Origin of the sequence: Muricoccus harenae (assembly GCF_009848505.1) — a bacterium.
GTDB classification, from domain to species: Bacteria; Pseudomonadota; Alphaproteobacteria; order Acetobacterales; family Acetobacteraceae; genus Roseomonas; species Roseomonas harenae.
The window spans coordinates 1-56,858 of sequence record NZ_WWDL01000007.1; the positions used below are offsets into that span (position 1 = coordinate 1).

General features: G+C 69.2%; 51 protein-coding genes, 1 pseudogene and 1 riboswitch (1 of these 53 running past the window's edge). Of the genes and pseudogenes, 37 read left to right on the forward strand and 15 right to left on the reverse strand.

Annotated features, from left to right (window positions below):
• Positions 1-169, reverse strand: a pseudogene (locus tag GSE44_RS07120) (short-chain dehydrogenase); the annotation flags it as partial.
• 162 nt (positions 170-331) lie between these two features.
• Here GSE44_RS07120 and GSE44_RS07125 point away from each other — a divergent pair.
• The 18 genes from GSE44_RS07125 (at position 332) to GSE44_RS26385 (ending at position 20,171) form a co-directional block, all read left to right on the forward strand.
• A complete protein-coding gene (locus tag GSE44_RS07125) occupies positions 332-1,402 on the forward strand; it encodes an alpha/beta hydrolase family protein (RefSeq protein ID WP_235924606.1) in 1,071 nt (356 codons plus the stop codon).
• Positions 1,403-1,455: 53 nt separating this feature from the next.
• A complete protein-coding gene (locus tag GSE44_RS07130; RefSeq protein ID WP_235924607.1) occupies positions 1,456-1,635 on the forward strand; it encodes an SDR family oxidoreductase in 180 nt (59 codons plus the stop codon).
• A gap of 43 nt (positions 1,636-1,678) precedes the next feature.
• Positions 1,679-1,797, forward strand: a riboswitch (TPP riboswitch).
• A 96-nt stretch (positions 1,798-1,893) separates the two neighbouring features.
• The gene (thiC, locus tag GSE44_RS07135; protein ID WP_159348108.1) at positions 1,894-3,702 is read left to right on the forward strand and encodes a phosphomethylpyrimidine synthase ThiC; all 1,809 of its coding nucleotides are present in this window, start codon (positions 1,894-1,896) and stop codon (positions 3,700-3,702) included.
• Positions 3,703-3,796: 94 nt separating this feature from the next.
• The gene (locus tag GSE44_RS07140; protein ID WP_159348109.1) at positions 3,797-4,786 is read left to right on the forward strand and encodes a Bug family tripartite tricarboxylate transporter substrate binding protein; all 990 of its coding nucleotides are present in this window, start codon (positions 3,797-3,799) and stop codon (positions 4,784-4,786) included.
• A gap of 72 nt (positions 4,787-4,858) precedes the next feature.
• Positions 4,859-5,089, forward strand: a complete 231-nt coding sequence (locus tag GSE44_RS07145; RefSeq protein WP_159348110.1) for a DUF2171 domain-containing protein — start codon at positions 4,859-4,861, stop codon at positions 5,087-5,089.
• A gap of 236 nt (positions 5,090-5,325) precedes the next feature.
• On the forward strand, positions 5,326-6,519 hold the full coding sequence (gene zapE, locus GSE44_RS07150; protein WP_159348111.1) for a cell division protein ZapE: 1,194 nt from the start codon (positions 5,326-5,328) through the stop codon (positions 6,517-6,519).
• Between the two features lie 92 nt (positions 6,520-6,611).
• A complete protein-coding gene (locus tag GSE44_RS07155; protein WP_159348112.1) occupies positions 6,612-7,145 on the forward strand; it encodes a hypothetical protein in 534 nt (177 codons plus the stop codon).
• Positions 7,146-7,387: 242 nt separating this feature from the next.
• On the forward strand, positions 7,388-8,341 hold the full coding sequence (gene mdh, locus GSE44_RS07160) for a malate dehydrogenase (protein ID WP_159348113.1): 954 nt from the start codon (positions 7,388-7,390) through the stop codon (positions 8,339-8,341).
• 67 nt (positions 8,342-8,408) lie between these two features.
• A complete protein-coding gene (gene sucC, locus GSE44_RS07165; RefSeq protein WP_159348114.1) occupies positions 8,409-9,602 on the forward strand; it encodes an ADP-forming succinate--CoA ligase subunit beta in 1,194 nt (397 codons plus the stop codon).
• A 3-nt stretch (positions 9,603-9,605) separates the two neighbouring features.
• Positions 9,606-10,496, forward strand: coding sequence for a succinate--CoA ligase subunit alpha (gene sucD, locus GSE44_RS07170; protein WP_159348115.1), 891 nt, complete (start codon positions 9,606-9,608; stop codon positions 10,494-10,496).
• Positions 10,497-10,780: 284 nt separating this feature from the next.
• A complete protein-coding gene (locus GSE44_RS07175; protein WP_159348116.1) occupies positions 10,781-12,262 on the forward strand; it encodes a SulP family inorganic anion transporter in 1,482 nt (493 codons plus the stop codon).
• Positions 12,263-12,370: 108 nt separating this feature from the next.
• Complete coding sequence (locus GSE44_RS07180; RefSeq protein ID WP_159348117.1) at positions 12,371-13,456, forward strand: branched-chain amino acid aminotransferase; 1,086 nt, start codon at positions 12,371-12,373, stop codon at positions 13,454-13,456.
• 291 nt (positions 13,457-13,747) lie between these two features.
• Complete coding sequence (locus GSE44_RS07185; RefSeq protein ID WP_159348118.1) at positions 13,748-14,248, forward strand: PRC-barrel domain-containing protein; 501 nt, start codon at positions 13,748-13,750, stop codon at positions 14,246-14,248.
• A gap of 10 nt (positions 14,249-14,258) precedes the next feature.
• A complete protein-coding gene (locus GSE44_RS07190; protein WP_235924608.1) occupies positions 14,259-15,452 on the forward strand; it encodes an MFS transporter in 1,194 nt (397 codons plus the stop codon).
• A gap of 172 nt (positions 15,453-15,624) precedes the next feature.
• Entirely contained in the window at positions 15,625-16,281 is a 657-nt protein-coding gene (locus GSE44_RS07195; RefSeq protein ID WP_159348119.1) for a 50S ribosomal protein L25/general stress protein Ctc, read from the forward strand.
• 102 nt (positions 16,282-16,383) lie between these two features.
• Entirely contained in the window at positions 16,384-16,956 is a 573-nt protein-coding gene (gene pth, locus GSE44_RS07200) for an aminoacyl-tRNA hydrolase (protein ID WP_159348120.1), read from the forward strand.
• Between the two features lie 91 nt (positions 16,957-17,047).
• Entirely contained in the window at positions 17,048-18,142 is a 1,095-nt protein-coding gene (ychF, locus tag GSE44_RS07205) for a redox-regulated ATPase YchF (RefSeq protein ID WP_159348121.1), read from the forward strand.
• Positions 18,143-18,611: 469 nt separating this feature from the next.
• Positions 18,612-20,171, forward strand: coding sequence for a pectate lyase family protein (locus tag GSE44_RS26385; protein ID WP_328799057.1), 1,560 nt, complete (start codon positions 18,612-18,614; stop codon positions 20,169-20,171).
• A 401-nt stretch (positions 20,172-20,572) separates the two neighbouring features.
• Here GSE44_RS26385 and cysE read toward each other — a convergent pair whose 3' ends face one another.
• The 4 genes from cysE to GSE44_RS07230 form a co-directional block, all read right to left on the reverse strand.
• Positions 20,573-21,403, reverse strand: coding sequence for a serine O-acetyltransferase (gene cysE, locus GSE44_RS07215; RefSeq protein WP_457852161.1), 831 nt, complete (start codon positions 21,401-21,403; stop codon positions 20,573-20,575).
• A 213-nt stretch (positions 21,404-21,616) separates the two neighbouring features.
• The gene (locus GSE44_RS07220; RefSeq protein ID WP_328799058.1) at positions 21,617-23,050 is read right to left on the reverse strand and encodes an ATP-binding protein; all 1,434 of its coding nucleotides are present in this window, start codon (positions 23,048-23,050) and stop codon (positions 21,617-21,619) included.
• 59 nt (positions 23,051-23,109) lie between these two features.
• Positions 23,110-23,802, reverse strand: a complete 693-nt coding sequence (locus tag GSE44_RS07225; RefSeq protein WP_159348122.1) for a response regulator — start codon at positions 23,800-23,802, stop codon at positions 23,110-23,112.
• Complete coding sequence (locus GSE44_RS07230; protein WP_159348123.1) at positions 23,799-24,368, reverse strand: MarR family winged helix-turn-helix transcriptional regulator; 570 nt, start codon at positions 24,366-24,368, stop codon at positions 23,799-23,801. The genes GSE44_RS07225 and GSE44_RS07230 overlap by 4 nt, the downstream gene beginning before the upstream one ends.
• A 128-nt stretch (positions 24,369-24,496) precedes the next feature.
• Between GSE44_RS07230 and GSE44_RS07235 the strand changes: the two genes are divergently transcribed.
• The 9 genes from GSE44_RS07235 to GSE44_RS07275 all read left to right on the forward strand — a co-directional run bounded on the left by GSE44_RS07235 (position 24,497) and on the right by GSE44_RS07275 (position 35,103).
• Positions 24,497-25,396, forward strand: a complete 900-nt coding sequence (locus tag GSE44_RS07235) for a branched-chain amino acid aminotransferase (RefSeq protein ID WP_159348124.1) — start codon at positions 24,497-24,499, stop codon at positions 25,394-25,396.
• 405 nt (positions 25,397-25,801) lie between these two features.
• On the forward strand, positions 25,802-28,690 hold the full coding sequence (locus tag GSE44_RS07240) for a 2-oxoglutarate dehydrogenase E1 component (RefSeq protein WP_159348125.1): 2,889 nt from the start codon (positions 25,802-25,804) through the stop codon (positions 28,688-28,690).
• Between the two features lie 11 nt (positions 28,691-28,701).
• The gene (gene odhB / locus GSE44_RS07245) at positions 28,702-29,952 is read left to right on the forward strand and encodes a 2-oxoglutarate dehydrogenase complex dihydrolipoyllysine-residue succinyltransferase (RefSeq protein ID WP_159348126.1); all 1,251 of its coding nucleotides are present in this window, start codon (positions 28,702-28,704) and stop codon (positions 29,950-29,952) included.
• A 131-nt stretch (positions 29,953-30,083) separates the two neighbouring features.
• On the forward strand, positions 30,084-30,476 hold the full coding sequence (locus GSE44_RS07250) for a GFA family protein (protein WP_159348127.1): 393 nt from the start codon (positions 30,084-30,086) through the stop codon (positions 30,474-30,476).
• Between the two features lie 178 nt (positions 30,477-30,654).
• On the forward strand, positions 30,655-32,046 hold the full coding sequence (lpdA, locus tag GSE44_RS07255) for a dihydrolipoyl dehydrogenase (protein ID WP_159348128.1): 1,392 nt from the start codon (positions 30,655-30,657) through the stop codon (positions 32,044-32,046).
• 80 nt (positions 32,047-32,126) lie between these two features.
• Positions 32,127-32,429: a PGPGW domain-containing protein gene (locus tag GSE44_RS07260; RefSeq protein WP_159348129.1), complete on the forward strand. Its 303-nt coding sequence runs from the start codon at positions 32,127-32,129 to the stop codon at positions 32,427-32,429.
• A gap of 29 nt (positions 32,430-32,458) precedes the next feature.
• Positions 32,459-33,190: a 3-keto-5-aminohexanoate cleavage protein gene (locus tag GSE44_RS07265; RefSeq protein ID WP_159348214.1), complete on the forward strand. Its 732-nt coding sequence runs from the start codon at positions 32,459-32,461 to the stop codon at positions 33,188-33,190.
• A 91-nt stretch (positions 33,191-33,281) separates the two neighbouring features.
• Entirely contained in the window at positions 33,282-33,779 is a 498-nt protein-coding gene (locus tag GSE44_RS07270; RefSeq protein WP_159348130.1) for a winged helix-turn-helix transcriptional regulator, read from the forward strand.
• Positions 33,772-35,103 (forward strand): MATE family efflux transporter, encoded by a 1,332-nt coding sequence (locus tag GSE44_RS07275; protein WP_159348131.1) that lies wholly within the window; start codon positions 33,772-33,774, stop codon positions 35,101-35,103. The genes GSE44_RS07270 and GSE44_RS07275 overlap by 8 nt, the downstream gene beginning before the upstream one ends.
• Before the next feature lie 65 nt (positions 35,104-35,168).
• Here GSE44_RS07275 and GSE44_RS07280 read toward each other — a convergent pair whose 3' ends face one another.
• From GSE44_RS07280 to GSE44_RS07305, 6 genes are all read right to left on the reverse strand, one after another.
• Positions 35,169-35,804, reverse strand: coding sequence for a hypothetical protein (locus GSE44_RS07280; RefSeq protein WP_159348132.1), 636 nt, complete (start codon positions 35,802-35,804; stop codon positions 35,169-35,171).
• Positions 35,805-36,172: 368 nt separating this feature from the next.
• A complete protein-coding gene (locus tag GSE44_RS07285; protein ID WP_159348133.1) occupies positions 36,173-37,069 on the reverse strand; it encodes a tyrosine recombinase XerC in 897 nt (298 codons plus the stop codon).
• The gene (locus GSE44_RS07290; RefSeq protein ID WP_159348134.1) at positions 37,066-37,707 is read right to left on the reverse strand and encodes a hypothetical protein; all 642 of its coding nucleotides are present in this window, start codon (positions 37,705-37,707) and stop codon (positions 37,066-37,068) included. Before GSE44_RS07290 ends, GSE44_RS07285 begins: the two co-directional genes overlap by 4 nt.
• A gap of 61 nt (positions 37,708-37,768) precedes the next feature.
• The gene (cueR, locus tag GSE44_RS07295) at positions 37,769-38,194 is read right to left on the reverse strand and encodes a Cu(I)-responsive transcriptional regulator (protein WP_159348135.1); all 426 of its coding nucleotides are present in this window, start codon (positions 38,192-38,194) and stop codon (positions 37,769-37,771) included.
• Positions 38,191-40,653 carry a heavy metal translocating P-type ATPase gene (locus tag GSE44_RS07300; RefSeq protein WP_159348136.1) on the reverse strand — a complete coding sequence of 821 codons (2,463 nt, stop codon included), beginning with the start codon at positions 40,651-40,653 and terminating at the stop codon, positions 38,191-38,193. The genes cueR and GSE44_RS07300 overlap by 4 nt, the downstream gene beginning before the upstream one ends.
• A 62-nt stretch (positions 40,654-40,715) precedes the next feature.
• Positions 40,716-41,930, reverse strand: coding sequence for a GGDEF domain-containing protein (locus GSE44_RS07305; RefSeq protein ID WP_159348137.1), 1,215 nt, complete (start codon positions 41,928-41,930; stop codon positions 40,716-40,718).
• Positions 41,931-42,103: 173 nt separating this feature from the next.
• Here GSE44_RS07305 and GSE44_RS07310 point away from each other — a divergent pair, with 173 nt between their 5' ends.
• A complete protein-coding gene (locus GSE44_RS07310) occupies positions 42,104-43,195 on the forward strand; it encodes an alpha-hydroxy acid oxidase (RefSeq protein WP_159348138.1) in 1,092 nt (363 codons plus the stop codon).
• 3 nt (positions 43,196-43,198) lie between these two features.
• Here GSE44_RS07310 and GSE44_RS07315 read toward each other — a convergent pair whose 3' ends face one another.
• On the reverse strand, positions 43,199-43,903 hold the full coding sequence (locus GSE44_RS07315; RefSeq protein WP_159348139.1) for a winged helix-turn-helix transcriptional regulator: 705 nt from the start codon (positions 43,901-43,903) through the stop codon (positions 43,199-43,201).
• Between the two features lie 63 nt (positions 43,904-43,966).
• Here GSE44_RS07315 and GSE44_RS07320 point away from each other — a divergent pair, with 63 nt between their 5' ends.
• The 3 genes from GSE44_RS07320 to coaA all read left to right on the forward strand — a co-directional run bounded on the left by GSE44_RS07320 (position 43,967) and on the right by coaA (position 45,965).
• Positions 43,967-44,389, forward strand: a complete 423-nt coding sequence (locus GSE44_RS07320; RefSeq protein WP_159348140.1) for a VOC family protein — start codon at positions 43,967-43,969, stop codon at positions 44,387-44,389.
• Positions 44,390-44,399: 10 nt separating this feature from the next.
• A complete protein-coding gene (locus GSE44_RS07325; protein ID WP_159348141.1) occupies positions 44,400-44,879 on the forward strand; it encodes a VOC family protein in 480 nt (159 codons plus the stop codon).
• A 144-nt stretch (positions 44,880-45,023) separates the two neighbouring features.
• Positions 45,024-45,965: a type I pantothenate kinase gene (coaA, locus tag GSE44_RS07330; RefSeq protein ID WP_201305967.1), complete on the forward strand. Its 942-nt coding sequence runs from the start codon at positions 45,024-45,026 to the stop codon at positions 45,963-45,965.
• An 11-nt stretch (positions 45,966-45,976) separates the two neighbouring features.
• On the opposite strand, the gene GSE44_RS07335 is transcribed toward coaA, so the two are convergent.
• The 3 genes from GSE44_RS07335 to GSE44_RS07345 all read right to left on the reverse strand — a co-directional run bounded on the left by GSE44_RS07335 (position 45,977) and on the right by GSE44_RS07345 (position 49,465).
• Complete coding sequence (locus GSE44_RS07335) at positions 45,977-47,587, reverse strand: cisplatin damage response ATP-dependent DNA ligase (protein ID WP_159348142.1); 1,611 nt, start codon at positions 47,585-47,587, stop codon at positions 45,977-45,979.
• The gene (locus GSE44_RS07340; protein WP_159348143.1) at positions 47,584-48,642 is read right to left on the reverse strand and encodes a ligase-associated DNA damage response exonuclease; all 1,059 of its coding nucleotides are present in this window, start codon (positions 48,640-48,642) and stop codon (positions 47,584-47,586) included. Before GSE44_RS07340 ends, GSE44_RS07335 begins: the two co-directional genes overlap by 4 nt.
• A gap of 97 nt (positions 48,643-48,739) precedes the next feature.
• Entirely contained in the window at positions 48,740-49,465 is a 726-nt protein-coding gene (locus GSE44_RS07345; protein WP_235924609.1) for a transglycosylase SLT domain-containing protein, read from the reverse strand.
• An 859-nt stretch (positions 49,466-50,324) separates the two neighbouring features.
• Here GSE44_RS07345 and GSE44_RS07350 point away from each other — a divergent pair.
• From GSE44_RS07350 to GSE44_RS07375, 6 genes are all read left to right on the forward strand, one after another.
• Complete coding sequence (locus GSE44_RS07350) at positions 50,325-51,050, forward strand: GntR family transcriptional regulator (protein WP_159348217.1); 726 nt, start codon at positions 50,325-50,327, stop codon at positions 51,048-51,050.
• 380 nt (positions 51,051-51,430) lie between these two features.
• Positions 51,431-53,548 (forward strand): acetate--CoA ligase family protein, encoded by a 2,118-nt coding sequence (locus tag GSE44_RS07355; RefSeq protein WP_235924610.1) that lies wholly within the window; start codon positions 51,431-51,433, stop codon positions 53,546-53,548.
• Complete coding sequence (locus GSE44_RS07360) at positions 53,545-54,390, forward strand: MaoC/PaaZ C-terminal domain-containing protein (RefSeq protein ID WP_159348145.1); 846 nt, start codon at positions 53,545-53,547, stop codon at positions 54,388-54,390. The genes GSE44_RS07355 and GSE44_RS07360 overlap by 4 nt, the downstream gene beginning before the upstream one ends.
• The gene (locus GSE44_RS07365) at positions 54,387-55,466 is read left to right on the forward strand and encodes an acyl-CoA dehydrogenase family protein (protein WP_159348146.1); all 1,080 of its coding nucleotides are present in this window, start codon (positions 54,387-54,389) and stop codon (positions 55,464-55,466) included. Before GSE44_RS07360 ends, GSE44_RS07365 begins: the two co-directional genes overlap by 4 nt.
• The gene (locus GSE44_RS07370) at positions 55,463-56,608 is read left to right on the forward strand and encodes an acyl-CoA dehydrogenase family protein (RefSeq protein ID WP_159348147.1); all 1,146 of its coding nucleotides are present in this window, start codon (positions 55,463-55,465) and stop codon (positions 56,606-56,608) included. Before GSE44_RS07365 ends, GSE44_RS07370 begins: the two co-directional genes overlap by 4 nt.
• Positions 56,609-56,659: 51 nt before the next feature.
• Positions 56,660-56,858 carry the 5' end (the start) of a Bug family tripartite tricarboxylate transporter substrate binding protein gene (locus GSE44_RS07375; protein ID WP_159348148.1) on the forward strand. It continues 803 nt past the right edge of the window, so 199 of the gene's 1,002 nt are visible here — the first part of the coding sequence; the start codon lies at positions 56,660-56,662; its stop codon lies off the right edge, out of view.

Here is a 56,858-nt window from a genome sequence, read left to right on the forward strand (position 1 = left end):
CCACCTCCTCCGCCTCCGCCAGGCTGCTGCCGTAATGCACGGCCACGTCAAAGCCGGCCTCCGCCAGCCCGAGCGCGATGGCACGGCCAATGCGCTTCGCGGCGCCAGTCACGAGGGCTGCTCGGGGAATCCGGGGAGAGATGGTCATGGGCAGCCCTAGATGGGGCAGCGGAGGCCATTCGGCGAGGGTGCATCGCCCATCCGGGGCATCTTGCCCGCCGTGGCGCCGCGCCGCGCCATCCGGCATCCTCTCGCCAACGGGGCCGGCATGCCGGCCCGCGCAGTGGGAGGCGCGCCATCCAAGGCGGTCCCCGAACGGAAGGAAACCGCCATGAAACGCCGATCCCTGGGCGCCGCCGCCCTCACGGCCGCCGCCGCGACCATGCCCCAATCCGGCACGGCCCAGCCGGCCCCGGCAACCCCGCCCGGCTCAGGAGGAAAGCCCCCCGTCTCCCTGGCGAGCTGGGGCTCCTTCCATGTCGGCGGCAAGGAGCATGTCGTCACCGGCCAACCGGTGAAGGAGGTGCTCTTCTCCCCCGGCGGCGTCCCGGCGAAGGTCGATCCGAATGGCACCTACCTGATCGGCGGCATGTACGCGCAATACATGATCCCCGCCGATCCTCGCGGCCAAGTTCCGTTGCTGATGTGGCATGGCGGCGGCCTGACCGGCGTGACCTGGGAGACCACGCCGGACGGGCGCGAGGGCTGGCAGCACTTCTTCCTGCGCCGCGGCTGGCCCGTCTATGTCTCGGATGCCGTGGAACGCGGCCGCGCCGGTTGGACCATGATCCCCGAGGCGACCGGCGGCCAGCCTGTCTTCCTCACCCTCGACAACCCCTTCGAGCGCTTCCGCATCGGCGCCGGCCCTGGCTCCTTCGCGCGACAGGCCGTGCTGCCCGGCAACCAGTTCCCGGCGGATCCCGAGAGCTACCGCAACTTCGTCCGCCAATGCGTGCCGCGCTTCACCACCACCGATGCGCTGACGCTCGACGCCTATCTCGCCCTGCTCGACCGGGTGGGGCCAAGCGCCGTCATGGTGCACAGCCAGGCCGGCCTCTTCGGCTGGCGCGCGGCGCAGGAGCGGCCGGACAAGGTTCGCGCCCTGGTCCTGGTCGAGCCCGCCACGATCGGCGACCCCGCCAAGGTGGCGGCGCTCAAGGACATCCCGATCCTGATGGTCTATGGCGACTACATCGCCGAGGACGCCCGCTGGCCCACCATCCGCGCCAACGGCATCCGCTTCGCGGAGCAGGTGCGCGCGGCCGGCGGCACGGTGGATGTGGTGGACCTGCCGGAGCGGGGCATCAAGGGCAACAGCCACATGGTCATGATGGACCGCAACGGTGACCAGGTCGCCGCGCTGATCCAGGACTGGCTCGCCTCCAAGAACCTCTGGAGCTGACGCGACCCGCCCCGGGGCAATGGGGACAGGGCGACGGGCCGTTTGGTGAGCCCGTGGCCCTCACCCGCTGGACCGAACTCCGCATGACAACGGAGGAGGCCGCGGCCGGAACCCCCACCACCCGCATCGCCACCGCCGAGGAGGTGGCGGAGATGGCCGCCCTCCTTCTCTCCCCAGCCGGCGGGAACATCGCGGGGCAGGCCATCGCGCTGGATGGTGGGACGGGGCTGTGATCCCGTTCCGCTTGACACCCATCCCCAGGCAGGCCGAGGCTGGAGCCTTCACCAGGGGTGTCCCGACAAGGGGCTGAGATTCGGCTCGCCAACAGGCAGCGCCGTGACCCGATGAACCTGATCCAGCTCATACTGGCGTAGGGACGGTGCGGTTGCCTGCGGCCCTTTTCATGGGCCAAGCGTCACGATCTGGCGGCGGGCCTTCCATCATCTTTCCACGCCTGGGCTGGGTCTCCGTCGCGAAGGAGCTCCGGCCCAATGCCGCTCGATACCTTGCAGGTCACCACCCAGCCGCTGCCAGCCTCGAAGAAGGTCTTCCGGCCCGGGCACCTCCATCCCGGCATCCGCGTGCCCATGCGCGAGATCGCGCTGCACCCCAGCGCGGGCGAGCCGCCGGTCACGGTCTATGATTCCTCCGGCCCCTACACCGACCCCGACACCTCGATCACCATCGAGCGCGGCCTGCCGCGCCCCCGCGCCGAATGGATCGCCGCGCGCGGCGACACCGAGGCCCAGGAAGGCCGCGCCGTCCGCCCAGAGGACAACGGCTTCGTCTCCGGCGACCGCCTCACCCCCGCCTTCCCGATCCAGCACCGCCCGCTGAAGGCGAAGAACGGAAAGGCGGTCACCCAGCTCGCCTATGCCCGCGCCGGCATCATCACGCCCGAGATGGAATTCGTCGCCATCCGCGAGAATCTCGGCCGCGCCCAGGCGAAGGCCGCGATGGAGCGCGACGGCGAGGATTTCGGCGCCTCCATCCCTGATTTCGTCACCCCCGAATTCGTGCGGGACGAAGTGGCCCGCGGCCGCGCCATCATTCCCGCCAACATCAATCACCCCGAGCTCGAGCCGATGGCGATCGGCCGCAACTTCCTGGTGAAGATCAACGCGAATATCGGCAACTCCGCCGTCACCTCCTCCATGGCCGAGGAGGTGGAGAAGATGGTCTGGGCCATCCGCTGGGGCGCGGACACGGTGATGGACCTCTCCACCGGCCGCAACATCCACAACATCCGCGACTGGATCATCCGCAACGCACCCGTGCCCATCGGCACCGTGCCGCTCTACCAGGCGCTGGAGAAGGTGGGCGGCGTCGCCGAAAACCTCACCTGGGAGGTGTTCCGGGACACGCTGATCGAGCAGGCCGAGCAGGGCGTGGACTACTTCACCATCCATGCCGGCGTACGCCTCGCGCATGTGCCGCTCACCGCCAGCCGCGTCACCGGCATCGTCTCACGTGGCGGTTCCATCATGGCGAAGTGGTGCCTGCACCATCACCGCGAGAGCTTCCTCTACGAGCATTTCGAGGAGATCTGCGACATCTGCCGTGCCTATGATGTCTCCTTCTCGCTCGGCGACGGATTGCGCCCCGGCTCCATCGCGGATGCCAACGACGCCGCGCAATTCGCCGAGCTGGAAACGCTGGGCGAGCTGACGCAGATCGCCTGGGCGAAGGATTGCCAGGTGATGATCGAGGGCCCCGGCCATGTTCCGATGCACAAGATCAAGGCCAATATGGACAAGCAGTTGAAGGTCTGCGGCGAAGCGCCCTTCTACACCCTTGGCCCGCTGACGACCGACATCGCCCCCGGCTACGACCACATCACCTCCGGCATCGGCGCCGCGATGATCGGTTGGTTCGGCACCGCCATGCTCTGCTACGTCACGCCCAAGGAGCATCTCGGCCTGCCCGACCGGAACGACGTGAAGATCGGTGTCATCACCTACAAGATCGCCGCTCATGCTGCTGATCTGGCGAAGGGTCATCCCGCCGCGCAGCTGCGGGACGACGCCCTCTCCCGCGCCCGCTTCGAGTTCCGCTGGGAGGACCAGTTCAACCTTTCGCTGGACCCCGATACCGCACGCAGCTTCCATGACGAGACGCTGCCGAAGGAGGCGCACAAGGTCGCGCATTTCTGCTCCATGTGCGGCCCGAAGTTCTGCTCCATGCGCATTTCCCACGACATCCGCGCCGAGGCGCAGAAGGAGGGCATGGAAGCGATGGCAAAGAAGTACCGCGAGGGCGGCGGGCTCTACATGCCCATGCCTTCGCCCGCGGCCGAGTAGGGAAGGGGGGCGGCCACCCGGCCGCCCCTACCCTTGCAACCTGTGCGGCGCTCGGCTTCTTACCGCCCGAAGAAGCCCCGAGGTCACGTCTCCCATGCGCCTGAAACGCCGCTCGCTCCTCTCCGCCCTCGCGGCGCCCCTGGCCATGCCTGTCCTCGCGCAGGCCCAGGCGGGTCTTCCCGCCGGCTGGCCAGACCGCCCCCTCCGCCTGATCCTGCCCTACACGCCGGGCGGCGGCACCGACACGGTGGCCCGCGCCCTCGGTGCCCGGCTGAACACCGCCCTCGGACAGTCCGTGGTGGTGGAAAACCGTCCCGGCGCCGGCGGCAACCTCGCCACCGAATTGGTGGCGACCGCCCGGCCCGATGGCTACACGCTGCTGATGGGCAACCAGGGCCCTATCTCGGTGAACCCCACCCTTTTCGGCCGCAACCTGAAGGTGAACCCGCAGACGGCGCTCGATCCCGTCGCGATGGTCGCTGAAACTCCCCTTGTGCTGGTCGCCGGCCCCGCCACCGGAGCCACCACCCTCGCGGGGCTGATCGAGGAGGCCCGGGCGAAGAAGGGCCAGCTGAACTACGCCTCGCCCGGCAATGGGGCTGCGGGGCACCTCGCCATGGCCCTGCTGCTGCAGCAGGCCGGGGTGGAGGCCACCCATGTCCCCTTCCGCGGCGCCGCGCCGGGCCTGACGGACGTGGCGGCCGGCCATGTCGCCGCAATGATCAGCACGCTGCCCTCGGTGGCCGGCCTGGTGCAGGGCGGCGCCCTCCGCGCCCTGGCCGTGACCGGCGACAAGCGCGTCGAGACCATGCCCGATGTCCCGACCGTCGCCGAAACCCTGCCCGGCTACCGCGTCACCGCCTGGTACGGGATCCTGCTGCCCCATGGCACGCCCGAGCCGATCCGCGCCCGACTGGAATCCGCCATCCTCACCAGTCTGGAAACCCCGGACCTGATCAGGAGCCTCCAGACCGAAGGCGCGGTCCCCTATCCGATGAAGGGCGAGGAATTCGGCCGCTTCATCGCGGCCGAGCGGGCGCGCTGGGCCCCTGTAATCCGCGCGGCGGGGATCACGGCTGACTGAGGATCAACGAAGACCACGCAGCCTCCTTCATCCCAGGGCGTTCTACCCGGGCAACGGGAGAAGGAAGGCTGAATGGTAGATGCCTCGAAGATCCAGGAGCACATGGAAGTCGTCGGCTCCTGCGGAAACCATGTCGGCACGGTCGACCATGTCGAGGGCAGCCGCATAAAGCTGGCGAAGAATGACAGCAAGGACGGCAAGCATCACTACCTGCCGCTCTCGGCCATCGCTGCGGTCGAGGGGAACAAGGCTAAGACGTCCATGAATCACATGGACGCGATGCGACAGTTCGAGGACGCCTGAGGGCATCGCCCCGGCACGTCGTGACCCGCCCCGCCGGCCCCTGCCGGCGGGGCTTTTGCGTTTCCGGGCGGAACCCCTTTCCAGACAAGTTCCGCGCCGCACCCTGCCAATTGCGTCAAACCCTTAACGCCCGTTGGTGAAGTTGCACTTTCAGACCGGCTCCGGAACGGCGCCGCGGACGTGACTGGCTTCCCAAAGTTGCGAGCACCCTACAAACCGGGCTAGACCCGCCGGCGATGGACGGCACAACGACCGCACCAGCCCCCGTGACCGCCGTGCTGACGGCGGATGTGTCACAGGGGCCGCTCCCCCTCTACCGCGCCCGTGTGGCCGCGGGAGCCTTGCGCGCGGACCCGGCCCAGGCCCATGCCGCCGAAATCCTCCAGGACCTGTGGCGCCGCCTCCGCGGCTACGACCCACGCCCCGAGCCCACCAGGGAGGAGCCCGGCCTGCTGGCCCGCTTCTTCCGCCGCAAGCCGGTGGACGAGCAGCCGGATGGTCCGCCGCTCGGCCTCTACCTCGTCGGCGAAGTCGGGCGCGGCAAGTCCATGCTGATGGACCTCTTCTTCGAGACGGCGGACGTGCCGCGTAAGAAGCGCGAGCATTTCCACGCCTTCATGCAGAAGTCCCACCGGCGCATTCACGAATACCGCCGCGCCCATGGCGACGCCTCCGACCCCATCCCGCCGCTGGCCGACAGCATCGTGGCCGAGGCCGCGCTGCTCTGCTTCGACGAGTTCCAGGTCCACGACATCACCGACGCCATGATCCTGGGCCGCCTGTTCGAGGCGCTCTTCGCCCGGGGCGTGGTGGTGGTGGCCACTTCGAACACGGCTCCGGCCGATCTTTTCAAGGGCAAGCCGGGCCGCGACGCCTTTCTGCCCTTCATCGCCATGATCCAGAAGCGGCTGGAGGTGCTTCACCTCTCGGCGCTCCAGGATTACCGGCGCGACCGCATCCGGGGCTTGCCCACCTGGCACTCCCCGGTTGACGGCCGCGCCAACCGCGCGCTCGACGCGGCTTTTCTCGAGCTCTCGGGCGTCGCCCATGGCACGCCCTGCTCCCTGACGGTCCTCAGCCGCAAGGTCGAGGTGCCGCAGGCCCATCGCGGCGTTGCCCGCGCCGATTTCGAGGCGCTGTGCGGCGCCTTCCTCGGCGCGGCGGACTATCTCGCCATCGCCACCCATTTCCACACGCTCGTGCTGGACGGCGTGCCAAGGCTGGGGCCGGAGAACTACGACCGGGCCCGCCGCTTCGTGACACTCATCGACACGCTCTATGAGCACCGCTGCAAGCTGGTCGCCTCCGCCGAGGCCGAGCCCGACCAGCTCTATGAGAAGGGCGAGGGGGCGGCGATCTTCCAGCGCACTGCCTCCCGCCTCCTGGAAATGCAGAGCCAGGACTACCTGGCCTTGCCGCATCTGACATGAATTAGTTCCGGCACCGGATTTGCGTGGCGCAGGCCTGAGGGGGCAGGGCGCCAGGTGGGGATCCGGGATCCGGCCAGAGGGGGAGATTTATCATGCTGCGTAACTTTGCCATCGCGCTCGCCGCGATCATGGCGCTTGCCGCCGCCCATCCTGCGGAAGCGGCGGGCAGCCGACGCAACGAGGCGCGGTCGGCCGGCAAGGCCTCCCGCGCCACCGCCGCGCCGGTCGCCTCGCGCCAGGCGGCCTCCGCGCCGCGTCGCGCCGTCGCCACCACCCGTGGCCGCGCCATCGCCAGCACCGCCGCCCGCGGCAAAGCCCGGCAGGTGGTGGCGTCCCGCTCCACCCGGACGCAGGCCCGCGCCGCCGGCCGCCGCGAGGCGACCCGCACCGCCCGCCCCGGCGTCCGCTTCGTGAGCATGATCGCCAGCCCGGCCCATGCCGCGACCGTCTCCGGCCGCAGCGCCAAGGCTGGCAAGGCGAGCCGCGCCAGCGGCGGCACCGGCCGCATGGGCGTCTGGCACGCCGGCCTGCCCAGCCCGGACGGCGAGCAGATGGACTGCCCGGTCGGCACCATGGCCGTTCTGGCCCGCGGCCATTCCGACACCTTCCGTTGCATGCCGATGTGATCGGGGCGCCGGTTCGGCGAACCGGTGGACAAAGGATGGACCGAGAGGGGCGGGGTGCCAGGGGGCACTCCGCCCCTTTCCGTTTGCCCTTCCTGGAAGGGCAGCCCAGGCCCTGCCTTGCTCCCCCGCCTTGCCCCGCCTTGCCGGCCCCGCCATCCGGGGCTAATCCACCCGCGCCCTCTTCGCAGTTGCCCAACCGGGCAGCGCCCCTGTTTTTTCGCCCCCTGGCAAGGACTCCCCCCATGGCACGCAAGAAGATCGCGCTCATCGGCGCCGGCAACATCGGCGGCACGCTCGCCCACCTGATCGGCCTGAAGGAGCTTGGCGACGTTGTGCTGTTCGACGTCTTCGGCGGCGTCGCCGCCGGCAAGGCGCTGGACATCATGCAGTCCAGCCCGGTCGACGACTTCGACAGCCACATGACGGGCGGGTCCGACTACTCCGCCATTGCGGGCGCCGATGTCATCATCGTCACCGCCGGCTTCCCTCGCATGCCGGGCATGAGCCGCGACGACCTGCTGACCAAGAATGCTGGCGTGATGGGCCAGGTGGCCGAGGGCATCAAGCAGTACGCCCCCGACGCCTTCGTCATCTGCATCACCAACCCGCTCGACGTGATGGTCTGGGCGCTCCAGCAGAAGTCCGGCCTGCCCGCGCATAAGGTCGTCGGCATGGCCGGCGTGCTCGACAGCGCGCGCTTCCGCCTCTTCCTGGCCCAGGAGTTCAACGTCTCCGTCGAGGACGTGACCGCCTTCGTGCTCGGCGGCCATGGCGACACCATGGTGCCGCTGACCCGCTACTCCACCGTTGCCGGCATCCCGGTGCCGGACCTGATCAAGATGGGCTGGACCACGCAGGAGAAGATCGACGCGATCGTCGCCCGCACCGCCAATGGCGGCGGCGAGATCGTGAAGCTGCTGGAGAAGGGCTCTGCCTTCTACGCCCCGGCTGCCTCGGCCGTCGCAATGGCCGAGTCCTACCTGAAGGACAAGAAGCGCGTCCTGCCCTGCGCCGTCATGCTGAACGGCGAATACGGGCTGAACGACTTCTATGTCGGCGTCCCGGTGGTGATCGGCGCGGGCGGCGTCGAGCGCATCGTCGAGGTGCAGTTCTCGGCCGAGGAGAAGGCTGCCTTCGACAAGTCCTGCGATGCGGTGAAGAAGCTCGTCGAGGACTTCAAGAAGCTCGGCGTCTGAGACAAGTCTGAGACACACGGGGCCGGGGAAATCCCGGCCCTTTTCGGATCAGGGAAGCAGTACCTGCATGAATATCCACGAATACCAGGGCAAGGAGCTGCTGAAGCGCTACGGCGTTGCAGTGCTCGATGGCTATGTCGCCAAGACCCCCGAGGAAGCCGAGGCGGCGGCGAAGAAGCTGCCCGGCCCCGTGGTCGTGGTGAAGAGCCAGATTCACGCCGGCGGCCGCGGCGCCGGCCGCTTCACCGACGATCCCAACGGCAAGGGCGGCGTCCGCGTCGTTAAGCCGGAGGCCGCGAAGGAAGCCGCCGCCGCGATGATCGGCCACACGCTGGTCACCAAGCAGACCGGCCCCGAGGGCAAGGTCGTCAATCAGGTCTATGTGGAGGCCGGCTGCGACATCAAGCGCGAGCTGTATCTCTCACTCCTGGTGGACCGCGAGACCTCGCGCATCACCATCATGGCCTCCACCGAGGGCGGGATGGAGATCGAGGAGGTGGCCGAGAACCACCCCGAGAAGATCCTGAAGGTCGCGGTCGATCCGGCCGCCGGCTTCTCCGGCTGGCAGGCCCGCAAGCTCGCCTTCGGGCTGGGCCTGGAAGGCAAGCAGGTCGGCGTCTTCACCAAGTTCGTTTCCGCCATGTACGCGGCCTTCACCGACCTCGACATGGCGATCGTCGAGATCAACCCGCTGGTCATCACCGGCGCCGGTGACGTCGTCGCGCTCGACGCCAAGGTCTCCTTCGACGACAACGCGCTGTTCCGCCACAAGGACATCGAGACGCTGCGCGATGACAGCGAGATGGACCCGAAGGAGCTGGACGCGGTTAAGAACGACCTCAACTACGTCGCGCTCGACGGCGAGATCGGCTGCATGGTGAACGGCGCGGGTCTCGCGATGGCCACCATGGACATCATCAAGCTCTACGGCTCCTCGCCCGCGAACTTCCTCGATGTCGGCGGCACCGCCAACGCGGCGCGCGTGACCGAGGCATTCCGCATCATCACGTCGGACTCGAACGTGAAGGCGATCCTGGTCAACATCTTCGGTGGCATCGCCAAGTGCGACATGATCGCCGAAGGCATCGTGGTCGCGAGCAAGAACCTCTCCCTCTCGGTCCCGCTGGTGGTGCGGCTCGAGGGCACGAATGTCGAGCTCGGCAAGAAGATTCTCGCCGAGTCCGGCCTCGCCATCATCCCCGCGGACAACCTGGCCGACGCCGCCCAAAAGGTGGTCGACGCCGTGAAGAAGGCCGCCTGAACCATGGCGATCCTCGTCGACAAGCACACCAAGGTCATGACCCAGGGCTTCACCGGAGCCCAGGGCACCTTCCACGCCGAGCAGGGCATCGCCTATGGCACCAACTATGTCGGTGGCGTGACCCCGGGCAAGGGTGGCCAGACCCACCTGAACCTGCCGGTCTTCGACACGGTTGAGGAATGCGTCGAGAAGACGGGCGCCGACGCCTCCGTCATCTACGTGCCGCCGCCCTTCGCGGCCGACTCCATCCTGGAAGCGATCGCGGCCGAGGTCCCGCTCATCATCTGCATCACCGAAGGTATCCCGGTGCTGGACATGGTGAAGGTCAAGCGCGCCCTCTCCGGCAGCAAGTCCCGCCTGATCGGCCCGAACTGCCCGGGCGTGATCACGCCGGAAGCCTGCAAGATCGGCATCATGCCGGGCCACATTCACAAGCGCGGCTCGGTCGGCATCGTGTCCCGCTCGGGCACGCTGACCTATGAGGCGGTGGCGCAGACCACGGCGGCCGGCCTCGGCCAGACCACCTGCGTCGGCATCGGTGGCGACCCCGTGAAGGGCACGGACTTCCAGGAAGTGCTGGAGATGTTCCTCGCCGACCCCGAGACCAAGCAGATCGTCATGATCGGCGAGATCGGCGGCCAGTCCGAGATCATCGCGGCCGAGTTCCTGGGCCAGGCGAACAAGCCGGGCAGCAAGAACTACAAGCCCGTCGTCGGCTTCATCGCCGGGGCCACCGCCCCTCCGGGCCGCCGCATGGGCCATGCCGGCGCTGTCATCTCCGGCGGCAAGGACACGGCTGAAGCCAAGATGGACGCCATGCGCTCGGCGGGCATCTTCGTGGCCGACAGCCCGGCCGCGCTGGGCTCGACCATGGTGAAGGCCATCGCCGCCTGACCACCCGCCTTCGGGCCGGTTGAGAAGCATGACACGCCGCCGGGGCCTCCCCGGCGGCGTGCGTCGTTTTGTATTGCATTGCAGCATCAAATCTGCCAGGGGAGGGATTGATGAACGGCACCACCTCCTCGCGGATCGCTCCGCCCTGACGTTTGGCGCCGCGGCACGGCCGCGGCTTCGGCCCTATCCGGCCACCCATCGTCTTGCCTGTTCAATGCCCGGCGCCCCTTTGCGTCACCCGGCCTCTCGCCGGGCGTGGCACCCGCATCTGCTGAAAGCTCCCCATGACCGCTGCCCGACGCGCACTCTCAGAGTGGTCGCCCAACGTCACGCGTGACCTTCTGGCCGGCACCGTCGTCGCCCTGGCCTTGATCCCGGAAGCCATCGCCTTCTCGATCATCGCCGGCGTCGATCCCAAGGTCGGCCTCTACGCCTCCTTCTGTATCGCGGTGATCTCGGCCTTCGCCGGCGGCCGCCCCGCCATGATCTCGGCCGCCACTGGCGCCATGGCCCTGGTCATGGTCGATCTCGTGCGCCAGCACGGGCTGGACCACCTGCTCGCCGCCACCCTGTTGACGGGCGTGCTCCAGATCGCCGCCGGATACCTGCGGCTAGGCGACCTGATGCGTTTCGTCTCGGGCTCGGTCATAACCGGCTTCGTCAACGCGTTGGCCATCCTGATCTTCATGGCCCAGCTTCCCGAATTCGTGGGCGCCGGCCCCGTGTTCTACGCCATGGTCGCGGGCGGTCTCGCCATCATCTTCCTGCTGCCGCGCCTGACCAGCGTGATCCCATCCCCGCTGGTCACCATCGTGCTCGGCACCGTCCTGGCCATCTGGCTGGGCCTCGATCTCCGCACCGTCGGCGACATGGGCGCGCTGCCCACCGAACTGCCCAGCTTCCTCCTGCCCAACGTGCCGCTGACCTTCGACACGCTTTGGACGCTGCTTCCCTATTCCCTGACCCTCGCGATGGTCGGGTTGCTGGAATCCATGATGACTGCCTCCATCGTGGACGAGATGACCGACACCACCAGCGACAAGAACCGCGAATGCCGCGGCCAGGGCCTGGCCAATATTGTCTCCGGCCTGTTCGGCGGCATGGCGGGCTGCGCCATGATCGGCCAGTCGGTCATCAACGTGACCTCCGGTGGGCGCGGGCGTCTTTCCACCCTTTGGGCCGGCGCCTTCCTCCTCTTCCTTATCCTGGTGCTGGCGGATTGGGTGCGGCAGATCCCCATGGCTGCGCTGGTCGCGGTGATGGTCATGGTCTCCATCAAGACCTTCCGCTGGGGCTCGCTGCTGGCCCTGCGGACCAACCCGCGCCAGTCCAGCTTCGTGATGCTGGCCACGGTCGCCGTGGTGGTGCTCACCCACAATCTCGCCCAGGGCGTGCTGGTGGGCGTGCTGCTCAGCGGCCTCTTCTTCGCGCAGAAGGTGACCCGCGCCTTCTCCGTCACCAGCAGCCTCGACGAAGCCGGCACCAGCCGCACCTACAGCGTCACCGGCCAGATCTTCTTCGCCACCGCCGACGCCTTCCACGACGCTTTCGACTTCCGCGAGGGGGTGGACCGCGTCGTGATCGATGTCGGTAACGCCCATTTCTGGGATATCACCGCGATTGGCGCGTTGGATCGCGTGGTGCTGAAGTTGCGCCACCACGGGGTGGAAGTGGAGGTAACGGGTCTCAATGCCGCCTCCGCCACCATGATCGAGCGGCTGGGCACCCATAACCGCGAGGGCGCGGCCCTCGCTAGCGGCCACTGAAGGAGCATGGTGGCCGCACATGGGAGCAATGTGCGACCCCGGTTTCCGATCGAGGCGGCGTTGCGGTAGGATGGCCGCCTAAGCAACAATATTGCGGACTTCGGTGCCATGCCCTCCGACATCAGCCTGACCCGGACCCATTCGCCCAAGGCGCGGCCCGACGATTCCTCGCTCTCCTTTGGGAAGGTCTTCACCGACCATATGTTCCTAATGGATTACGAGGAGGGCCGCGGCTGGCACGACCCGCGCGTCGTGCCCTACGCCTCCCTCACCATGGATCCGGCCACCTCCGTCCTGCATTACGGTCAGGCGGTGTTCGATGGCCTCAAGGCCTTCCGCGGCCCGGACGGCACCATCCGCCTCTTCCGCGCCGAGCGTCACGCCAAGCGCCTCAACAAGTCCTGCGCCGCCCTCTGCATCCCCGAGATGGATGCCGATCTCGTCCGCCGCTCCTTCGAGGCGATCGTCGCGGCCGACCATGAATGGGTCCCCTCCGCCCCCGGCACCTCGCTCTACATCCGCCCGACGGTGATCGCGACCGAGGTGATGCTCGGCGTGCACCCGGCGCATCGCTACACCTATTTCGTCATCTGCTCGCCCGTCGGCTCCTACTACAAGGAGGGCGTGAAGCCGGTCCGCATCCTGGCGACCGACAAGTATGTTCGCGCCGTCGCGGGCGGCCTCGGCGAGGCCAAGACCGCCGCCAACTACGCCGCCTCCCTCGCGGCCCAGCGCGATGCCGAGAGCCAGGGCTATACCCAGGTGCTGTGGCTCGATGCCATCGAGCGCAAGGCAATCGACGAAGTCGGCACCATGAACATCATGATGCAGATCGGTGACGAGGTGATCACCCCGCCGCTCGCCGGCACCATCCTGGACGGCGTCACCCGCAACTCCATCCTCCAGCTCCTGCGCGACTGGGGCATGAAGGTCTCTGAGCGCCGCGTCACCATCGACGAGGTGATGGCCGCGGGCCGCAACGGTACGCTGAAGGAGATGTGGGGCACCGGCACCGCCGCCGTCGTCTCCCCGGTGGGCGAGCTCGGCTACAAGGGCGATAAGATCATCATCGGCAACGGCCAAACCGGCGCCCTGACCCAGAAGCTCTACGACGCCATCGTCTCCATCCAGTATGGCCGCGCCCCGGACCCGCATGGCTGGACGAGCGAGGTGAAGCTCCCCGTCGAGGCCTGAAGCCGGATGATCACGCGCTCGGCATCGCTCGCCGGGCCGTGATCCCTTCGGCCGGGCGTGATGCTGGTCTAGGCTCGCCTCATGCGCGCCCCGCCCCATCGCCTTGCTTGGCGCCTCGCCCTGATTCTTGGCGCGGCAGCGATCCTGCACGGGCCGCAGGCCCTGGCCCAGGATCCATCCACAGCCCAACCGCCTGCCGCATCGGCGCCGGCTCCATCTCCGCCCGCGGCGCCGCCATCCGCTGAGCCGTCCGCCGCACAGCCAGCCGCACAAGCCCCCACTGCCCCGGCAATGTCCGCCCCGACCCAGCCGCCCGTGGCTGCCGCCGAAGCGTCGCCCTCTGCAGCTCCAGCGGCGCCGCCCCAGCCGCCCGCACCTCAACCCCCTGCTGCGCAGGCGCCAGCAACACCAGCCCCAGCGGCCCAAGCCCCCGCCGCGCGCGAGGAACTCCCGCGTGAGGCTGCCCAGCGCGTCATCGGGCGCGAGGTCACCGGCCCCTCCGGCGATGTGGTCGGCCGCATCGTCAACGTGCTGATGGACGAGAACGCCCAGCCCCGCGCCGCCGTGCTCGACTATGGCGGCTTCCTCGGCGTCGGCCGCCGCCGCGTGGCGGTCGCCTGGCGCACCCTCCGCTTCTCCCCCGAAGGCGTGCGGCTGGAACTGACACGCGACCAGATCCGCGCCTTCCCCGACTACAAGGAGGGCGAGCCCGTGGTGGTCGCCGCTCCGCCTCCAGCCCCGGATTCCGCGCCGACCGCCTCGGCACCCGCAGAACCCGCCAGCAAGGACTGAGGCACCCCGCGTGGCAGGACGCAGCGGGCGTGGTCTGGATTGGCTCAACTTCTTCATGGCCAATGTCCAGACCGGCTTCGGTCCCTTCATCGCCGTCTATCTCACCGCTCATGCCTGGACCGAGCTCGAGATCGGCCTCGCCCTCAGCATCGGCACCTTCGTCACCATGGCCATGCAGGTCCCGGCCGGGGCGCTGGTGGATGCCACCCCCAACAAGCGCTTCGCCGCCGCGGCGGCCCTGATCGCCATCGCCATCTCGGCCCTGCTCCTGGCCGCCTGGCCCAGCCCGCTGCCCGTGCTGGTTTCCGAGGTGCTGCACGGCTTCGCCTCCTGCGTCCTCGGCCCCTCCATCGCGACGATTAGCCTCGCCCTGGTGGGCCGGCACGCCCTTGGCGAACGGCTGGGCCGGAATGCCCGCTATGCCGCGGTTGGCAGCGGCTTTGCGGCCGGGCTGCTTGGGGCGGCCGGCACCTGGCTCTCCGGCGCCTCCGTCTTCTGGCTCACCGCCGCCCTCTGCATCCCCAGCCTCATTGCCCTCGCCGCCATCCGCCCTGCGGACCTCCACCCGCCGGTCTGGCAGGCGCGGGAGGGCAACGCCCTGCACGGCCTAGGCGACCTGCTGCGCAACCGGGGCGTCCTCGTCTTCGCCCTCTGCTGCGGCCTCTTCACCCTATCCAACGCGGCCATGCTGCCGCTCGCCGGCACGCAGGTGACGCGCAATGCCGGCGACGAGGCCAATCTGATCATCGCCGCCTGCATCATCGCGCCGCAGCTCATCATGGCACTGATCGCCCCCTGGGTCGGCCGCTTGGCCGAGCGGCGCGGCCGCCGCATCGGCCTGCTGATCGGCTTCGCCGCCCTGCCGGTCCGGGGGCTGCTGCTAATGCTGGTGGAGGGCCCCGCCTGGCTCATCCTGGTGCAGGCGCTGGACGGCATCAGCGCCGCGGGCCTCGGCGTCATGCTGCCCCTGCTGGCCGCCGACCTGACGCGCGGCTCCAACCGCTTCAACCTCTGCCTCGGCCTGTTCGGCCTGGCCATCGGCATCGGCGGCACGCTCAGCACAACCCTCGCGGGCCTCGCCGCCGAATGGTTCGGCCCGGCCACGGCCTTCGCCATGCTCGCGGGGGTGGGGCTGCTCTCGGTGTCGGCCGTCTGGTTCGCCATGCCCGAAACCCGCCCTTCCGAGGACCAGGAAGGCGCCTGAGAACCACCAGCCGGGAGCCGGGCGGGGGAGGGCACAGGCCATAAGCCTTGCCCCCCGGCCCCACCCCCGCTAAACCCCCGCCCGCGCCGGCACCCCTGGAGGCCGGCGAGCTTTCGCGCGCCTGCACGGCAGCGCGAAGAGACATAACCCAACGTGCGAAGGAATAACGGCAATGGTCCAGACCATTCGGATCGAGGCCGCGGCGCGCGAGCGGGCCGGTAAGGGGGCGGCGCGCGCGACCCGGCGTGGGGGCATGGTCCCCGCAGTGATCTACGGTGCGAAGCAGGAGGCGACCCTCCTGTCCCTCGACCCGCGTGACGTGATGAAGGAGCTGCACAAGGGCGGCTGGCAGTCGCACCTCTATGAGGTTGCGGTCGCCGGTGGCGCCACCGAGCGCTGCCTGATGCGCGACGTGCAGTTCCACCCCGTCTCCGACCAGCCCATCCATGTGGACTTCCAGCGCCTTGCCGCTGGCCAGAAGATCCGCGTGAAGGTGCCCGTCGTGCTGCTCGGCGAAGACGTCTCCCCCGGCATCAAGGCCGGCGGCGTCGCCAACCTGGTCCGCCGTGACCTCGAGGTGCTGGCCGACCCCGACAGCGTGCCGGAGCGCTTCGAGATCGACGTCTCCGAGGCGAGCATCGGCGACACGCTTCGCTGGTCCGCCGTGAAGGGCACCGAGGGCACGACCGCGACCATCGCCCGCGACTTCGTGGTGCTGACCATCGCGCCGCCGGTGGTGGTGGAAGAGGTCCCCGTGGTCGCCGCGCCGGCTCCGGCCGACGCAAAGGGCGCCAAGGGCGGCAAGGCCGCGCCGGCGAAGAAGAAGTAAGGGCCGCCCGGGGGGGGAGCCTCCCCCGGACACCTTGCTGTTTTGTCTGGCTGGGGCGCGCCTGCGAAAGCGGCGCGCCCCAGTCATGAACGGGATCGAGCGATGCTTCTGTGGGTTGGACTCGGCAATCCGGGCGCGGAGCATGCAAAGCAGCGGCACAATATCGGCTTCATGGCGGTGGAGCGCATCGCCGCCCGCCACCGCTTCGCCCCCTGGCGCAGCCGCTTCAAGGGCGAGGTCTCCGAAGGCCAGATCGCCGGCCAGCGCATCATTCTGCTGAAGCCGCAGACCTATATGAACGACAGCGGCAACTCGGTTCAGCCTGCCAGCGCCTTCCACAAGATTCCCCTCGCCGACATCACCGCCTTCCATGACGAGCTGGACCTGGCCCCCGGCAAGGTCCGCGTGAAGAAGGGCGGCGGCGCCGCCGGCCATAACGGCCTCCGCGACATGCAACGCGCCTTCGGCAGCCCTGATTTCCAGCGCGTCCGGCTCGGTATCGGCCATCCCGGCCACAAGGACCGCGTCCATGGCCATGTCCTCGGCAATTTCGCGAAAGTGGACGCCGAATGGCTGGACCGGCTGCTGGACTCGGTCGCCGACGCCGCCCCGCTCCTGGCCGAGGGCAGGCCGGAGGACTTCATGACGAAGGTCGCCCTGCTCACCCAGGGCTAGCGCCACCTGCTACCCAGGGCTAGCGCCCAACCGCCACCCCGGCGTAAGCCACCCGCAACCTCTCCCCACACGCACGGAACACCCCGCCACCATGGGCTTCAACTGCGGCATCGTGGGCCTGCCCAACGTCGGCAAGTCCACCCTCTTCAACGCCCTCACCCAGACGGCCGCGGCCCAGGCCGCCAACTATCCCTTCTGCACGATCGAGCCGAATGTCGGCCGCGTCGCCGTGCCCGACCCGCGGCTGGACGAACTGGCGCGCATCGGCAAGTCCATCAAGAAGGTGCCGACCAGCCTCGAATTCGTGGACATCGCCGGCCTCGTCCGCGGCGCCTCCCGAGGCGAAGGCCTGGGCAACCAGTTCCTCGCGAACATCCGGGAGGTGGACGCCATCGTCCATGTTCTGCGCTGCTTCGAGGATGGCGACATCACCCATGTCGAAGGCAATGTGGACCCGGTGCGCGATGCCGAGACGGTCGAGACCGAGCTGATGCTCGCCGACCTCGACAGCCTCGAGAAGCGCCTGATCCCGGCCCAGAAGAAGGCCAAGAACGGCGACAAGGAAAGCGCCGCCTTCGTCGCCCTGGCCGAGCCCATCGTCGCCGCCCTGGCCGATGGCAAGCCCGCCCGCACCGCCGTGCCCAAGGGCGAGGAGGCCGCCGCCGCCCGCCTGCAGCTGATGACGACCAAGCCCGTTCTCTATGTCTGCAACGTGGAGGAAGCCTCGTCCGCCACCGGCAACGCCCATTCCGCCCGGGTGCAGGAGATGGCGAAGGCCCAGGGCGCCAAGGCCGTCATCGTCTCCGCCGCCATCGAGGCCGAGATCAGCCAGATGCCGGAAGAGGACCGCACCGAGTTCCTGGACAGCCTCGGCCTGAAGGATTCCGGCCTGGATCGCATCATCCGTGCCGGATACGAGCTGCTGGGCTTGGTCACCTACTTCACCGTGGGCCCTAAGGAATCCCGCGCCTGGACCATCATCCGGGGCACCAAGGCCCCCCAGGCTGCTGCCGTCATCCACAACGACTTCGAGCGCGGCTTCATCGCCTGCGAAACCATCGCCTTTGACGACTTTGTCGCGCTTGGCGGCGAGCAGGGCGCCAAGGAGGCCGGCAAGATGCGCGTGGAAGGCAAGGAATACGTAGTGAAGGACGGCGACATCCTGCTCTTCCGCTTCAACGTCTAGCCCGGCGCGGCGAAAGCCGCCGCCTGCCGCGCCGCTGCCTGTCCGGGCCGCCCCATACCAGGGCGGCCCGCTGCCTTTTGGTGCCGGGCCGCCATTCGGGCAGAGCCGTCTGACTGGCGGGTCGGCCCGCGGAATCAGTGCCTCCCTGCCGTCCTGCCCGACAGCGCCCAAGATCCAGCCTGAACCCCCGCGATGCTTCTCAGCAGCAGAAGCTGTTGCCGCAACGCGGCAACACCGTGTTCCAACAAAGAACAAAGCGATTCTCTGAGAATATATTCTGCGCAACGAAGTTGGTGGGTGAAAGGTTTCGGAAAAATTTACCGTCTGCGTCAGGAAGTCGATAGCCACTCTTGTGGTGGTTTCTCCCCGCCGGATAACAGTCCTGCAGCCGAAGCCCACCCGGATTATTTCAGGTGGCTAGGAGGGGGATTAAGTAATGGCTAACAATTCGGCTCACGGCTTTGCTTCAATGAACGGCGGAACAACCGGCGGCAGCGGCGGCACTACTGTAACCGTCTCGACCGGCAAGGAGTTGCTTGCCGCGATCGAGCAGGCAGGCTCCAAGCCGCTGACGATCCAGGTCGAAGGCACGATCACCACGGCCAACACGGGCGCCGAGGCGATCGACATCGACGGCGTCCACAACATCTCCATCATCGGCGCTGGCAACGGCGCAGAGTTCGACGGCATCGGCTTCCATGTGAAGGGTGGCTCGTCGAACCTGATTTTCCAGAACCTGAAAATCCACGATGTGGACAGTGGGCCCAAGGATGCCATCGGCATCGAGGGCGGATCCCATAATATCTGGATCGACCACAACGAGATGTACAGCAGCATGTCGGTCGGCAAGGACCATTACGACGGCCTCGTCGACATGAAGCGCGGCGTGGAATACGTCACCGTCTCGAACAACAACTTCCACGACCACCACAAGGTGTCGCTCAACGGCTTCTCCGACAGCGATGAGGGTGGCCGCTACGTCACCTACGACCACAACATCTTCGAGAACATCGGCTCCCGTGCGCCCAGCATTCGCGACGGCTTCGCCCATGTCTATGACAACTACTACAAGGATATCGAGACCTCCGCGATCAACATGCGCATGGGCGCGGAGGCGCTGATCGAGAACAATGTCTTCGAGAACGTCCGTGACCCGATCGTCAGCCTCGACAGCGACAAGATTGGCTTCTGGAATCTCGCCGGCAATGTGTTCGAGGGCGTCACCTGGGGTGATGTCAACGGCGGCGATGCCAGCGCGCAGGACGGCAAGTCGACCACCGACTATAAGGTGCCCTACGACTACAAGCTCGATGGCACGACATCGGTGAAGAGCTACGTCCTGAGCAGTGCCGGCGTCGGCAAGCTCGACGTCAAGGCCGGCACGGACACGGATGTCGGCACCGACACCACTGACGTCGGCGTCGACAGCGACACTGATACCGACACCGGTGCCACCCCGCCCCCGAAGGCCGGCGACTTGCTGACCCTGACGGGCCGGAGCGCCGCCGATGTCCTGAATGGCGGCGCGGAGGACGACGCGCTGAACGGGTTGGGTGGGCATGACACGCTGAACGGCGCTGCCGGCAACGACACCCTTCTCGGCGGCACGAACAACGACCTCCTCTCCGGCGGCGCCGGCAATGACCGGATGGAGGGCGGCACCGGAAACGACCAGCTGAACGGCGGCGAGGGCACCGACACCCTCACCGGCGGGACGGGCCGTGACCACTTCGTCTTCGCCAGCGTCGCGGACAGCACCGTCGGGTCCGGCCGGGACGTCATCACGGACTTCGCCGCCCGCGATCAGATCGACCTCAGCGGGATCGATGTCCAATCGGGCAAGGGCGACGACCAGGACTTCACCTTCCTGGGCTCCGAGGACTTCACCGGCGAGGCGGGCGAGTTGCATGTCATCGCCGATGGGGACTTCTCCGTCGTCGAGGGCGATGTGAACGGTGACGGCTCGGCGGACTTCCAGATCGCCCTGGCCGGCCATCCGAGCCTGTCCGCCAGCGACTTCATCCTCTGACGCGACCCGCAGGGGTGCGGGCGCATCCGCGCCCCTCCGGAGCCGCGCCTAACGGCACAAGCAGAAAGGGCCCGGCGGAAATCCGCCGGGCCCTTTCGATTCTCCCCCTTGAGAAAGTGAGGGCTTAGCGGGCGAAGACCCGGCGATGGCGAACCGCGCGGCGGTGATGCGGACGCCGGCGCGCCACCTCCTGCGTTACTGACGTCGCCTCACGGGCAGACTCGATCGAGCTGGTCACGGCGCCCGGGGCGACCGCATGGCTCGTATTCGCCAGGCCCGCGAAAGCGACGACGAAAAATGCACCAACAATCCAACGCATTGAAACCTCACATTCCCCTTGAACGGGAGAATTATGCTGTAACTTCAGGTCACGAGCATGTGAATTCGGCGCAACTCCGGCGTCACGCGCCGGAAGGAATGCTCTGGTCCATCGCCAGTGCCGGCACGGCATCCCGGCACCAGCCGACCACCCGCGCAGGCACCCCAGCCACCGTCGCGCAGGGCGGCACATCCGCCAGCACCACGCTGCCCGCGCCCACCTTGGCGCCGCGGCCGATCTCGATATTGCCCAACACCTTGGCGCCCGCGGAGAGCAGCACGCCATCCCGCACCTTCGGATGCCGGTCGCCCACCTCCTTGCCCGTGCCGCCCAGCGTCACGCCCTGGAGGATGGAGACATCGTTGCCGATCACCGCCGTCTCGCCGACCACCACGCCGGTCGCATGGTCGATGAACACGCCGCGCCCCACCGGCACCGCCGGATGGATGTCCACCCCGAAGACCATCGAGGCGCGGCTCTGAAGATAGAGCGCCAGGTCGTTCCGCCCATCGCGCCACAGCCTATGCGCCACCCGGTGCCAGGACAGGGCCTGGAAGCCCTTGTAGTGCAGGAAGGGCGAAAGCCAGCCGCGCGCCGCCGGATCGCGCCGCCGGATCGCGGCCAGATCGGCTACGGCGAGGGGCACCAGCTCAGCGCGGGTCTCGCGCACCAGGTCCTCCAGCCGCTCACCCGGCATCAGCGGCTCCGCCAGCTTACGAGCCAGCAGGGCGGCCAGGGCCGCTCCGAAGCAGTCATGCCGCAGCACCGCCAGCTCAAGCATCCCACGCAGCACTGGCTCCGCGGCTGCGGCGGTGACGGCCTCGGCGCGCATGGCGGCCCAGAGTTCCCCGGCGCTGGGCGTCGGGCCAATGCCGGCCTCGGCCGAACCCTGCTCCATGTTCATCCGATCCATGGTCTCGCTCCCGGAGCGGATCACGAAGGAGCGGGACCAGCCGTCCGCACCTCCGCTCTCCTGACGATACGCCAAGCACGCGCCGGCGGCATGGGCGACAGAAGCATGCCACCAGCAGCCCGGTCCATAGAACAGGAATCCCCCCGCCCGTCCCCGCGCCAGTTGCGTGGCGGCCCCGCGCCGCTGGCAGGGCGGGAGCTGCCGGGCAAGCCCTCACATGGGCAGCCGCACCACCGCGCGCAGCCCGCCCATCGGACTTTCCGCCAGCACGATCTCACCACCATGGGCGCGCGCGATATCCCGCGCGATCGCCAGGCCCAGCCCGGTCCCGCCGGTCGAGAAGCTGGCGAAGGGCTTGAACGCTCCCTCCCGCGCCGCCTCCGGGATTCCCGGTCCGTCATCATCCACCACCACCTCTGCCCAGCCTTGCGCGGCCCGCACCGTCACCGCCACCCTCGCCGCATGGCGCCGCGCATTGTCCAGCAGGTTGCCCAGGCAGCGCCGCAGCGCATCCGCGCGCAGCGGCAGGGTAAGGGAAAGGGGCGCCTCCAACGCCACCCCGGCACCATCGGCCGGAAAGCGCAAGATCATCTCCCGCACCAGGGTGACGAGATCGGTCGGCTGCGGTGCCTCCAGCACGTCGCCCCGGGCGAAGGCGAGATAGGAGGCGACCATCCGCTCCATCTCCTCCACATCCTGGGTCATGGCGGCCGCATCCTCCTGCGATCCCTCCGGCAGCATCGCCAGGCCAAGGCGCAGCCGGGTGAGGGGGGTGCGCAGGTCATGGCTGATGCCGGCCAGCAATTCGGTGCGCTGCGTCACGAAGCGCCGGATATTCGCCCGCATCCCGTTGAAGGCCGCCGCCGCCTGCCGCACCTCGGCGGCACCCTCAGGCTTGATCCCACCGCCGTCGCGTCCCTTGCCGAAATCCTCCGCCACCGCCGCCAGCCGCCGCAGCGCCCGCACTTGGTTCTTCATGAACAGCGCCGCCACGCAGAACAGCAGCAGCGACGCCCCCACCAGCCAGATGACGAAGAGATAGAGTGTTCCGGAGAACAGCCGCTTCCGCGGCGCCTCCACATGCAGCACGCCTGTCGGCAGGCCGACGCGGATGATCACGCTGCGTGGGTCGCTCTGCCAGTCCGTGTCGAAGCGCAGGCGCAGGCGCTCCCGCAGCGCATTATCCAGGTCTCCTTCGAGCGGCAGCAGCGGCAGGCTGGCAGGACGCATCGCGGGAGGGCCCAACTCCGCCCCGGGCTCGAAGGCCAGGGATAGGTCCAGCCGCCAGGCCGCCTCGCGGAAGATCCAGGACTGCTCCTCCTGCTCCGGATGGCGCGACAGCACCTCCACCAGAATGCCGATATCTCCGGCCAGCCCAGCCGAGAGCCGGCGCGAGATAACGTCCAGATGCGTGCCGTAGAAGATTTGCAGCGCGATGCCCTGCGTCACCACCAGCGGCACGAGCACGATCAGCAGCGCGCGCGCCAATAGGCCGCGCGGCATGAAGGGCCGCAGCGCGGCGGTGACCAGGCTGCGCCAGCGCCGGCGGCGCCGTGCCCAGGCCGGCAGAGATGGGCGCTCCTCTGGCAGGTCGCCCCAGCCGGGCTCGCCCGCATTCACGCCGGATGGGCCGATATCGGGTGCCATGTCGCCCCTCCAGATCGTGGTGGCACAGGGTTCCGGCCGCGAGCGGGCGGCCGGGGAACCTAGGCTCCCGGCCGCAAGACATAACCCTTGTGCCGCACCGTGTGCAGGAAACGCGGCTCGCGCGGATCGGGCTCGATCTTCCGGCGCAGGCGGGTCACGGTCACGTCCACCGCGCGCTCCCCGGCCTCGGGTGAGCCCATGGCGGCAGCGATCTCCTCGCGGGACAGCACCTCGCCGCCGCGTCGGGCCAGCGCCACCAGCAGCGCGGCCTCGCCGCCCGTCAGCCGCGTCACCCCTTCCGGCCCGCGCAGCTCGCCTCGCTCGGCATCGAACCAGCGCAGCCCCAGCTGCACCGGGGGCAGGGGAGCCGAGCCCGGCGGCGCCGCGCGGCGCAGGATGGTGCGAATGCGCAGCGCCAGCTCCCGCGGGTCGAAGGGCTTCGCCAGGTAGTCGTCCGCCCCATGCTCGAAGCCCGCGATCCGGTCATCCGGCGCCCCGGCGGCGGTCAGCATCAGGATCGGCACGTCCTGACCGGTGCGGCGCAGGCTTTCAGTCAGGGCCAGCCCCGTCTCGCCGGGCATCATCACGTCCAGCACCATCAGGTCGAACTCCATCGCCGCCAGGGCCTGCCGCGCCGCCACCGCGTCGGCGGCGACCGAGACGCGGAAGCCCTGCTCCGCCAGGAAGCGCTGCAGCAGGGCCCGCAGGCGGGCATCGTCATCCACCACCAGCAGGTGGGCCGCATCGCTCATGGCGCCTTCCCCCGCGCCGGCCCGGGCGGCACGGCGCGCACCGAGGGCCGGTCCGCCGCGCCCAGCCGTTCCAGCGCGCGCCGCGCCTCGGGCCCCATCAGCCCGCGCATGACATGGCGGAAGCCCTCCACCGCCACCGGGCCAGCCTCCCGATAGGCGCGCGTCACCGTCTCGCGCTGCCGCTCGAAGAGCCGCCGCTCCAGCGCCTCGCCCTCCGGCGTCAGCGAAAGATGCCGCTGGCGCCGGTCCGCCCGCCCCGCATTCTGGGCGACATAGCCCTGGGCCACCAACGGCGTCAGTACGCGGGAGAGCGACTGTTTGGTGATCCCCAGGATCCCGAGCAGCTCCCCCACCGTCAGCCCAGGCCGACGGCCGAGGAAATGCAGCACCCGGTGATGCGCCCGCCCCATGCCCATCTCGGCCAGGATGGCATCCGGCCCGGCCGTGAAGTCGCGGTAGCCGAAGAAGAGAAGATCCTGCGCCAGCCGCAGCTCCTCCTCCCGCAGGAAGAGCAGGTTGCGCCCCGCAGCCCCTACGCCACCACGCGAGTCCGTCCCGTCCGGCATGGCTGCCCTGCTCCCTGTTTGGGTCAGCTTTGTTGACGCAATCATGCTGACCATTTTAACGTTCTGCTCGTTGACGTAATATTATTACGCACAACCCCGGCGAAGCATACCAAGAGAGGAAAGCACCCATGACGCTCGTCCCCTTCGACGACCGTGACGGCTGGATCTGGTTCGACGGGCAATTCGTTCCCTGGCGCGACGCGAAGCTGCATGTGCTGACCCATGGGCTGCATTATGCCAGCGGCGTGTTCGAGGGCGAACGGGCCTATTCGGGCCATGTCTTCAAGTTGCGCGAGCACACGGAACGTCTGTTCGGCTCCGCCCGAATCCTCGGCTTCGAAATCCCCTACAGCATGGAGGAGATCGACGCCGCCTGCATCGAGACGATGCGGCGCAACAATCTCACCGAAGCCTATCTTCGCCCCATCGCCTATCGCGGCAGCGAGATGCTGGCCGTGGCCGCGCAACAGACCACCGTGCATGTCGCCATCGCCGCCTGGGCCTGGCCCAACCTCTTCGGCGCGGACCGGATGAAGGGCATCACCCTTGGCATGGCGAAATGGCGCCGCCCCTCGCCCGAGACCGCCCCCGCCGCTTCCAAGGCCACCGGCCTCTACATGATCGGCACCCTGTCCAAGCATGCCGCCGAGGCGGAGGGCTTCAACGACGCGCTGATGCTCGACTGGAAAGGGGATGTGGCCGAGGCCACCGGCGCAAATGCCTTCTTCGTCTTCGACGGCGAGCTGCACACTCCGGAGCCCATCGGCTTCCTGGACGGCATCACCCGCCGCACGGTGATGAACCTGGCCCGCCAGAACCAGATCAAGGTGGTGGAGCGCCGCATCGGAGCGGAGGAGATCAGCCGCGCCAGCGAGGTCTTCCTGGCCGGAACCGCCGCCGAGGTGACGCCGGTGCGCCGGATCGCCGACCAGCATTACACTCCCGGCCGCATCACCGGCACGCTGGTGGACGAATACGCCAGCCTCGTCCGGATGACACCGGAGGAGGTGCTGCGCCGCGCGGCCTGACCGCCGCGCTCCGTTGCGGGGCATGTCCCCGCCCAGCCGGCCGCGTTCCAGCATGGGGCGCGGCCGTTCCGCATGGCCACGCTGCCAGCGAATCGGTTCACTCTGTAGGACTCGTGTACACATCTTGCGCCAACCCGCCTTGCGCCGACCTGTTATGCCGGTAAGACGGGTGACAAGCGGCGCCCGAGACGCCAATTGGGACGCGAGACCCCTGGGAAATCCAGAAGGGCGCAAACGGAACGGCAACGGAAGCAGGTCCAGAAATTGCGTAACCGCGATACCGTGACCCCCTCCTGCTGCCGCGGCCCTCGTCCGGGCCATGGCAGCGGGTGATGGCACCCTGCCACAGCCCTGCCCCGATCCCTCTGTAACCCCCCAGCCCGACAAGCCGAGAAGCGGAACACCATGCCCGGAGTGGACATCCTAGCCAGCGCGATGACGGGGGCGAATGCCACCTTCCTCGCCGATCTCTATGCCCGCTGGGTGCAGGCCCCGGACAGCGTTGACCCTTCCTTCCAGGAGCTTTTCGCGGCGCTGAACGACGATGCGCGCGCGGTGCTCGGCGATGCCGTCGGCGCCTCCTGGGCCCCGCGCCCCCGCGGCGGCTTCGCGCCGGAGCCCGAGGCCCCCGCGCCGGCCAAGGGTGGCAAGGGAGCAGCGGCCCCGGCCGCCTCGAAGCCCGCCGATCCGGGCGTGAGCAAGCAGCAGGTGCTGGATTCCATCCGCGCCCTGATGCTCATCCGCGCCTATCGCGTGCGCGGCCATCTCGAGGCCGATCTCGATCCACTGGGCCTGCAGAAGAAGAAGCCGCATCCGGAGCTGGACCCGAAGACCTACGGCTTCTCCGATGCCGATCTCGACCGCCCGATCTTCATCGACAACGTCCTCGGCCGCGAGACCGCGACGCTGCGCGATATCCTCTCGATCCTGAAGGCCAGCTATTGCGGCCCGATCGGCGTCGAGTTCATGCATATCCAGGACCCGGAGCAGAAGTCCTTCATCCAGCAGCGGATCGAGGGCGCCCCCTGGACCCGCGCCTTCGACAAGGACGCCAAGCGCACCATCCTCCAGCAGCTCACCGAGGCCGAGGGCTTCGAATCCTACTGCGCCCGCAAGTTCGTCGGCACCAAGCGCTTCGGCCTTGAGGGCGGCGAATCCACCATCCCTGCGCTGCAGGCCGTGATCTCCGAGGCTGCCAAGGGCGGCGTGAACGAGATCGCCATCGGCATGGCCCATCGCGGCCGCCTGTCCACGCTGGTGAACGTGGTGAAGAAGTCCTTCACCCAGGTCTTCGCCGAGTTCAAGGGCGCGGGGCACCCCGAGGACGTCCAGGGCTCGGGCGACGTGAAGTACCATCTTGGCACCTCCACCGACGTGGAGATCGAGGGGCGCCAGGTTCATCTCTCGCTGCAGCCCAATCCCTCCCACCTGGAAGCGGTGGACCCGGTGGTCGCCGGCAAGGTGCGCGCCCGCCAGGACATGGCCGGGGACACCAAGGCCCGCCAGTCCGTCATGAGCATCCTGCTGCATGGCGACGCCGCCTTCGCCGGCCAGGGCGTGGTCTATGAGACTCTGGCGATGAGCCAGCTCATCGGCTACCGCATCGGTGGCACGGTGCATGTGGTGACCAACAACCAGATCGGCTTCACCACCACCCCGGCCCATGCCTATTCTGGCCTCTACTGCACGGATGTCGCCAAGTCGGTGCAGGCGCCGATCCTGCACGTGAACGGCGATGACCCGGAGGCGGTGGTGTTCTGCGCCCGCCTCTGCGCCGAGTTCCGCCTGAAGTTCGCGACCGACGTCGTGCTCGACATCGTATGCTACCGCCGACACGGCCATAACGAGAGCGACGAGCCGGCCTTCACCCAGCCCTTGATGTATGCCCGAATCAAGGAGACGCCGACGACGCGCACCAAATACGCGCAGAAGCTGGCTGCCTCCGGCGACCTGCCCGAGGCCGAGTCGAAGGCCATGCAGGACGCGTTCTTCGCGAAGATGGACGAGGCCTTCCAGGCCAGCCAGACCTTCAAGCCGAACAAGGCCGATTGGCTGGAAGGCCATTGGGCCGGTCTCAAGGCCCCCGGCAACGATGAGCCCGAGGCCGAGACCGAGACCGCGGCGGCCCCCGACACGCTGCGCGAGGTGGGCGCCGCCCTCTCCCGCGTGCCGGAGGGCTTCGGCGCCAACCCGAAGATTCTGCGCCAGCTCGAGGCCAAGAAGCAGGCCATCGAGACTGGCGAGGGCATCGACTGGGCGACCGGCGAGGCCCTGGCCTTCGGCACCCTGCTGCTGGACGGCCACCGCGTCCGCCTCTCCGGCGAGGACGTGCAGCGCGGCACCTTCTCCCAGCGCCACGCCTATCTGATCGACCAGGCGACCCAGGCCGAATACGTGCCGCTGAACAACATCCGCGAGGGGCAGAAGCGCCTGGAGGCCTTCAACTCCCTCCTCTCGGAATTCGGCGTCCTCGGCTTCGACTACGGCTACTCCCTGGCCGATCCGAACACGCTGGTGCTCTGGGAAGGCCAGTTCGGCGACTTCGCCAACGGTGCTCAGGTCATCATCGACCAGTTCATCGCCTCGGCCGAGACGAAGTGGTTGCGCATGTCGGGCCTCGTGATGCTGCTGCCCCATGGCTATGAGGGTCAGGGGCCGGAGCACTCCTCCGCGCGACTCGAGCGCTACCTGCAGCTTTGCGCAGAGCGCAACATGCGGGTGGGCAACATCACCACCCCGGCTAACTACTTCCATGTGCTGCGCCGCCAGATGAAGGCGAACTACCGCAAGCCGCTGGTGCTGATGACGCCGAAGTCGCTGCTGCGCCACAAGCTGGCGGTGTCGCCGCTGGCCGATTTCGGCCCCGGCAGCCACTTCCAGACGGTGATCCCCGAGACCGACCAACTGGTCGAGCCCGCGAAGGTGAAGCGCGTCGTCCTCTGCACCGGCAAGGTCTATTACGACCTTCTCCAGGAGCGCCGGGACAAAGGCATCAAGGACGTGGCGATCATCCGCGTCGAGCAGCTCTATCCCTTCCCGCGCATCACCCTGCCCAAGGTCCTGGCCCCTTATTCCAAGGCCGAGGTCGTGTGGTGCCAGGAGGAGCCGGAGAACATGGGCGCCTGGCACTTCCTCGACCGGAAGATTGAGGAAGTGCTCACCGGGATCGGCGGAAAGGCCCGCCGCCCGAGCTATGTGGGCCGCCCGCCGGCCGCGAGCCCCGCGACGGGGCTTGCCAAGGTGCACGCGCAGCAGCAGGAAGCTCTGGTTCGCCAGGCGCTCGGCCTGGGTTGAGGAAAGATTAAATGACCGAGATCCTGGTGCCCACTCTGGGCGAAAGCGTCACCACCGCCACTGTCGCGCGCTGGATGAAGAAGGTGGGCGAGACCGTTGCGGCCGATGAGCCGCTGGTCGAGCTGGAGACCGACAAGGTCACGGTGGAGGTGAACGCCCCCGCCGCCGGCACCATCGAGAGCATCGCGGCCGATGAGGGCGCTGAGGTGGAGGTCGGCGGCCTGCTCGGCATGCTCGGCGCCGGCGCCGGTGCCCCGGCTGCCAAGCCCGCAGCGGCCCCGGCTGCCGCGCCCGCCCCTGCGGCGGCGGCCGCGCCGAAGGTCGAGGCGCCGCGCCCGGCCCCGGGTCCGGTCTCCCGCCCCGGAGGCGAGTCCGGTGGTGGCGCCCATGCCCCGCTTCCAGCCGCGGCCAAGATGATGTCCGAGAAGGGCGTCTCCGCCGAGCAGATTGGCCAGGGCAGCGCCAAGGATGGCCGCATCGCAAAGGGCGACGTGCTGGACTTCCTCTCCCGCCCGGCCCCCGCCACGCCCGCCCCGGCCGCCAGGGCGCCGCGCGCGCCCGGCGAGGGCGAGGAGCGGGTGAAGATGACCCGCCTGCGCATCACCATCGCGCGCCGCCTGAAGGAGGCGCAGAACACCGCCGCCATGCTCACCACCTTCAACGAGGTGGACATGACGAACGCGATGGCGCTGCGCTCCGAATACAAGGACGCCTTCGAGAAGAAGCACGGCGTGAAGCTCGGCTTCATGTCCTTCTTCGTGAAGGCCTGCGTGGCGGCGCTGCAGGAGTTCCCGGCGGTGAACGCCGAAATCGACGGCGACGAGGTCGTCTACAAGAACTTCGTGAACATGGGCATCGCGGTCGGCGGCCCCTCGGGCCTCGTCGTGCCGGTGCTGCGCAACGCGCAGGACCTGTCCTTCGCTGGTATCGAGAAGGCCATCGGCGATTTCGGCCGCCGCGTGCGTGACGGCCAGCTGAAGCTGGAGGAGATGGCGGGCGGCAGCTTCACCATCACCAATGGCGGCATCTACGGCTCGCTGATGTCCACCCCGATCCTGAACCCGCCCCAGTCCGGCATCCTCGGGATGCACGCGATCAAGGAGCGGCCGATGGTGGTGGGCGGCAAGATCGAGATCCGCCCGATGATGTACCTGGCCCTCTCCTACGACCACCGGATCGTGGACGGGAAGGAGGCCGTGTCCTTCCTCGTGCGTGTGAAGGAAGGCGTGGAGGACGCGCGGCGCCTGCTGCTCGGCCTCTGATCCAACCGGGCTGAACCGATGCGGCGCGCCGGAGGGGAGACCCTCCGGCGCGCTTTCGTTCTGGCCGGGGCTGGCTGTCGCCGCGCTGCCCTGTGCTAGACCCGGTGAGCGGTTTTCTGTGGAGGACGCCGATGCTGAAGGGTCGATGCCATTGCGGGGCCATCCATTACGAGATGCCCGCCGAGGTGCTGCATCACGCGCTGTGCCATTGCTCGGACTGCCGACGCCATGCGGGTGCGCCGATGGTCGGCTGGGCGATGGTGCCGGCCCTCGAGCTGAAGGTGTTCGGAGAGCCCGTCGTCTATCATTCCTCCGAGCATGGCCGCCGCCACTTCTGCGGCCGCTGCGGCACGGGGCTCTTCTACTTCAATGAAGCGATGCTGCCCGGCATGGCCGACATCCAGACTGGCACCCTGGACAATCCCGATGCGCTCCCTGCCACGGCGCAGATCCAGGTGGCGGAGAGAATCGGCTGGATGGCGGCGGCGCATGAGCTGCCGGAATTCGAACGCTATCCAAGCTGAAGGGCCCCGATAGGGACGGCGCGCCGGCTCCCCGGCCAGCATGGCCGTCGCGCGGCGGCTCTCTCCATATTGAGTCGCGGCAATCGGCTCCGGACCCGGTTTGACCGCCCTTGTGTACTTCAAGCCGGGCGCCGACCCTGCTAACCCGCGCGCAAGATCATTGCAGGACCTGCCCCTCATGTCCGACTCTTTCGACCTCATCGTCATCGGCTCCGGCCCCGGCGGCTATGTCTGTGCCGTCCGTGCCGCCCAGCTCGGCATGAAGGTGGCCTGCGTGGAGAAGCGGGAGACGCTCGGCGGCACCTGCCTCAACATCGGCTGCATCCCCTCCAAGGCGCTGCTCCACTCCAGCGAGAATTTCGACGAGATCGCCCATAAGTTCGCCGATCACGGCATCCAGGTGGAAGGCGTGAAGCTGGACCTGGCCCGGATGCAGGCACGCAAGGGCGAGGTGGTCTCGGCCAATGTGAAGGGCGTCGAGTTCCTCTTCCGCAAGAACAAGATCACTTGGCTGAAGGGCGCGGGGAAGATTACCGCCCCCGGCAAGGTCGAGGTGGCCGGCACCACCTATGAGACGAAGAACATTGTCATCGCGACCGGCAGCGACAGCATTCCGTTGCGCGGCGTCGAGGTGGACGAGAAGCGCATCGTCACCTCCACCGGCGCGCTGGAGCTGGAGAGCGTGCCGAAGCACCTCGTGGTGATCGGCGGCGGCGTGATCGGCCTGGAGCTGGGCAGCGTCTGGCGCCGCCTGGGTGCCGAGGTGACGGTGATCGAGTTCCTCGACCGCATCCTGCCCGGCATGGACAATGAGGTCGCCAAGCAGTTCGAGCGCGTGCTCACCAAGCAGGGTTTCAAGTTCAAGCTCGGCCACAAGGTCACGGGCGCGACGAAGACCGATAACGGCGTTTCCCTCTCCGTAGAGCCCGCCAAGGGCGGCGAGGCGCAGGCGATCGAGGCCGATGTGGTGCTCGTGGCCATCGGCCGCCGCCCCTACACGGACGGGCTGGGCCTGGACACCGTCGGCGTGGCGCTGGACGAGCGCGGCCGGGTGAAGACCGACCAGCACTTCGCCACTAATGTCCCCGGCATCTATGCCATCGGCGACGTGATCGCCGGCCCCATGCTCGCCCATAAGGCCGAGGACGAGGGTGTCGCCGTGGCCGAGATCCTGGCCGGCCAGCATGGCCATGTGAACTACGGCGCCATCCCCGGCATCGTCTACACCTGGCCCGAAGTGGCCGCGGTGGGCGAGACCGAGGAGGAGCTGAAGGCACGCGGCCAAGCCTACCGCGTCGGCAAGTTCCCCTTCACCGCCAATGGCCGCGCCCGCGCCATGGGCGATGTGGACGGCTTCGTGAAGATCCTGGCGGACAAGGCGACGGATCGCGTGCTGGGCGCGCATATCCTGGGCCCGGATGCCGGCCACCTGATCGCCGAGATGGTCACCGCCATCGAGTTCGGCGCCAGCGCCGAGGATGTGGGCCGCATCTGCCACGCCCACCCGACCCTCAGCGAGGCGGTGAAGGAAGCCGCCCTCGCCGTGGATGGCCGCCCCATCCACATGTGAGCCGGCCGCCGGCCTTGCCGGCGATCACGCGATCGGGGCCGCGCTTGATCGGCGCACCCCACGCGGCCATCTCGCGGGCGATGAGTGACACCCGCGCCGCCTTCGTCTCCCTGAACCCCCGGCCGTGGCGCAAGGCGCTTGGCTGGGGGTTCATCGTTCTCGGCATCATCGGCTGCGTCCTGCCCTTCCTGCAGGGCTTCCTCTTCCTCGCCCTCGGCCTCTTCGTGCTGCGCGACCAGTATATCTGGGCCGCCAACCGCTGGGCCTGGGTGGCTGGGCGCTGGCCTAAGGCGGTCACCCGCATTGAGGCGATGGAACGCTCCACCGATGCGCGCGTGGCGCGCTGGGGCGCAGCGGTCCGGCGCACCCTGAAGCGCCGGTAGCGCAGGGTTCCCTATCCAGGGCGGGCATGATGCAGATCCAGGCCTGCCTGAACGGCGCCCGCCCAGCGGATTCCCACCCGGCCCTGCCGCTCACGCCCGAGGCTGTGGCGCGGGACGCCGCCGCTTGCGTCGCGGCCGGGGCGGTCGCGCTGCATCTCCATCCGTGCGACCCGGAACGGCGAGAATCCCTGGAACCCGCAGTCGTGGCCGCCACCATGCGCGCTGTCCGCGCCGCCGTGCCGGGCATTCCCGTCAGCCTGTCCACCGGCGCCTGGATCATGGCCGATGACGCTGCCCGCCGGCGCTGCCTCGCCGGCTGGGCTGCGCTGGGCGAGGCCCGGCCGGAGGAAGCCTCCGTGAACCTGTCCGAGGCCGACGCGCCGGCCGTGATCGAGGCACTCCTCGCCGCCGGGATCGGCGTGGAGGCTGGGCTGGCTTCGATGGAGGATGCCGGGCGCCTGATCTTGCTCGGCATCGCCCCGCGCTGCCGCCGGATCTTGCTGGAAATCCCCGCCAGCGAAGGCCCCGCCCTGGCCGAGACCATGCTGGCTTGGTTAAACGGCACCGCGCCAGAGGTCGAGCGCCAGATCCATGGCGAGGACGCCAATGCCTGGCCGCTCTTCGCTCTGGCCGTCGCCCGCGGCGCCACGGCGCGGCTCGGACTGGAGGATCTCCGCCATCTGCCCGATGGCAGCCCGGCCCCCGGCAATGCCGCCCTCGTCGCGGCGGGACTCGCCCTCGCAGGCGGGGCGCCGGGCTGAAACCGGCCACGTCCGCGCGAGCCACAGGCGTTGGACTTGCATCATGCAATCAAAACGGCTTGCATAATGAAAGCAAGCCGGAAGCCCACCCATGCCTCGCACCGATTTTTCCCGAATGTCCTGCCCCGTGGCCCGCGCCATGGAGGTGCTCGGGGAACGCTGGGCCATCCTGGTCATGCGCGAAGCCTTTTACGGCACCACCCGCTTCGACGATTTCGAGCGCCACCTGGGCATCGCCTCCAACATCCTCAGCGCCCGCCTGACAAAGCTGGTGGAGCACGGCCTGCTTGAGCGCGTGCCGGAGGGCGCCCGCCATGCCTACCGGCTGACGGAGATGGGCCGCGACTTCTTCCCCGCCTTCCTCGCCCTCAAAGGCTGGAGCGACCGCTGGATGGCCGGGCCGGAGGGACCGGTGGTACGGATCGTCGATCCCGCTACGGGGGCAGAAGTGACCACGCCGTCGCCAATGGGCGCGGATGGCCGGCCGCTCGGCCCCGAATCGATCCGGCTCATGCCCGGCCCCGGTGCCGGCGCCGCCATGCGCCGCCGGCTGGCCCTGCGGGAGCTGGAGGAGGCGCATCATGGCTGACACCCTCGCCATTGCGCCGCCCCGCCCGGCGGTCCTGCCGCAGATCCTGGCGCTGGCTGCGCCCACCGCCCTCAGCTCCGTGCTCCAGGTGGTCGCGCAGATCGCCGAGACCTGGCTCGCCGCCCGCCAGGGCACGGCAGCCCTGGCCGGCTGGTCCGTGGTGCTGCCCTTCAGCCTGCTGATGCAGCAGATGTCGGCGGGCGCCATGGGCGGCGGCGTCGCCTCGGCCATCGCCCGCGCCCTGGGCGGTGGGCGGCGGGAAGAAGCCTCGGCCCTCGTGCTCCATGCCGTGCTGATCGCCGTGGTCGGCGGCGGGATCTTCGCCATCGCCCTGGCCGGCTTCCCGCGCGCCATCCTCGGCCTGATCGGCGGCGCGACCGCCGCCGAAGCAGCGGCTCCGTATGCGATCTGGGTCTTCGGGCTTGGCGCCGTGCCGGTCTGGTTGGCGAACACCCTCGCCTCCGTACTGCGCGGTGGCGGTCGGCACGCGCTGGCGGCGCGGGTCTTGCTGCTGACCTGGGCGGTCTACCCGCCGCTGGCCTGGGTGCTGGCGGAACCAGTGGGCATGGGCCTTCCCGGGATCGGCGCGGCGCTGGGCTTCACCTTTCTCGGCTCGACCCTGGTGATGGGCTGGGTGGTGATGCGCGGTGGGGCAGGCTTCGCGCCCACGCTGCGGCTGCGCCCCTCCCGCGCGATGTTCTGGCGCATCCTCTCGGTGGGGCTGGCGGCCAGCATCCTCGCGGGGGTGGCCAACCTCACCACCATCCTCGTCACCGCGCGCATCGCCTCGCATGGAGCGGTGGCGGTGGCGGCCTATGGCATCTCGGCGCGGCTGGAATTCCTGATGATCCCGATCGCCTTCGGCGTGGGATCGGCCCTCACAGCCTTGGTCGGCCGCGCGGTCGGGGCGGGGGATTGGGCCCATGCCCGACGCACCGCCTGGACCGGCGGGCTGATGGCGCTGGTGGTGACGGGATGCATCGGCCTGGTGGTCGCGACCGCGCCGCGCGCCTTCGCCGGCTTCTTCACCGCCGACCCGGCGGTCATTGCCGTCGCCACCCAGGCCCTGTCCTGGACCGGCCTGGCCTTCGGCGGCTTCGGCCTGGGCATGGCGCTGTATTTCGCATCACAGGGCGCCGGGCGGATGGGCTGGCCGGTGGCGGCGGGGGTGTCGCGCATCACCATCGCCGTCGGTGGCGGCTGGCTGCTCGGGGATGTCTTCGGCATGGGGCTGGACGGCCAGTTCATCGCGGTGGCGCTTGGCATCACCGCCTATGGCGTCTTCACCGCGGCGGGCGTGCGGCGCGCAGTGTGGTCGGCCTAGCCGCCCTCACGGAAAGGCGGCCCTGCGCGGCCAGGGCATTTTCCGCTCACATGCAGCGGTCTGCTCTAATCGAGGATGCACTCCCACTCGCCCCGATTCGCGTCGAAGTAGCGGCGCAGCACCTCGGGCGTGGCATGCTTCGCGTCCAGCCGGATGAAGGAGGGAGCGTTCTCGGCGGACACGAGCTGGTAGACAAGAATGCAGAGTTCCGAGCAGATGGCGTTCTTCGGCCGCGCGTGCTCCATGACGACGCCCATGCTGGTCGCCTCCTCCCGCCCCCGGTACTTGAGCAGGCGCGCATGCGCCCCACGGCCGAAGTTGGACGAACCGAAGGCCGCGCCGAAGGCGCGCCAGGGCGAGCCGTCGCCGTATTTCACCTTGCCGATCCAACCCTGGGCGAGAAAGGCGGCGCGCTGCGCGATCGGGTCGTTCGCGTCGTCGGGCCCTCTGTAGCGGTAGAGGCGCAGGCTGAACGGGAGGCTCGGGGCGTAGCTCACACCATCCTTATAGACGGAGTGGATGCAGCGCGTCGGATCGGGGGCCACCATCAGGGCGTGACCCGCCGTGTCGTCCACCATCTGCAGCGCGATGTCGCCGGGCTGGAGAAAGCCTGGGGTGTAGAGGCGTTGCAGCAGCGGCGTGCCGCCCCTCCCTCCCTTCAGCTGGGCCCGGGCATTGGCGAGCAGGAGGGAGAGGGGCATCCAGGGTCCTTCAGGCAGGAGTCGTGACGATCGAAGTCTCCCCGGAACGATTGGGCGTGACCAGGGGGGCGTGAAATTCCCAGGGCCGGAACTCTTCCCACCGGACCTTCAGATAGCCGTCCCGCTCAAGGCACGGGAACGGTGTCGCCCGCCTTCACCTGGACTTCCCGGTCCGCCAGCCAGAAGGAGCCGGCACCATCGCGGATCAGCTGAATCTCATCCGCATCCGCCTGGTAGTGGCGAAAAGGCCAGCCATGAAGGCGGCGGCAAGGCCGCCGCAGAGGACGGGTGCGCGCATGGAGGTTTTCCCCTGATTCATTGTGGGGGCAGATCATCAAGCCGGCGGGGCTCCGGCCGCGATGCTCGGATCAATCCGCCCGCGGATGCGCCCGCCGCCAGGTCTCCAGCAGCCCCGCTTGGTCCACGCTGGCGTAGCGCTGCGTCGTGGACAGGCTGGCATGGCCCAGCAGTTCCTGGATCGCGCGCAGATCCGCCCCACCGCCGAGCAGATGGGTGGCGAAGGAATGGCGCAGCGCATGGGGCGTCGCGTGCTCCGGCAGCCCTGTCGCGCGGCGCAGGTCACGCAGCGCGCGCTGGGCGACGCCCGGATCAAGCCGCCCCCCCTTCGCCCCGGTGAAGAGCGGCGCGTCCGGCCCGGCCGGGCCGCGATGCCGCAGCCATTCGGCCATGGCCGCCTCCACCGCCGGCAGCACGGGCACCACCCGTTCCTTCTGCCCCTTGCCCATCACCCGAAGCCCGGTCCCGGCGCGGGGCGCGTCCCGCATGTCGAGCGAAAGCGCCTCCGAGATGCGCAGCCCGCAGCCATAGAGAAGGGTGAAGAGCGCCTGGTTCCGCGCCGCGAGGGCCGGGCTATCCTCGGCGCTGTCCGTCATGGCGGTGCGGGCCTGGGACTCGGTGAGGGCGCGAGGCACCGGCGGCTTGCGGCGCGGCCCGGTCAGCCCACCGAGCGGCAGGGGCTCCAGCCCGTGTCGCCGCACCAGGAAGCGCAGGAAGGTCTTGAGCGCCGAAAGCTGCCGCGCCCGGGATGCGGCGCCGATTCCCTGCGCCGCGCGATGCGCCAGGAAGGCCCGCAGGTCGGCGAGGCGCAGCGCCGCGAGGTCCGGTTCACCGCCCTGATGCGCGGAGAGGAAGCCCAGCAGGTCCGCCACGTCCCGCCCATAGGCCTCGACGGTTTCGGGGCTGGCCCGGCGCTCCCGCACCAGCCATTCCAGGAAGGCTTCGCGGGCCGCCAGCGGGGCGATCATGCCGCGCCGTCAAGCGCCCGGGACAGCGCATGGGCCAGCAGGCGCAGCGGCGCGCTGGCGCCGCGCAACGGGATGCGCCCGGCCTCGCGCGCGCCCAGCACCAGCAGCCGCGGCGTGGCGCCGGGCAGGCGAACCAGCGCATCCCGGGCGATCAGCGGATGCGCCTCGCCATGCAGCAGGGCCGCGTCGGCGGGTGCATCCCGCAGCACCAGTTCCCGCCCTGCCAGCAGCCGCTCGATGCTGCCCTGCGGCAGGTCGCGCAGGGCCGGGGAGGGGGCGCCCTCGATTGCCAGGACGGCGCTTTCCAGCCCCAGAAGCTCCGGCCATTCGATCTGCACCACCGCCAACGGGTCCGGCGCGCCGATCAGGGTGATCAGGGCGGTCGCCGCGCGGATGGTCAGGTCCTGCCCGGCGCGGGCCGCCTCGGCCACGGCGTCGGTCTCGGCGCGGGCGGCGCTCAGCAGCGCGGCCATGTGGTCCGCCAGGGTTTCGCCATGCACCCGGTGGGGCGGGTGTAGCGCCCTGTAGAGTCCCGGCCGCTCCGCCAGGAAGCCCGGATGGGCGGCGAGATAGGCGGCGACCTTGGCGGCTTCGGCGGCGCGGGCCGCATCGTCCGGCGGAACTGCGGGCGGGTTCATCCAGGGCAGTTTGCCAGGGGCGGGGGCAGCACGCGAATCAGGGGGGGATGGCCGGTCCAGGTCATCCACGCCGGGATGGGGCCGCGCCATGGGCCGGAGCTTCGCCCGCGAGCTCCTCCAGAATCGGGCATTCGGGGCGCTCGTCACCATGGCAATGCGCCGCCAGGTGCCGCAGCGTCGCGGCCATGGCCGAAAGGTCCCGCGCCTTCGTCTCCAGCGCCTCCACATGGGCCAGGGCCAGCCGCTTCACCTCCGCGCTGGCCCGCCCCCGGTCACCCCAGAGGGCGAGGAGACCGGCGATCTCGGTCAGGGAGAAGCCAAGGTCCCGGGCGCGGCGGATGAAGCGCAGCCGATGCACGTCCCCATCCTCATAGGCGCGGTAGCCGGAATCCCGCCGCGCGGCGGCTGGCAGCAGCCCGACCGCCTCGTAATGCCGGATCATCTTGGCGGAGACGCCAGAGGCCTCCGCCGCTTCCCCGATCCTCATGGCGCATCGAACCCCCGCAGCCGCAGCGCATTGCCGACGACGAAGACGCTGGACAGCCCCATCGCCGCCGCCGCCAGCACCGGCGAGAGCAGCCCCACCACCGCCACCGGGATCAGCACAACATTATAGGCGAAGGCCCAGAACAGGTTCTGGCGGATATTCGCCATCGTCGCCCGGCTGAGGGCGATGGCGGTGGGAATGCCGCGCGGGTCGCCGGACATCAGCACCACATCAGCGCTTTCGATCGCCACATCCGTGCCCGTGCCGATGGCGATGCCCACATCGGCGGCGGCCAGGGCCGGGGCGTCGTTGATGCCGTCGCCAACGAAGGCGAGGGCGCCTTCGCCGCGCAGGCGGCGCACCGCATCCACCTTGCCCTCCGGCAGCACCTCCGCCTCCACGGCCTCGATGCCGAGCGGGCGGGCGATGGCCTCGGCGGTGCGGCGGTTGTCGCCGCTCACCATGGCCAGGTGCAGCCCCATGCCGCGCAGCGCCTGCAGCGCCAGGGCGCTGGTCGGGCGCACCGGGTCGGCCACGGCGAGGATGGCGGCGAGCCGCCCGTCGATCGCGGCATATATCGGCGTGCGGCCCTGGTCCCCCAGCCGCGCTGCGGCCTCGGCGAAGGGCGCCACCTCCAGGCCGAGCGAGGCCATGAAGCGATCGGCGCCCACTTCCACGCGCCGTCCCTCCACCATGGCCCGCAACCCCATGCCCGGGATGGCCTGAAACCCTGAGGCCGCCGGCACGGACAGGCCGCGTTCGGTGGCGGCCGAGCGGATGGCCTCAGCCAGCGGATGCTCGCTGCCGGACTCGGCGGCGGCGATCAGGGGCAAGACGGTCGCTTCGTCGAAGCCGGGGGCGGGGATCAGGTCGGTCAGGGCGGGGCGGCCTTCGGTCAGCGTGCCGGTCTTGTCCATGACGACCGTCGTCACGTCCCGCAGCGCCTGCAGCGCGGCGCCGCGCCGGAACAGCACGCCCAACTCCGCGCCGCGCCCGGTGCCGACCATCACGGCGACTGGCGTGGCCAGCCCCATGGCGCATGGGCAGGCAATGATGAGCACCGCCACCGTCGCCACCAGCGCATGGGGAAGATCGGGGCCGAAAGCCAGCCAGCCAAGGAAGGTAAGGGCGGCCACCCCGATCACCGCCGGCACGAACCAGCGCGTCACCCGATCCGCCAGCGCCTGGATCGGCAGCTTGCCGCCCTGCGCCTCCTCCACCAGCCGGGTGATGCGCGCGAGCACCGTGGCCGAGCCGACCGCGGTGGCGCGCAGGCGCAACGCGCCCTGGCCGTTCACCGTGCCGCCCACCACCGCATCGCCCGGCCCGCGTCGCATGGGGAGGGATTCGCCTGTGACCATGGATTCGTCGAGATGGCTCTCGCCTTCCAGCACCACGGCATCGGTGGGCACCCGCTCGCCGGGGCGGATGGTCATCACATCGCCGACGCGCAGCGCGGCGGCGGGAATTTCCACCTCGCGCCCGTCGCGCTCGACGCGGGCGGTAGGCGGCTGCAGGTCGAGCAGGCGGCGGATGGCCACCGAGGCCCGGCCACGCGAGCGTGCCTCCAGCCAGCGGCCGAGCAGCACCAGCGCCACGATCACCGCCGCGGCCTCGAAATACACATGCCGCTGCCCCTCCGGCACCAGCGCCGGGAAGAGCGTGACCACGGCCGAATAGACCCAGGCTGCCAGCGTCCCGAGGGCAACGAGGCTGTTCATCTCCGGCCCGCCGCGCAGCAGGGCCGGCCACCCGATGCGGTGAAAACGCCAGCCGGGGCCGAACAGTACGAGGGTGGCCAGGGCGAGTTGCGCCCAGCGCCAGACCGGCCCGTCCACGGCGTGATGCAGGGCGGGAAACAGGTGACCGCCCATCTCGATGAGGAAGAGCGGCGCCGCGAGGGCAAGGGCGACCAGCGTCTCGCGCCGCAGCCCCGCCTCCTCCCGGGCCTCTGGCGGACCGGCGTGATGGGCATGGGGATCGGCGGCATCGGCGCCGTGATGATGTTGGTGATGGGCATGCGGCTCCGGGGCGGGCTGGTAGCCGGCCTTGCGGATCGCGGATTCCAGGGCGGAGCGGTCCACCGCATCCGGGGCGTGGCGGATGGTGGCGCGATGCGTGGCCAGGTTCACCGAGGCGCCCGTCACCCCCGGCAGGGCGGTGAGGGCCCGCTCCACCCGCCCGGCGCAGGAGGCGCAACTCATTCCCTCCACACCAATTTCCGTTCTGGCCTCGGGCGAGGAATAGCCAGCCTTCGCCACGGCCTCGCGCAGAGCGGTGGGGTCGAGCGCTTCGCCCTCCACCGTCGCGCGGCGTGTCGCCAAATTCACGGCGGCATTCGTGACGCCCGGCACGGCGGCCAGGGCGCGCTCGACGCGGCCCGCGCAGCCGGCGCAGGTCATGCCTTCGACAGGCAGGGTGAGGCGGGTGGCTTCGGCAACGGTCCTGGGCAAGGTCATGGTCGTCATCCTTCCGTCGCCGGGACAGATGGGGCTTCCCATCATGGGAAGGTCAAGACCCGCTAGGCGGCCTCCCGCAGGGAGGGTGCAAGGACGCTGCGATTCCGCCCCGCATGCTTGGCCGCGTAGAGGGCCTTGTCCGCCTCGGTGAAGAGAGCCCGGATATCCGGCCAGGTGTCATCGCTCGAGGCGACGCCGAGGCTGAGCGTGGCACCGATCCTCAACCCGTCCACTGTGCTCGCGGCGAACTCAAAGGCGCCGCGCAGGCGCTCCGCCACCTCCATGCCGCGCTCGGCGGAGGCGTTTCGCAGCAGGCAGACGAATTCCTCGCCGCCCACGCGATAGACGCTGTCGGACTCGGACCGGACCGATTCGGCGAGCTTGGCGGCCAGGCGGATCACCTGATCGCCGACATCATGGCCGAAGCGGTCATTCACCGACTTGAAGCGGTCGATGTCAAAGACGAGCAGGGTCAGCGGTCCTCCGCTGGTCTGGTCCCGGCTGCGCCGGCCATAGATCGGGCGGCTGACGCGGCCCATGGCCCGGGTAGCGGCCAGGCCAGCCTCCTGGTCATAGGCGCGGCGGTTGAGCAGGCCGGTGAGCGGGTCGCGGAGCGTGAGGCGTTCGCTTTCCAGCGTCTCACGCTCCCGCACGAGGATGATCAGCAGGGCCGCCGTCAGCAGCAACTGCGCGATCGCGAGAACATTGAAGGCTACCACGGCCCAGGCGGTGCTGGGCAGGCCACCCAGCGGCGTCGGGAGCAAGGCCGAAAGCGCGATCCGCAGCGCCGCCACCACCAGGAAGAACAGGAAGCTGGCGCGTAGCAAGGCGCGGGAGGGCAGGGCATCCGAGCGCTCGCGCACCAGTTCCCGGGCGGATAGGCCGTTGAAGATCGCTGTCACCAGGGCGCGGCCCGCGGCGCTCGCTTCAGGCAGTTTCCAGGTTTCGCAGATAAAGACCGAGAACAGGAGCCAGGCAACCGGAAGGCCGATAGCCCATCCCACAACCGAGGACCGGCCCTGGAACCGCCGCACGACCTGCCAGCCGAAGCCATGGACGGCGAGGAGGAATGCACCGGCAAGCTGCAGCGCCCAGAGGCCGGGCAGCAGGCTGGGATCGGTCATCAGGGCCGCGGCGCAGGCGCCCGCGCCGAGGGGTAGGCTGCAGGTGAGAAGCCAGCGCCTCCGCCGGTCCGTGGCACCGACAATGACGAAGATCATGCCGACCAGCACGAGCAGCACGGCCGTATAGGCCTGCAAGGGAACGTTTACTGGCACGGCGCCGCTCCCCTTTCTGGCAAGGCGCCGGACCAGCTTCGGGCGAAGGGGCGGGGCGGTCGGCGGATTCGCTGCCGATGGTTCTAACCCCTGGCCGATCTCACGCAAACGAGAGGTTTCGGATCCTGGCACCGGCGGTTCCGCCATGCGGCGATCCGCTCTAAGCCTGCCGCATGTCCGCCCCCCTGGCCTTCACCCCGATTCCGGACGGCATCGTCTGCGTGCCGGATTACGAGCAGGCGGCGCGCGAGCGGATGGGCGAGAATGCCTGGGCCTATGTCGGCGGCGGGGCGGGGGACGAGCTGACGCTCCGGGAGAACCGGGCGGGGTTCGACCGGCTGCGGCTGAACGCGCGCGTGCTGGTGCCGATGGGGGCGGCGCATACGCGGCTGCGGCTCCTCGGGCAGGATCTCGAACATCCCATCCTCGTGGCGCCCAGCGCCTTCCACCGGCTGGTCCATCCCGATGGGGAGGCGGCGACCATGCTCGGGGCTTCCGCCACGCGCTCCTGCATGGTGGTCAGTGCTCAGGCGAGCCTGCCGATCGAAGCCATCGCGGCCCAGGCGAGCGTGCGGCCCTGGTTCCAGCTCTATATCCAGCCGGATCGCGGCTTCACCCTTGCCCTGGTGCGCCGTGCCGAGGCGGCGGGTTATGTGGCGCTCGTGGTGACGGTGGATGCGCCGATCAGCCTACGCAACCGCGAGCAGCGCGTCGGCTTCCGCCTGCCGCCCGGAGTCGAAGCCGTAAATCTGCGCGGCGCCGCGCAGCCCACGGTGCCGGAGGGAGCGAGCGAAATTTTCGGCGCCGTCCAGGCCACCGCCGGATGGGAGGACATCGCCGCCCTTCGCGCCGCGACGCGCCTGCCGCTGCTGCTGAAGGGCATCATGGTGCCCGAGGATGCCGAGCGGGCCATCGCGGAGGGTGCCGACGGGATCATCGTCTCCAACCATGGCGGCCGCGTGCTGGACACCCAGCCTGCCGCCATCGACGCGCTGCCCGCCATTGCGCGCCAGGTGGCGGGGCGCGTCCCGGTCCTGCTGGATGGCGGCATCCGGCGTGGCACCGATGTGCTGAAGGCGCGGGCGCTCGGCGCCCAGGCGGTGCTGGTCGGGCGACCTGTGCTGCATGGGCTGGCGGTGGCCGGCGCCATGGGTGTCGCCCATGTACTGAAGCTGCTGCGGACGGAGCTGGAGGCGGCCATGGTGCAGACCGGCTGTCCGACGCTGGATGCCATCGGGCCGCAGGTGATCTGGCGCGGGCCCTGACCGTCAGCGCTTGGGCATCTCAGCCTTGGGCGGCAGGGGAAAGAGGCTTGTGAACCAGCGCGCCAGCACGCGGTCCCCTTCGACCGTCAGGGCGCCGGCCGCTTCGAGCGACTCCAGCGCCTGGCCGCCATAGATGGCGGCGGCGATCACCCGCGGCTCACCGGAGAAGATGGCATCCGTCCCCTCGGGCGTGCCGGCGGCGATCTCGATACGCCCTTCCGCCAGCTGCGCCACGAAAAACTCCGCCCCGAGGCGGAAGCCGATCCGCGCCTCGATCCCCACGGCGCGCGACGGATCGAGCATGGTGCGGAGAGAGAGCAGGAGCGAGGCGGCGCTGAAGGGCAGGCTGGGATCGTGATGAGGGGAGCGCACCGCCCAGCGGCCCAGCGCCTGGAAGATCGGCTCGCTCTCCAGCCCCCATTCGGTCAGCTCATAGACCTGGGTCGAGGCGGGTGGCGGGAGCTTCCGCCGCACCAGCACGCCCGCGGCTTCCAGCCCCTCCAGCCGCTGCGTCAGGATATTCGCGCTGATGCCGGGCAGGCTGGCGCGCAGATCGCCGAAGCGTTTCGGGCCGAACATCAGTTCGCGCATCACCAGAAGCGACCAGCGCTCGCCCAGCAGGTCGAGGGCATGGGCGGCGCCGCAGGCATCCTCGTACCAGCGGCGGCGCTGGGCAGCAGATCCTTCAGTAATTTTTTCTAACCTCATCGTTGCATTTTATAACTACGTGAGGCATCCAGATCAAGCAGCCGCCAAGAAAGGGATGTCCCCATGAGTCGCATGATCTTCGTGAACCTGCCTGTGGCCGACCTGCCAAAGGCCGTGGCCTTCTATGAGGCCATCGGTGCGCAGAAGAACCCGCAATTCTCCGACGACACCGCCGCCTGCATGGTCTTCTCCGAGACGATCCATGTGATGCTGCTGACGCACGACAAGTTCCGGCAGTTCACCCCGCGCCCGATCGCCGAAGCGCGCGCGGCGAGCGAGGTGCTGCTCTGTCTGTCTTCCGAAAGCCGCGAGGCGGTGGACGAGATGGTGGGGGCTGCGGCCGCTTCGGGCGGCATGGCCGATCCGGGCTTCAAGCAGGACCACGGCTTCATGTACGGCCGCAGCTTTGAGGACCCGGATGGCCATATCTGGGAGGTGATGTGGATGGACGTGCAGGCCATGCAGTCCTGCCCAGCCGCGGCCTGAGGCGGCGGGCGTGTCGGGGATCGCCACCTGCCTCTGGATGGATGGGCGCGCGGAGGAGGCGGTGGCCTTCTATGTCGGCGCCTTCCGCCAAGCGGGCCGTGAGGCGGCGCCCGGTCCTGTCCTGCACCAGGGCGAGGTCGGGCCCGGAGCGCCGGGCAGCGTGCTGACGGCGACGGCCACGCTCGATGGCCATGTCGTGATCGCGCTGAATGGCGGACCTCTCTTCCAGTTCACCCCGGCTATCTCGCTGACCATCACCTGCGAGACGCAGGCGGAGGTCGATCGCTTCTGGGATGCGCTTTCGGATGGTGGGCAGACCGGGCAATGCGGCTGGCTGACCGACCGCTTCGGCGTCTCCTGGCAGGTGGTGCCGAGGCGGCTGCCGGAGATGCTGATGGATGCCGATCCGGCCCGCGCCGGGCGCGTCATGCAGACAATGTTGGGCATGACGAAGCTGGAGATCGCGGAGCTGGAAGCGGCCTATGGTTGAGCCACTGGCTGAGCCTGGGGCGGATGGACGGAAACGCCCCTCCGCCCCCCGGCTGCGGCCCGCCGCATTGACGTGCCCGCGCGGCCATTGCTGACTGCCGGCCGGCGGCCGCCCATCGGCCGGCCTGACGACCTGGGGCGTTCCGTGCGATCAGACAAAATCCGGCATGCGGCGCCGTATCTCAGCTTCAGCCGTTCCGAATGGGCCGCGCTGCGCGCCGCCACGCCGCTTACCCTCTCGGATGCCGAGCTGAACGAGCTGCGCGGGCTGAACGACCCGGTTTCGATCGCCGATGTGGCCGATATCTACCTGCCGCTGTCGCGGCTTCTGAACCTGCACGTCACGGCGGCGCGCCAGGTGGAGGCGGTGGTGGAGAGCGCTTTCCTCGGGCGGCCGCGTGCGCCGGCACCTTATATTATAGCGGTCGCCGGCAGCGTGGCGGTGGGCAAGAGCACCTTCGCGCGGCTGCTGCGCACCGTGCTCTCCCGCTGGCCGGACCATCCGCGGGTGGACCTCGTCACCACCGACGGCTTCCTGCTTCCAACGAAGGTGCTGACCGAGCGTGGGCTGATGCAGCGCAAGGGCTATCCGGAGAGCTACGACCTCAAGCGGATGCTGGCCTTCCTGAACGGGATCAAGGCCGGGGAGCCGCAGCTGCGGCTGCCGGTCTATTCGCATGAGGCCTATGACATCCTGCCCGACAAGTTCCAGGTGGTCGAAAGCCCGGACATCCTGATCTTCGAGGGGCTGAACGTGCTGCAGACGGTGTCTCAGGCCGCCGTCGTCGCCTCGGACTTCTTCGATTTCTCGATCTATATCGATGCCGAGCAGTCGGCGATCGAGTCCTGGTACACGGAGCGGTTCCTCCTGCTCCAGCGCACCGCCTTCCAACGGCCGACCTCCTATTTCCACCACCTGCGCGGGCTGAACCCGGAGCAGGCGGCGGATATGGCGCGGCAGATCTGGCAGCAGACCAACCTGCCGAACCTGGTCGAGAACATCCAGCCGACGCGCGAGCGGGCGCGGCTGATCGTACGCAAGGGGCGGAGCCATGCGGTTGAGGAGTTGTGGCTTCGCCGCCGGTGACGCGCTGATCCTTACTCCGTCCGGTTCTCGACCATGGCCATCAACGTCTCCAGCACATCCGCTTCCTCGGCCGGCTTGTCGGGGCGGAGGCGGGCGATGCGGGGGAAGCGCATGGCGACGCCGGAGCGGTGGCGGGTGGAGAGCTGGGCGGCGTCGAAGATCACTTCCAGCACGAAGGTTTTTTCCACTTCCCGCACCGGACCGAAACGGCCGGTGGTGTGGTTGCGGACCCAGCGGTCGAGGAAGATCAGCTCCTGGTCGGTGAAGCCGGAATAGGCCTTGCCGACCGGGACCAGCTCGCGCGTGCCGTCCTCGTTCGTTCGCCAGAGGCCGAATGTGTAGTCACTATAATAGCTGCTGCGCTTGCCATGGCCGCGCTGGGCATACATCAGCACGGCATCGACGCCGAGCGGCGCACGCTTCCATTTCCACCACAGCCCCTTCACCCGGCCGGGGATATAGGCGCTGTCCGCGCGCTTGAGCATCAGCCCCTCGATCGAGGCGGCGCGGGCCGTGTCGCGCAGCGCCGAGAGGTCATCGAGGCTGGCGAAGCGGATGAGCTCGGACACGTCCATGCGGGAGGGCGCGTGTCGGGCGGCCCAGGCTTCGAGCCGTGCGCGGCGCGTGTCGAAGGGGAGGGCGCGCAGGTCCTCCTCGCCATCCAGGAGGAGGTCGTAAAGGCGGACGGCGACGGGATAGTCGCGCATCAGCTTCGGGCCGATCACCTTGCGGTTCAGCCGTTGCTGCAGGTCGGAAAAGGGGGCGACGGTGCCGTCCCGCACGACCAGCAGCTCGCCGTCGAGCACGGCGTGGAAATCCATGGCTTCCGCGATCTCGGGAAAGGCGCCGGAGATGTCCTCGCCGGTGCGGGACCAGAGCCGGCGGCCGCCGGGGCCGGCGGTGAGCTGGACGCGGATGCCGTCCCATTTCCATTCGGCGCGCCAGTCGTTCGGATTCGCCTCGATGGCGGCGATGTCGGCGGGGGCTTCCAGCGGATGCGCGAGCATCAGCGGGCGGAAGACCGGGGCGTCCTTCGGATCGGGGCGCGGTCCCTTGCCCTCGAGCCAGTGGAAGAGGGGAAGGTAGGGCGGGGCGACGCCATGCCAGACCTCCTCGATTTCGCCGATATCCTGGCCGGCCCATTCGGCCAGCGCCGTTTTCGCAATGCGCGCGGAGGCGCCCACCCGGAGCCCGCCGGTGACAAGCTTGATGAGGGCGAGGCGGCCGCCGGCATCCAGCGTGTCCAGCCAGCCTTCCAGCAGGGCCGGGATCTCGGCGCGGGAGGCAAGTTCCAGGCTTTCCACCACCTCGGAGAGGTCCGGGGGCGGGGCGTTTACCCCTTCCCGCTCCGGCCAGATCAGGGCGACGGTTTCGGCGAAATCGCCCACATAGTCATGGGAGAGGGCGAGGAGGACGGGATCGACCCGGCGTTCCACCAGCTCCCGGACCAGGCTGGGCTTGGCGGCGGAGAAGGAGAGCTCGCCGGTCAGGGCGGCGAGACCGACTCCGCGCTCGGGGTCCGGCTGTTCGGCGAACCAGCGGCGGATCAGGGCGATCTTGGCGTTGCGTCCGGGGGTGAAGACCAGCCGTTCCAGCAGGTCGGCGAAGGCCTGGACGCTCAATGCGGCGCCCCGCCGGCATCCGAATCCGCCGCGGGTGCCGGTTCCTCGGGGGCGCCCTCGTCCTCCTCGTCGCGGCCGACAAGATGAAGCGCGCGGCCGCGGATGCCGCGCAAGGACAGCGCATGGACGAGGGCATCGTCACGGCCATGGGTGACCCAGATCTCGGGGGCGCGGACCTCCTCGATCGTCTCCAGCAACTCGTCCCAATCGGCGTGGTCGGAAATAATCAGGGGCAACTCTACTCCGCGTAGCTTGGCGCGCTGACGCACGGTCATCCAGCCGGAGGCGGCGCAGGTGACCGGATCGGCCAGGCGGCGGGCCCAGGGGGTGGCTTCGGCGGAGGGTGGGGCGATCACGATTTCGCCGGCGAGGATCGGCGGATGGCCGCGCTTCAGGCCTTTCGGCACCGGCAGGAGTTCGCCAAGGCGGATGCCGAGCGATTCGTAGAGGGTGCAGAGCTTCTCCACGGCGCCGTGGAGATAGACGGGGCGGTCCCAGCCCGCCTCCCGCAGCAGGGCGATGATCCGTTGGGTTTTGCCGAGCGCATAGGCGCCGACGACATGGGCGCGCTCGGGGAAGAGGGCGACGCTGTCCAGCAGGCGGCGGATCTCATGGGTATCGGGCGGGTGGCGGAAGACCGGGAGGGCGAAGGTCGCCTCGGTGACAAAGACGTCGCATTCCACCGGCTCGAAGCCCGCGCAGGTCGGGTCGCGCCGGCGCTTGTAGTCGCCGGAGACCACGATGCGGCTGCCCTGCCATTCCAGGGCGACCTGCGCCGAGCCGAGGACATGCCCGGCCGGGATGAGGGTGATGCGGACGCCATTGCGGGTGACGCTCTGGCCGTAAGGGAGGGGCTGCTGCTGGTCCCCGGCGCGGTCCTCGCCGAAGCGGGCGCGCATGATGGCCAGTGTGTCGGGGGTGGCGAGCACGGCGCCATGGCCGGGGCGCGCGTGGTCCGCATGGCCGTGGCTGACAACGGCGCGGTCCACGGCCCGGGAGGGGTCGATGTAGAAACCCCCCGGCTCGCAGAAGAGACCGAGGGGGGTGACCTTCATCCAGGTTTCAGGATGGGGAGCCGGCATGGGAGGGGGTAGATTGGGCCTCCCGGCGCGGCTTCAAGGATCCTGGTCCGGGCAGGGATGATACGGCGGATCACTCCGCCGCTTCGGCGATCTCCAGCAGGGCGGCGCCGTTGCGGCGTTCCCGTGCGATCGCGGTGTTCCCGCAGGGCACGTTGTCCAGCACCTTGCTGTCCGGATTGGTCACCTGCAGCTTCGCCTGGACGCGGCAGGCGAGGGCGTTGCCGGAGGGCAGGGCGCCGTTCCAGCGCCGGATGGCATCGGCCCAGTTGCCATAGGTGTCGTAGTGCTGGCGGAGGTAGCTGGCACCCCAATCGGCGGCTCGCCAGGGATCCAGCGGCCAGTCGGAGTTGCGGGCATGGACGCGGGCATTCACCTGCACGCAGCCGGCCATGACGAACTGGCCGGGGCGGGCGCTGTGATAGACGCGGCGGGCCTCGTCCCTGTTCTCCGGATAGTAGGGGCGGCCGCCGATGTTCATGGCGTAGCCATGCAGGCCGGACTCGGCCAAGGCGATGGCCACCATCAGGCCTTCGGGGATGCCGTGGGCCTGCTCGGCCTGGCGCGTGGCGTCGAGGCAGGCGGCGCGGGGATTGTCTATATCCTCCCGCCGTAGCACCGCGGGGCGGGCGCGCATCGTGGTGCCTGGGCCGACGAGCGCGACGGTGCGGACGCCTGCGGGAACATCGGCAGGGCGGACACCGTCGGGCACATCGGCCGGGGGCGGGGCGGGTTGCGCGGCGAGCTGAGGCTCGTCGGCGGTGGCGCAACCGGCGGCGAGGGAGCCGAGGCCGATCACGAGGGTTGAGGCGAGCGCGACCCGTGCGGCGCCGGATCGGCGTCGTCTTGGGGTCGGGCTCCCGGCTTGAGTCGGAGGGGCGCTCCGCGGCATCGCGCACGGGAACGCCGCGTTTGGCTGTCGGCCGGGGGAGGCCGACGGTCGGGGCGCGGACGTCATGGCCAAACCGCTACCAGCAAGGTGCAGTCCAGCGCAACCCAAAATGCCGCGGGGTCGCTCGCGGTGTGTATAACGTGAGGACGAAATGAAGGTTTCGCCCTGCTGCAGCCACAATCCGCGAGGGATGTTTCGGCGGATGCCTAACGTGAAGTATTCGACGGGCCAGTTTTTCTTGATCACGGCCCTGAGGTGCCAACGTAATATTTGTGAATTCAGTAAAGCGAAGTTCTGACGCCCTGCGGGCGGTCGAGTGGGTGGCGGTGGCGGGGGGATGGGCCGAGCTGGCGGCCTGGGCAAGCGGAGGCACCCGCTAGGCATCGGCGGCGCCCATGAAGAAAGGGCGCAGCAAAGCGTTGGTGATGATTTGTAGAGGAAAATTGGTGGAGGAGGGGGAGGTGGGGTGACGACGCTGCCCGCCCGGCCCGGGATGCCAGTGCATCCCGCGGCCCTACGCGGCGAGGCTAGCGTCGTCCCCTCGTTTCCTTCCCCAAACCCGGCCCGTCTTTGACGGCGGCAATTCCGACTTCGCATGGTCTTGTATAAGACACAAGACGGTTTACATCCGGACTGGGATGCTCACGAAAAGTTTTCCTGGGCATCTTGGCGCGAATGAGAGGCGCCTTTCATGCCCTCGCGTTGTTGCGGCGCGGGATGGTAGAACAGGCTCCCATTCAGACATTCGGAACGTCCCTTGAACGAGATGCGTCGCCCTGACGCCCGCCCACTTTATGTCCAGGTCGAAGCGATCCTGAACGAGCGGATCGTCTCGGGCAGCTGGCGGTCCGGCCAGGTCCTGCCCGCGGAGCCGGAGCTGGCGGCCGAACTCGGCGTGTCCGCCGGGACGCTGCGGCGTGCGCTGGCCGGGCTGGAGCGACGCCACCTGATCCAGCGGCGGCAGGGGCGCGGCACCTATGTGGCGCAGCAGACGAGCGAGCAGGCACTGGGCCAGTTCTTCCGCGTGCGGAACCTGGCCGGGCAGCCGGTTGAGCCCGAGACGCTGGTCACGGCATTGGTGACGGGGCCGGCGACGGAGGAGGAGGCGGCCCGCCTGCGGCTTGCGCCGGGCGAGGAGGTGCATCGCATTGACCGCAGCCGGATCTTCGAAGGCGAGCCGCGCATCGCGGAGCGGATCACCCTGCCGGCGGCGCTATTTCCGGGCTTTTCGCTGCCGCTGGCGCCCGAGCAGCTCGGGATGGAGATCTACGTCTACTACCGCAACAGGCACGGGATCATCGTGGTGCGGTCGGACGAGAAGCTGTCCGCCATTGCTGCGGCGGAACCGGATTCGGCGGTGCTTGGCTGCGCCATTGGTACGCCGCTGCTGTTGATCGAGCGCGTGACCTTCGATGCGGCGGGGCGGGCGGTGGAGATGCGCGTCTCGCGGCTGGATACGCGCGCGCATCGCTATGCGGTGGAGATCGTCTGAGCACTGCGCGGCGGGTGTGGTGCCCGGCCATTCGATGAGCTTCCAGGCGCGGGCCGAGCGGCGCGCGACCCCGTGTCGACCTCGCGCGGGTTGGCGGTACCGATCTCAACATTTTCACGACAGCTTTGTCGGTGGGACATTCGGTGCCGGTGCGGCGCGACTGCCGCAGGGGCACTTTGTGCCCGTTTGTCGGGCCTGCCCCGGCTTTCTGCCGGAGGGTTTGCACACGCGTTTCTGCACTGGGAAAAACATTCAGCACGTTGAATGCCGGCTGGAAGCTGTCTAGCCTCCCCGGGAAGGCCGAAGGCCAGGATGAAGGGAGGCGGGCGGATGCAGGCGCGACAGGATGCGCCGGCCGCCTGGGGACAGGAATGGACGCATTGCCAGGTACGGAAACCGGATCGCGCTCGCCTCTCGATGCGTTGCTGGCGCCGCGTTCCGTCGCGGTGATCGGCGCCTCCGGCGATCCGGCACGGATCGGTGGGCGGCCGATCGCGGCCATGCTGGAGCAGGGCTTTGCCGGTTCCATCCTCCCGGTGAATCCGAAACATGCCGTGGTGCAGGGGCTACCCGCCTATGCCTCCATCGCGGCCCTGCCCGAGGTGCCGGATGTGGCGATCATCGCCGTGCCCTCGGCGGCGGCTGAGGTGGCGGTGGCCGAGCTGGCGGAGCGTGGCACCCGGGCCGCGATCATGTTCAGCTCCGGCTTCGCGGAACTGGGCGAGGAGGGGGCCGCGGCGCAGGAGCGGCTGGTGGTGGCGGCGCGGCGGCATGGGATGCGGCTGCTGGGTCCGAACAGCCTGGGGTTGTTCAATGCCCGCATCGGCTTCTACGGCACCTTCAGCACCAGCCTAGAGCGCGGTTATCCCATCGCCGGGCCGGTCGGCATCGCCAGCCAGTCCGGCGCCTATGGCATGCATCTGTTCAGTATGGCGCGCGACCACGGCATGGGCATTTCCTGCAGCGTCACCACCGGCAACGAGGCCGACGTCAATGTCGGCGAGCTGATCGGCTGGATGGCGCAGGACCCGGGTACGGAGGTGATCGCCGCCTATTCCGAGGGTATCCGCGACGCGCCCAGCTTCCTGGCAGCGTTGGACCTGGCGCGGCGCAACCGCAAGCCGGTGGTGATGATGAAGGTGGGGCGCAGCGACGTGGGCAGCGCCGCCGCGAAGTCCCACACCGCCTCCATCGCGGGGGACGACGCGGTGACGGATGCGGTGCTGTCGGAATTCGGCGTGGTGCGCGCGCGGACGACGGAGGAGTTGCTGGACATCGCGCGGCTGGCAACGCGGCGGGTCTTTCCGGTTGGCAATACGCTGGGCGTGCTGACCGTCAGCGGCGGCGCCGGGGTGCTGATCTCGGATGCGGCGGAGGCGATCGGGCTGCCCATGCCGCCGATGCCGGAGGCGGCGCAGCAGGCACTGCGCACGACGCTGCCCTTCTGCGCGCCGCAAAATCCGGTGGATTGCACGGCGCAGGTGCTGAACGACCTGTCGCTGGTGGGGCGCTTCTCGGATGCGCTGGTGAAGGAGGGAGGTTACGGCTCGATCCTGTACTTCTTCACCCATGCGGGCGGCGCGCCCTCCATCACGCCGCGCCTGCGCACGGAGCTGAAGGCGGCACGCGAGGCTTATCCGGACCGGCTGTTCGTTCTCTCGGTGCTCGCCGATCCGCCGCAGATCCGCGAATTCGAGGAGGACGGTTTCGCGGTGTTCGAGGACCCCTCCCGCGCGGTGGTGGCGATCCATGCAATGGGGCGCTTCGGGGATGCCTTTGCCGCTACGCCGCCGGTTGCACCACCGGCGATGGCGCCCGTTGCGCTGCCCTCGCGCACGCCGAGCGAGGCGGAGGCCAAGCGCATCCTGGCGGCGGCGGGAATCGAGGCCGCGCCGGAACGCGCCTGCGCCACGGCGGATGACGCGGTGGCGGCGGCTGAGGCGCTGGGCTTCCCGGTGGTGCTGAAGATCCTTTCACCTGACATCATGCACAAGTCGGAAATCGGTGGCGTGCTGCTGAACCTGGCGGATGCGGGGGCGGTGCGCGATGGCTTCGCGCTGGTGATGGAGCGCGCCAAGGCGGTGCCGCAGGCGCGCATCGAGGGTGCTCTGGTGGCGAAGCAGCTTTCGGGCGGGGTGGAATGCATCCTGGGCGTGCACCGCGATCCGGTATTCGGGCCGGTCGCCATGTTCGGCCTCGGCGGCATTTTCGTGGAGGTGCTGAAGGATGTTTCCTTCCGCCGCTGTCCCTTCGGGGAGGAGGTGGCAGAGGGGATGATCCGCTTGATCCGCGGCGCACCGCTGCTGCTGGGCGCGCGCGGCAGGCCGCCGACGGATATCAAGGCGCTGGCACGGATGCTCTCACGCCTCTCGGTGTTTGCGCATCAGGCCGGGCCGCGGCTGTCGGGGATCGACCTGAACCCCGTTTTCGCGATGCCGGAGGGGCAGGGTGCCTTCGCGGCCGACGCGGTGATCGACATTGCGGAGGATGCGGCGTGATCGAATACGAGAAGCTGCTGAACTTCCCCATCCCGGAGGTTCGCCAGCGCGTGACCCCGCGCGATGCGGTGTTCTACGCGCTTTCCGTGGGGCTCGGGCAGGATCCGCTCGATAAGCGGCAGCTGGACTTCGTGGATGCGGACCGCAAGCTGCGCGTGCTGCCCTCCATGGCGGTGGTGCTGGCGCATCCGGGCTTCTGGGCGGCCAATCCCGAGACGGGAATCGATGCCGTGAAGGTGGTGCATGGGGAGCAGCGCATCACCCTGCATCGTCCGCTGCCGGTTGAGGGCGAGGTGATCGGCCGCACCCGTGTCACCGGGCTGGTGGACAAGGGCGAGGGGAAGGGCGCGCTGATGTATTCGGAGAAGGAGATCCGGGACGCGAGCGGGACGCTGCTGGCGGTGACCAGCAGCACCACCTTCCTGCGCGGCGATGGTGGCTTCGGCGGTCCCTCAGGCCCGGTGATCCCGCCGAATGCTATCCCGGAGGCAGCCCCGGACATCACGGTGGACCTGCCGACGCGGACCGAGCAGGCGCTGTATTACCGGTTGAACGGCGACGACAATCCGCTGCATGCGGACCCTGATGTGGCGGCGAAGGCCGGCTTTCCGCGCCCAATCCTGCATGGGCTCTGCACGCTGGGCGTGGTGGCGCATGCGCTGCTGCGCGAGCTTGGGAATTATGAGGCGGATTCGATGAAAGGCCTGTCCCTGCGCTTCTCCTCGCCGGTCTATCCGGGCGAGACCATCCGGACCGAGATCTGGCGCAGCGGTGCCTTCCGCGCGCGCGTCGTCGAGCGCGACGTTGTTGTGGTCAACAACGGCGCGGCGGTCTTCGCATGAGCGCCGCGCTGGAGCAGGGCGCCGAGGAACGCGCCGAATCAATACGCATGATTCGCGACAGTGCCGCCGGCATCGCGGCGCGCGGCGGTGACCGCAAGCGCATCCGGGCGCTGCGCTTCCAGGCGCCGGGCTTCGATCCTGCCGTGCTGCGGCAGATGGGCGAACAGGGCTGGATCGGGCTGCGCGTGCCTGAGGAGAAGGGCGGCGCCGGGCTGGGCATGAGCGAGTTCTGCGCCGTGGCCGAGGAGCTGGGCGCGGCGCTGGCGCCGGAGCCGCTGGTGGCGACCGCGCTCTCGGCCGCGCTGCTCTCCGCTGCGGGGGCGGAGCGGCCGCTGGCCGGGCTGCTTTCCGGGGAGAAGCTGGTGCTGACAGCCTGGCAGGAAGGGCCTGCCACGCTGGAGGCGCCGGGCAGCGCCGATGCGCCGCGGCTTTTCATCCCCGTCGCTGGGGGTGCCGATGCCTTCTTGGTGCCGGTGCGGCAGGATAGGGGGCTGGCACTGCGGTTTCAGCGGCGCGAGGGCGCTGATCTCACCCTCGATAAGACGCAGGACGGGGGCTTCTACGGCACGCTTCGGCCGCTGGGTGGCGAGGTGTTGGCGGCGGATGTTGCGGAGGCCCTGGACAATGCGCTGGACGAGGCGGCGCTGGGCACCGCCGCCTATCTGCTCGGCGTGATGGACCAAGCCTTTGTGCTGACGCTGGAATATCTCCGCACGCGGCAGCAGTTCGGCAAGCCGATCGGGAGCTTCCAGGCGCTGCAGCACCGTGCGGCCGACCTGAAGATCCAGATCGCGCTGAGCCGGGCCAGCATCGATTCCGCGGCGGCCCTGCTGGATCGTGCGGGGGCGCCGCGCGCCGCGCGCCGCGCTGCCGTGTCGCGCGCCAAGGCGCGTGCTTCGGAGGCGGCCATGCTGGTGACGAAGCAGGCGATCCAGCTGCATGGCGGCATCGGCTACACCGATGAGGCGGATATCGGCCTGTATCTGCGCAAGGCGATGGTGCTGGCGAACCAGTTTGGCACCGCCGCGCTGCATCGCCGCCGCTTCGCCGCTGAGGCAAGGGAGGACGAGGTATGACGGAGCTGAACGCCCTGAGCGACGAAGCTTTCCGCGCCGAGGTGCGCCGCTTCGTCGAGAGCGAGTATCCGGCGGAGCTGCGCAATCCGCAGCACCGGCTGCATTGGGACCAGGGGCGCGCCTGGTTCGAGAAGGTGAAGGCCAAGGGCTGGGTGGCGCCGGGCTGGCCGCGTGAATATGGCGGCATGGGGCTCAGCGCCTCCAAGCAGATCATCCTGATCGAGGAGTATGAGCGGCACGGCGTCGCGCGCCTGCCCGATCATGGCGTGATCATGCTGGGGCCGCTGCTGATCCGCTTCGGCACCGAGGCGCAGCGCCAGCGCTTCCTGCCGCGCATCCTGGCTGGCGAGGATATCTGGTGCCAGGGCTATTCCGAGCCCGGCGCCGGATCGGACCTCGCCTCGCTGCGGACCGAGGCGGTGCTGGACGGCGACCATTACGTGGTGAACGGGCAGAAGATCTGGACCACGCTGGCGACGGACGCGAACTGGATCTTTTGCCTCGTTCGTACCGACAAGACGGTGAAGAAGCAGGAGGGCATCAGCTTCCTGCTGATCGGCATGAACAGCCCGGGCGTGACGGTAAGGCCGATCATCAACCTCGCGCTGCATGACGAGTTCTGCGAGGTGTTCTTCGACAATGTTCGCGTCCCGCGCGAGAATCTGGTGGGCGAGCCCAACAAGGGCTGGAGCATGGCCAAGGCGCTGCTGGGCTTCGAGCGCATCTTCCTCGGCTCGCCCCGCCAGTCCGGCTATGCGCTCGCGCGGCTGAAGATGCTGGCCGAGCGCATGGGGGTGATCGACGAGCCGGAGTTCCAGGACCGCTACACGCGGCTGCGGCTGGATCTCGAGGACCACAAGGCGCTCTACGAGACCTTCGTTGCCGTGCTGCGGCGCGGCGAGTCCCTTGGGCCGGACGTGTCCATGCTGAAGCTGCACCAGGCGGAGCTGTTCCAGCGCATCACCGAGCTGATGCTGGAGGTGGCGGGCGAGAATGCCGGGCTTCTGGAGCCGATGGGCGGCAACCGGGACCTGCATCCTTCCGGCCAGTTCATCGAGGCGCGGCCGACCACGATCTATGGCGGCAGCTCCGAGATTCAGCGCGGCATCCTGGCCAAGAACGTGCTGGAGTTGCCGGGCTGAAGCAAGATGGAGGCGGCCTTGCACAAAGCCGCCCCAGAGGAGGGACGGGGAATGGGACCGATCGTCAAGCGTCGCGACCTGTTCGCGGCCGGAGGTGCCCTGGCGCTGCCATCCATTGCGCGGGCGCAGGAGGCCGGCTGGCCGCGCCGCAGCATCCGGCTCATCATTCCCTTCCCGCCGGGCGGCACGACGGACCTGATCGGGCGTATGCTGGCGGAACGGCTTTCAGCACGGCTGGGGCAGCCGGTGG

Excerpts from the sequence above, each read along its gene's own strand:
- GSE44_RS07125 (WP_235924606.1), top strand. The coding sequence starts at position 332 with ATGAAACGCCGATCCCTGGGCGCCGCCGCCCTCACGGCCGCCGCCGCG.
- thiC (WP_159348108.1), top strand. The coding sequence starts at position 1,894 with ATGCCGCTCGATACCTTGCAGGTCACCACCCAGCCGCTGCCAGCCTCG.
- GSE44_RS07140 (WP_159348109.1), top strand. The coding sequence starts at position 3,797 with ATGCGCCTGAAACGCCGCTCGCTCCTCTCCGCCCTCGCGGCGCCCCTG.
- GSE44_RS07145 (WP_159348110.1), top strand. The coding sequence starts at position 4,859 with ATGGTAGATGCCTCGAAGATCCAGGAGCACATGGAAGTCGTCGGCTCC.
- zapE (WP_159348111.1), top strand. The coding sequence starts at position 5,326 with ATGGACGGCACAACGACCGCACCAGCCCCCGTGACCGCCGTGCTGACG.
- GSE44_RS07155 (WP_159348112.1), top strand. The coding sequence starts at position 6,612 with ATGCTGCGTAACTTTGCCATCGCGCTCGCCGCGATCATGGCGCTTGCC.
- mdh (WP_159348113.1), top strand. The coding sequence starts at position 7,388 with ATGGCACGCAAGAAGATCGCGCTCATCGGCGCCGGCAACATCGGCGGC.
- sucC (WP_159348114.1), top strand. The coding sequence starts at position 8,409 with ATGAATATCCACGAATACCAGGGCAAGGAGCTGCTGAAGCGCTACGGC.
- sucD (WP_159348115.1), top strand. The coding sequence starts at position 9,606 with ATGGCGATCCTCGTCGACAAGCACACCAAGGTCATGACCCAGGGCTTC.
- GSE44_RS07175 (WP_159348116.1), top strand. The coding sequence starts at position 10,781 with ATGACCGCTGCCCGACGCGCACTCTCAGAGTGGTCGCCCAACGTCACG.
- GSE44_RS07180 (WP_159348117.1), top strand. The coding sequence starts at position 12,371 with ATGCCCTCCGACATCAGCCTGACCCGGACCCATTCGCCCAAGGCGCGG.
- GSE44_RS07185 (WP_159348118.1), top strand. The coding sequence starts at position 13,748 with ATGTCCGCCCCGACCCAGCCGCCCGTGGCTGCCGCCGAAGCGTCGCCC.
- GSE44_RS07195 (WP_159348119.1), top strand. The coding sequence starts at position 15,625 with ATGGTCCAGACCATTCGGATCGAGGCCGCGGCGCGCGAGCGGGCCGGT.
- pth (WP_159348120.1), top strand. The coding sequence starts at position 16,384 with ATGCTTCTGTGGGTTGGACTCGGCAATCCGGGCGCGGAGCATGCAAAG.
- ychF (WP_159348121.1), top strand. The coding sequence starts at position 17,048 with ATGGGCTTCAACTGCGGCATCGTGGGCCTGCCCAACGTCGGCAAGTCC.
- GSE44_RS26385 (WP_328799057.1), top strand. The coding sequence starts at position 18,612 with ATGAACGGCGGAACAACCGGCGGCAGCGGCGGCACTACTGTAACCGTC.
- cysE (WP_457852161.1), bottom strand. The coding sequence starts at position 21,403 with ATGGATCGGATGAACATGGAGCAGGGTTCGGCCGAGGCCGGCATTGGC.
- GSE44_RS07220 (WP_328799058.1), bottom strand. The coding sequence starts at position 23,050 with ATGGCACCCGATATCGGCCCATCCGGCGTGAATGCGGGCGAGCCCGGC.
- GSE44_RS07225 (WP_159348122.1), bottom strand. The coding sequence starts at position 23,802 with ATGAGCGATGCGGCCCACCTGCTGGTGGTGGATGACGATGCCCGCCTG.
- GSE44_RS07230 (WP_159348123.1), bottom strand. The coding sequence starts at position 24,368 with ATGCCGGACGGGACGGACTCGCGTGGTGGCGTAGGGGCTGCGGGGCGC.
- GSE44_RS07235 (WP_159348124.1), top strand. The coding sequence starts at position 24,497 with ATGACGCTCGTCCCCTTCGACGACCGTGACGGCTGGATCTGGTTCGAC.
- GSE44_RS07240 (WP_159348125.1), top strand. The coding sequence starts at position 25,802 with ATGCCCGGAGTGGACATCCTAGCCAGCGCGATGACGGGGGCGAATGCC.
- odhB (WP_159348126.1), top strand. The coding sequence starts at position 28,702 with ATGACCGAGATCCTGGTGCCCACTCTGGGCGAAAGCGTCACCACCGCC.
- GSE44_RS07250 (WP_159348127.1), top strand. The coding sequence starts at position 30,084 with ATGCTGAAGGGTCGATGCCATTGCGGGGCCATCCATTACGAGATGCCC.
- lpdA (WP_159348128.1), top strand. The coding sequence starts at position 30,655 with ATGTCCGACTCTTTCGACCTCATCGTCATCGGCTCCGGCCCCGGCGGC.
- GSE44_RS07260 (WP_159348129.1), top strand. The coding sequence starts at position 32,127 with ATGAGTGACACCCGCGCCGCCTTCGTCTCCCTGAACCCCCGGCCGTGG.
- GSE44_RS07265 (WP_159348214.1), top strand. The coding sequence starts at position 32,459 with ATGCAGATCCAGGCCTGCCTGAACGGCGCCCGCCCAGCGGATTCCCAC.
- GSE44_RS07270 (WP_159348130.1), top strand. The coding sequence starts at position 33,282 with ATGCCTCGCACCGATTTTTCCCGAATGTCCTGCCCCGTGGCCCGCGCC.
- GSE44_RS07275 (WP_159348131.1), top strand. The coding sequence starts at position 33,772 with ATGGCTGACACCCTCGCCATTGCGCCGCCCCGCCCGGCGGTCCTGCCG.
- GSE44_RS07280 (WP_159348132.1), bottom strand. The coding sequence starts at position 35,804 with ATGCCCCTCTCCCTCCTGCTCGCCAATGCCCGGGCCCAGCTGAAGGGA.
- GSE44_RS07285 (WP_159348133.1), bottom strand. The coding sequence starts at position 37,069 with ATGATCGCCCCGCTGGCGGCCCGCGAAGCCTTCCTGGAATGGCTGGTG.
- GSE44_RS07290 (WP_159348134.1), bottom strand. The coding sequence starts at position 37,707 with ATGAACCCGCCCGCAGTTCCGCCGGACGATGCGGCCCGCGCCGCCGAA.
- cueR (WP_159348135.1), bottom strand. The coding sequence starts at position 38,194 with ATGAGGATCGGGGAAGCGGCGGAGGCCTCTGGCGTCTCCGCCAAGATG.
- GSE44_RS07300 (WP_159348136.1), bottom strand. The coding sequence starts at position 40,653 with ATGACCTTGCCCAGGACCGTTGCCGAAGCCACCCGCCTCACCCTGCCT.
- GSE44_RS07310 (WP_159348138.1), top strand. The coding sequence starts at position 42,104 with ATGTCCGCCCCCCTGGCCTTCACCCCGATTCCGGACGGCATCGTCTGC.
- GSE44_RS07315 (WP_159348139.1), bottom strand. The coding sequence starts at position 43,903 with ATGAGGTTAGAAAAAATTACTGAAGGATCTGCTGCCCAGCGCCGCCGC.
- GSE44_RS07320 (WP_159348140.1), top strand. The coding sequence starts at position 43,967 with ATGAGTCGCATGATCTTCGTGAACCTGCCTGTGGCCGACCTGCCAAAG.
- GSE44_RS07340 (WP_159348143.1), bottom strand. The coding sequence starts at position 48,642 with ATGAAGGTCACCCCCCTCGGTCTCTTCTGCGAGCCGGGGGGTTTCTAC.
- GSE44_RS07350 (WP_159348217.1), top strand. The coding sequence starts at position 50,325 with ATGCGTCGCCCTGACGCCCGCCCACTTTATGTCCAGGTCGAAGCGATC.
- GSE44_RS07365 (WP_159348146.1), top strand. The coding sequence starts at position 54,387 with ATGAGCGCCGCGCTGGAGCAGGGCGCCGAGGAACGCGCCGAATCAATA.
- GSE44_RS07370 (WP_159348147.1), top strand. The coding sequence starts at position 55,463 with ATGACGGAGCTGAACGCCCTGAGCGACGAAGCTTTCCGCGCCGAGGTG.